Annotated in this window: 42 protein-coding genes and 3 pseudogenes; 32 read left to right on the top strand and 13 right to left on the bottom strand. The window is 49.0% G+C overall.

All coding sequences use genetic code 11. The features are described 5' to 3' along the window. Positions 1-276: hypothetical protein (locus AB3R30_RS19790; protein ID WP_458650944.1), on the bottom strand; the 276-nt coding region annotated here is incomplete at its 3' end. 214 nt (positions 277-490) lie between these two features. Here AB3R30_RS19790 and AB3R30_RS19795 point away from each other — a divergent pair. The 19 genes from AB3R30_RS19795 (at position 491) to AB3R30_RS19885 (ending at position 16,910) form a co-directional block, all read left to right on the top strand. Next, a complete protein-coding gene (locus AB3R30_RS19795) occupies positions 491-1,546 on the top strand; it encodes a hypothetical protein (protein ID WP_458650945.1) in 1,056 nt (351 codons plus the stop codon). A gap of 36 nt (positions 1,547-1,582) precedes the next feature. Continuing rightward, on the top strand, positions 1,583-1,969 hold the full coding sequence (locus tag AB3R30_RS19800) for a capsid cement protein (protein WP_458650946.1): 387 nt from the start codon (positions 1,583-1,585) through the stop codon (positions 1,967-1,969). Positions 1,970-2,038: 69 nt separating this feature from the next. After that, positions 2,039-2,983 (top strand): hypothetical protein, encoded by a 945-nt coding sequence (locus tag AB3R30_RS19805; protein WP_458650947.1) that lies wholly within the window; start codon positions 2,039-2,041, stop codon positions 2,981-2,983. 11 nt (positions 2,984-2,994) lie between these two features. Then, positions 2,995-3,198 carry a hypothetical protein gene (locus AB3R30_RS19810; protein ID WP_458650948.1) on the top strand — a complete coding sequence of 68 codons (204 nt, stop codon included), beginning with the start codon at positions 2,995-2,997 and terminating at the stop codon, positions 3,196-3,198. Continuing rightward, a complete protein-coding gene (locus AB3R30_RS19815; protein WP_458650949.1) occupies positions 3,199-3,402 on the top strand; it encodes a hypothetical protein in 204 nt (67 codons plus the stop codon). Continuing rightward, a complete protein-coding gene (locus AB3R30_RS19820) occupies positions 3,395-3,595 on the top strand; it encodes a hypothetical protein (RefSeq protein WP_458650950.1) in 201 nt (66 codons plus the stop codon). Before AB3R30_RS19815 ends, AB3R30_RS19820 begins: the two co-directional genes overlap by 8 nt. A 38-nt stretch (positions 3,596-3,633) precedes the next feature. Further along, positions 3,634-3,870 (top strand): hypothetical protein, encoded by a 237-nt coding sequence (locus AB3R30_RS19825; protein WP_458650951.1) that lies wholly within the window; start codon positions 3,634-3,636, stop codon positions 3,868-3,870. A 6-nt stretch (positions 3,871-3,876) separates the two neighbouring features. Beyond that, positions 3,877-4,314 (top strand): gp436 family protein, encoded by a 438-nt coding sequence (locus AB3R30_RS19830; protein WP_458650952.1) that lies wholly within the window; start codon positions 3,877-3,879, stop codon positions 4,312-4,314. Beyond that, positions 4,311-4,592, top strand: a complete 282-nt coding sequence (locus AB3R30_RS19835; RefSeq protein WP_458650953.1) for an HU family DNA-binding protein — start codon at positions 4,311-4,313, stop codon at positions 4,590-4,592. The genes AB3R30_RS19830 and AB3R30_RS19835 overlap by 4 nt, the downstream gene beginning before the upstream one ends. A 3-nt stretch (positions 4,593-4,595) precedes the next feature. Then, complete coding sequence (locus AB3R30_RS19840; RefSeq protein ID WP_458650954.1) at positions 4,596-5,021, top strand: Gp37 family protein; 426 nt, start codon at positions 4,596-4,598, stop codon at positions 5,019-5,021. Next, on the top strand, positions 5,018-5,206 hold the full coding sequence (locus AB3R30_RS19845) for a hypothetical protein (protein ID WP_458650955.1): 189 nt from the start codon (positions 5,018-5,020) through the stop codon (positions 5,204-5,206). The genes AB3R30_RS19840 and AB3R30_RS19845 overlap by 4 nt, the downstream gene beginning before the upstream one ends. Positions 5,207-5,251: 45 nt before the next feature. Further along, on the top strand, positions 5,252-6,040 hold the full coding sequence (locus AB3R30_RS19850; protein WP_458650956.1) for a hypothetical protein: 789 nt from the start codon (positions 5,252-5,254) through the stop codon (positions 6,038-6,040). A 1-nt stretch (position 6,041) separates the two neighbouring features. Next, positions 6,042-6,635 carry a hypothetical protein gene (locus AB3R30_RS19855; RefSeq protein WP_458650957.1) on the top strand — a complete coding sequence of 198 codons (594 nt, stop codon included), beginning with the start codon at positions 6,042-6,044 and terminating at the stop codon, positions 6,633-6,635. After that, a complete protein-coding gene (locus AB3R30_RS19860) occupies positions 6,636-10,262 on the top strand; it encodes a phage tail tape measure protein (RefSeq protein WP_458650958.1) in 3,627 nt (1,208 codons plus the stop codon). Beyond that, complete coding sequence (locus tag AB3R30_RS19865) at positions 10,263-10,766, top strand: hypothetical protein (RefSeq protein ID WP_458650959.1); 504 nt, start codon at positions 10,263-10,265, stop codon at positions 10,764-10,766. Further along, the gene (locus AB3R30_RS19870) at positions 10,763-13,639 is read left to right on the top strand and encodes a hypothetical protein (RefSeq protein ID WP_458650960.1); all 2,877 of its coding nucleotides are present in this window, start codon (positions 10,763-10,765) and stop codon (positions 13,637-13,639) included. The genes AB3R30_RS19865 and AB3R30_RS19870 overlap by 4 nt, the downstream gene beginning before the upstream one ends. Before the next feature lie 9 nt (positions 13,640-13,648). Then, complete coding sequence (locus AB3R30_RS19875) at positions 13,649-14,611, top strand: hypothetical protein (RefSeq protein ID WP_458650961.1); 963 nt, start codon at positions 13,649-13,651, stop codon at positions 14,609-14,611. Beyond that, complete coding sequence (locus AB3R30_RS19880; RefSeq protein ID WP_458650962.1) at positions 14,611-14,880, top strand: hypothetical protein; 270 nt, start codon at positions 14,611-14,613, stop codon at positions 14,878-14,880. The genes AB3R30_RS19875 and AB3R30_RS19880 overlap by 1 nt, the downstream gene beginning before the upstream one ends. Next, entirely contained in the window at positions 14,877-16,910 is a 2,034-nt protein-coding gene (locus AB3R30_RS19885) for a hypothetical protein (protein ID WP_458650963.1), read from the top strand. Before AB3R30_RS19880 ends, AB3R30_RS19885 begins: the two co-directional genes overlap by 4 nt. A 275-nt stretch (positions 16,911-17,185) precedes the next feature. On the opposite strand, the gene AB3R30_RS19890 is transcribed toward AB3R30_RS19885, so the two are convergent. The 8 genes from AB3R30_RS19890 to AB3R30_RS19925 all read right to left on the bottom strand — a co-directional run bounded on the left by AB3R30_RS19890 (position 17,186) and on the right by AB3R30_RS19925 (position 35,165). After that, positions 17,186-23,542 (bottom strand): DEAD/DEAH box helicase, encoded by a 6,357-nt coding sequence (locus AB3R30_RS19890; protein ID WP_458650964.1) that lies wholly within the window; start codon positions 23,540-23,542, stop codon positions 17,186-17,188. Between the two features lie 33 nt (positions 23,543-23,575). Then, complete coding sequence (locus AB3R30_RS19895) at positions 23,576-24,499, bottom strand: hypothetical protein (RefSeq protein WP_458650965.1); 924 nt, start codon at positions 24,497-24,499, stop codon at positions 23,576-23,578. Further along, positions 24,499-26,925: a hypothetical protein gene (locus tag AB3R30_RS19900; RefSeq protein WP_458650966.1), complete on the bottom strand. Its 2,427-nt coding sequence runs from the start codon at positions 26,923-26,925 to the stop codon at positions 24,499-24,501. The genes AB3R30_RS19895 and AB3R30_RS19900 overlap by 1 nt, the downstream gene beginning before the upstream one ends. Positions 26,926-27,188: 263 nt before the next feature. Continuing rightward, positions 27,189-29,393, bottom strand: coding sequence for a ComEC/Rec2 family competence protein (locus AB3R30_RS19905; RefSeq protein ID WP_458650967.1), 2,205 nt, complete (start codon positions 29,391-29,393; stop codon positions 27,189-27,191). A gap of 152 nt (positions 29,394-29,545) precedes the next feature. After that, entirely contained in the window at positions 29,546-30,883 is a 1,338-nt protein-coding gene (locus tag AB3R30_RS19910; protein ID WP_458650968.1) for a sensor histidine kinase, read from the bottom strand. Continuing rightward, complete coding sequence (locus AB3R30_RS19915; protein ID WP_458650969.1) at positions 30,876-33,686, bottom strand: hybrid sensor histidine kinase/response regulator; 2,811 nt, start codon at positions 33,684-33,686, stop codon at positions 30,876-30,878. Before AB3R30_RS19915 ends, AB3R30_RS19910 begins: the two co-directional genes overlap by 8 nt. Before the next feature lie 451 nt (positions 33,687-34,137). Beyond that, positions 34,138-34,815: an ISAs1 family transposase gene (locus AB3R30_RS19920; protein ID WP_458650970.1), complete on the bottom strand. Its 678-nt coding sequence runs from the start codon at positions 34,813-34,815 to the stop codon at positions 34,138-34,140. Then, complete coding sequence (locus AB3R30_RS19925) at positions 34,812-35,165, bottom strand: transposase family protein (protein ID WP_458650971.1); 354 nt, start codon at positions 35,163-35,165, stop codon at positions 34,812-34,814. The genes AB3R30_RS19920 and AB3R30_RS19925 overlap by 4 nt, the downstream gene beginning before the upstream one ends. Before the next feature lie 71 nt (positions 35,166-35,236). Between AB3R30_RS19925 and AB3R30_RS19930 the strand changes: the two are divergent. Continuing rightward, positions 35,237-35,371: pseudogene (locus AB3R30_RS19930) on the top strand (IS630 family transposase); the annotation flags it as partial. Between the two features lie 12 nt (positions 35,372-35,383). Here AB3R30_RS19930 and AB3R30_RS19935 read toward each other — a convergent pair. After that, positions 35,384-37,051, bottom strand: a complete 1,668-nt coding sequence (locus AB3R30_RS19935; protein ID WP_458650972.1) for an ABC transporter substrate-binding protein — start codon at positions 37,049-37,051, stop codon at positions 35,384-35,386. Between the two features lie 322 nt (positions 37,052-37,373). On the opposite strand from AB3R30_RS19935, the pseudogene AB3R30_RS19940 reads away from it, so the two are divergent. The 9 genes and pseudogenes from AB3R30_RS19940 to AB3R30_RS19980 all read left to right on the top strand — a co-directional run. Further along, positions 37,374-37,829, top strand: a pseudogene (locus tag AB3R30_RS19940) (IS1 family transposase); the annotation flags it as partial. A 167-nt stretch (positions 37,830-37,996) separates the two neighbouring features. Then, a pseudogene (locus AB3R30_RS19945) lies at positions 37,997-38,083 on the top strand (pentapeptide repeat-containing protein); the annotation flags it as partial. A gap of 27 nt (positions 38,084-38,110) precedes the next feature. Further along, on the top strand, positions 38,111-38,758 hold the full coding sequence (locus AB3R30_RS19950) for a pentapeptide repeat-containing protein (protein ID WP_458650973.1): 648 nt from the start codon (positions 38,111-38,113) through the stop codon (positions 38,756-38,758). A gap of 99 nt (positions 38,759-38,857) precedes the next feature. Continuing rightward, entirely contained in the window at positions 38,858-39,337 is a 480-nt protein-coding gene (locus AB3R30_RS19955; RefSeq protein ID WP_458650974.1) for a hypothetical protein, read from the top strand. 92 nt (positions 39,338-39,429) lie between these two features. Beyond that, the gene (locus AB3R30_RS19960) at positions 39,430-39,948 is read left to right on the top strand and encodes a hypothetical protein (protein ID WP_458650975.1); all 519 of its coding nucleotides are present in this window, start codon (positions 39,430-39,432) and stop codon (positions 39,946-39,948) included. Between the two features lie 110 nt (positions 39,949-40,058). Further along, positions 40,059-41,717 (top strand): mucoidy inhibitor MuiA family protein, encoded by a 1,659-nt coding sequence (locus AB3R30_RS19965; protein WP_458650976.1) that lies wholly within the window; start codon positions 40,059-40,061, stop codon positions 41,715-41,717. A gap of 5 nt (positions 41,718-41,722) precedes the next feature. Then, positions 41,723-41,977, top strand: coding sequence for a TIGR03643 family protein (locus AB3R30_RS19970; protein WP_458650977.1), 255 nt, complete (start codon positions 41,723-41,725; stop codon positions 41,975-41,977). Between the two features lie 234 nt (positions 41,978-42,211). Next, positions 42,212-42,391, top strand: coding sequence for a 30S ribosomal protein S21 (gene rpsU / locus AB3R30_RS19975; RefSeq protein ID WP_171573204.1), 180 nt, complete (start codon positions 42,212-42,214; stop codon positions 42,389-42,391). Between the two features lie 270 nt (positions 42,392-42,661). Further along, positions 42,662-43,504 (top strand): M48 family metallopeptidase, encoded by an 843-nt coding sequence (locus AB3R30_RS19980; protein WP_458650978.1) that lies wholly within the window; start codon positions 42,662-42,664, stop codon positions 43,502-43,504. Between the two features lie 145 nt (positions 43,505-43,649). On the opposite strand, the gene AB3R30_RS19985 is transcribed toward AB3R30_RS19980, so the two are convergent. Both AB3R30_RS19985 and AB3R30_RS19990 read right to left on the bottom strand, forming a co-directional pair. Further along, on the bottom strand, positions 43,650-47,696 hold the full coding sequence (locus tag AB3R30_RS19985) for an adenylate/guanylate cyclase domain-containing protein (protein ID WP_458650979.1): 4,047 nt from the start codon (positions 47,694-47,696) through the stop codon (positions 43,650-43,652). A gap of 273 nt (positions 47,697-47,969) precedes the next feature. Next, positions 47,970-50,177: a phosphoketolase family protein gene (locus tag AB3R30_RS19990; RefSeq protein ID WP_458650980.1), complete on the bottom strand. Its 2,208-nt coding sequence runs from the start codon at positions 50,175-50,177 to the stop codon at positions 47,970-47,972. Between AB3R30_RS19990 and AB3R30_RS19995 the strand changes: the two genes are divergently transcribed. The 3 genes from AB3R30_RS19995 to AB3R30_RS20005 are packed head-to-tail and all read left to right on the top strand — an operon-like array spanning position 50,176 to position 50,805. Continuing rightward, on the top strand, positions 50,176-50,331 hold the full coding sequence (locus AB3R30_RS19995; protein WP_458650981.1) for a hypothetical protein: 156 nt from the start codon (positions 50,176-50,178) through the stop codon (positions 50,329-50,331). The genes AB3R30_RS19990 and AB3R30_RS19995 overlap by 2 nt on opposite strands. Positions 50,332-50,364: 33 nt before the next feature. Then, entirely contained in the window at positions 50,365-50,607 is a 243-nt protein-coding gene (locus AB3R30_RS20000; RefSeq protein WP_458650982.1) for a DUF1902 domain-containing protein, read from the top strand. Then, a complete protein-coding gene (locus AB3R30_RS20005; RefSeq protein WP_458650983.1) occupies positions 50,608-50,805 on the top strand; it encodes a type II toxin-antitoxin system HicA family toxin in 198 nt (65 codons plus the stop codon). Between the two features lie 125 nt (positions 50,806-50,930). Here AB3R30_RS20005 and AB3R30_RS20010 read toward each other — a convergent pair whose 3' ends face one another. Further along, positions 50,931-53,183, bottom strand: coding sequence for a beta strand repeat-containing protein (locus AB3R30_RS20010; RefSeq protein WP_458650984.1), 2,253 nt, complete (start codon positions 53,181-53,183; stop codon positions 50,931-50,933). Between the last annotated feature and the right edge of the window lie 78 nt (positions 53,184-53,261).

Raw genomic sequence — 53,261 nt, forward strand, 5'->3', positions numbered from 1 at the left:
TTTCGCGACTTCGACTCGTTCACCTGCGCCCCTGTCGCAATAATCTCCCATCTCCACATAACCCGCAACTTGGGTTAGTAGCTCAATTTGCCCCAATAGCCCGGTTTGGGGATTGGTTTGCAGGGTAGTCGTGAAGGTGCCCTTCACCATGCCGTTGCCGTGTTCATCCCTTAACTGACACGTTACCGTGTAATTCGTGAGATTCCATGGGGTACGCAGTACTCGCCGCAGCGTGGCACCTTGGATCAGTTTGATTGTGGGCTTTGCGGTTCCCATTACGCACCAAATAAGGGGAGTGTGGCAAGCAAAAGGGCGAGAAGGAGATCAAGAAATCCTATTGCTTGCCACAGTGCGAGTGTAAATCGCTGTAAGTATTGCTTGAAGCTGAATTGATTCAGCTATGGCTATAGCTAAGGAGAAAGCAAAATCATTGCAGTTGATTTTCAGGAATTTCATAGCCCTTCGGGGCTTCCCTCTTTTTGGATTGAGAATGCTGCAAATTTTTCGCGCTGGCTCCCATATTGATGCTCACGGTAATGCTTTGGCGATTAGCCCAGAGGATCTCGCCAAAAGCGCGGCGGCGTACAATCCAGCGCTGCATGAAGCGCCGATCGTGATTGGGCACCCCAGCGATAATGCGCCTGCCTATGGCTGGATTAAGAGCCTTTCAGTCAGCGAAAAAAACCTTGATGCTGATACTCACCAGCTTGATCCGCAATTCACCGAGTTGGTGGAGGCAGGGCGCTATAAGAAAATTTCTTCCAGCTTTTACACTCCTGATTCACCCCACAACCCCGTGCCAGGGACTTACTACCTACGGCATGTGGGTTTTTTAGGTGCCCAGCCTCCGGCAATTAAGGGGCTAAAAGCGGTGCAATTTGCAGCCGGTGATGAGGGGGTAGTGGAATTTTCCGATTGGATGGATCGCGCTCAAATCAGCGTGTTCCGCAATCTTCGAGATTTTTTGATTGATCAATTTGGCATGGAGGCAGCCGATAAGGTGCTGCCCTCTTACCTGGTGGAAGAGATGCTGATTGAGGCGGCAATGCCACCGCCGAATGCAGAGCCTGTACTGGAGAATTCGATGAGTGATCAAGACAAAGCCCAAACGACCGATTTCGCCGAACGGGAAGCCGAACTCTCCCAGCGTGAGCAAGCCGCTCTCGCCAGAGAAATCGCCTTGCAGCGCGCCGAATACCTGAATTTTGCCGAAGGACTGGTGAAGGAAGGCAAGCTACTCCCTGCCCAAAAAAACGCCGCTGTGGAGCTTCTCGCCGCGCTTTCGCTGCAAGAGCCGCAAACGGTGGAATTTGGCGAGGGTGAAGCTGCCTTTAAGGGCGATCTCAAAACCCTGTTTGAGGGCTTTTTGAAGAATCAGCCGAAGGTGGTTGAGTATGCCGAAATTGCTGGCGCTGATAAGGCGGTGAATCCACTTTCTGACCCGTTTGAAATTGCGAAATTGGCAACTGATTACAAGGAAGCTGAGAAAGCAAAAGGCAACACGGTTTCCTATGCCGAGGCAATTTCAAAAGTCACCCAGGTTTAGTTCTTTCCCTATTCCCTATTCCCTATTCCCTGACTTATGGCACAACGCAATTACGGATTGACGCTGAATTACAAGGCGATTACTACGGGTGGGATTCCCAAGTATCGGATTGTGAAATTTGGCGCGAATGAAAATGAAGTGGATTTGGCAACGGCGGCGGCTGATTTATCGATCGGCGTATCCAGTGACATTGATTCTGCCCTAAATGAGCGCTGCGACGTGATTCGCTCTGGGTTGGTGCCCGTGCTTTATGGCGGCACGGTGACGCGGGGCGCATTCCTCACCAGTGACGCTACGGGTAGGGCGATCGCGGCTACAGCGGCAGCGGGTGCCAATATCCGGATCATCGGCATTGCGGAGGTTTCCGGCGTGGTCGGCGACATTGGCTCTATGGTGCTAGCCCCTGGCTCCTTCCAAGGTTAATTGCCCTCACCCTAGCCCTCTCCCACAGGAGAGGGGACAAGACTTTAATTCCCTAAACCACTAATTCCTATGGCTATTTCTCCTTATCCAATTGATCCGCAGCTTACGGGGCTGGCGATCGCCTATCGCAATGAGATGTACATTGCCGATATGATTGCGCCCTATCGCCCAGTCAGCAAGCGTTTGTTTGAGTGGGATGAATTTACGTTTGGCGAGATGTATTCTATTCCTGATACTCGCGTAGGGCGGCTATCGGCACCCAATCAAATCACCTTCTCTGCCAGCCGCGAAACGGATTCTACTGAGGATTTCGCGCTCGATAGCCCGGTGCCTCAAGAGGATATCGATAATGCGGATAGTAATTACAATCCCCAGGCGATCGCCACCGAAGGGGTGATGGAACTAATCAAACTCGATAGAGAAAAGCGAGTGGCAGACAAAACTTTTGCCAGTGCCACCTACCTGGCTGGCTTACGCACTACGCTTTCGGGGACATCCCAATGGAGCGATAAGGCAAACTCCAACCCCATTACCGCCATTCGCACGGCAATGGATTTATGCCTGATGCGCCCGAATAAAATGGTCATGGGTCAGGCGGTGTGGACGCAATTATCCACCCATCCCGTGATTCTCAACGCTATCAGCATTTCCGGCACGAGTCAGGGCATTGCCAGCCGGGAAGCGGTAGCGTCTCTGTTTGAAATTCCTGCGGCAAATCTGATCGTGGGTCAAGGCTATGCCAACACTGCCAAAGAAGGGCAGACGGTATCTCTAGCGCGGCTATGGGGTAAGCATTTCAGTATGTTTTACGACAATGGCGCGGCGCAGTTACGCGGTGTGACCAGTGCTCCCACTTTTATGCTCACGGCTCGGTTTGGTACTCCGGTTTCTGGAACGATCGACGACCCGGATATTGGTATGAAAGGCGGTAAGCGGGTTCGCGCTGGCGAAAGCGTCAAAGAGCTTGTGCAAAGCAACCTCAGCGCTTATTTGTTTACCAACGCAGTCGCTTAATTTTGTCTCCCATGGGAGACACTTTGTACCTTTATCTGGTGAAGCCAATGCCCCAATTTATCGTTTTGGATTCCCTGAATCACGACAATCAAGCCTACGAAGTAGGGCAGGAAATTGAGCTAACAACGGCGGATGCAAAGCCTTTGCTCAGTTTGCGGGTCGTGGCTCCCGCTCCCAAAAAGCCGCCCAATCCCACAAAACCAAAGGATGAATAAATGACTCCCACCAGCCTTCTACTCAGTGCCCTGTTGTGCTTCACGGCGGCGATGCCCGTAATTATGCTGCTGATCACCATGCTGATGCCCGAATTGGAATTCAACCTAGAGGCAAGAAAACGTAGCAAAGATGGGCTACCCGATCGCCGAAGAGGCGGTGCCACTCGCAATGTTCCTACACCAGAGGAATGTCTGAATGCCTAATTTGAATTTCGACTATCACCAGCCGGAAAAGCCCAACACAGGCGACAAAATCTCTGATGCGCTGGGTGAAGCCGCAAACCTGACCGAAGCGCTGAATCAATCCGGCGTGAAGACAGGCAAAACAGGCTTTTTCATCCGGCTTGGCTCTATCTTCGCTGGCTTTGGTGCCCGTCTGTTTGGGCGCAAAAAATAACCGATGAACGGCTCCGATCGCTACTACTACGAGGTTTTATGACTGATCCAAATGCCTTGCTAGATTCTGGAATCATCCTGAATCCGGCGATCCAACAGGTTCTTAAGTTTTTCGTCTATGACCATTTGCCAGAGAAACTTCAAGCGTATTCCAAAAAATTTCACGATTTGGCTGTAGAAGTTGCCTACTCTGCCCCAAATTCGCAAGAAACAACTGTGGCACTCAGAAAGCTCTTAGAAGCTAAAGATGCTGCTATTCGTTCGGTTTTACCTTAATTGCCCATGCCCTACGCAACTCAGCAACAATTTATCGACGCTTTCGGACGCGATGAAGCCATCCAGCTAACCAACCTGGAAGATTCCACCGCTGAAGAAATCGACGTAGTGCCGCTGAATCGGGCGCTAACGGATGCATCCAGCATGATTGATACCTACCTGGGTGGCAAATACACCGTACCGTTTACCACGGTGCCAGCGGTGTTGATTCCCCACTGCCTCAACATTGCCCGCTACTACCTGGATAGAAACTCTGCTAGGGAAGACGTGCGGCAACGCTATGAGGATGCCATCCGCTGGCTAGAGCAATTGGCGAAAGGGATTCTCACCCTGGGCTTAGATACTGCCCAGGCAACGATTAAACCCCGCGAAGGATTACCCGATTTCACGGCAGGCGAAAAAGTCTATACCAACTCATCTCTACAGGATTTTGGAAGCTTATGAACAAGGCTGAATTGGTGGCAGCGGCGGCAATTAGCGCTGATACCACCCAAACTCAAACCACTAAGGTGCTAGATGCGCTACTAGCCCATATCCAGGCGGCGATAGTCAGAGGCGATAAGGTGACGCTTGTGGGCTTTGGCACCTTTGAACCCCAGCACCGGAAAGAGCGGGAGGGGCGCAATCCCAGAACGGGTGAGGCGATTACCATTCCGGCTACCACGGTGCCTGTGTTTCATGCGGGTGAACCGTTTAAGAAAGCTGTTTCGGGCAAGGAATAACCCATGTTGGCAGAAGTGGAAAAGGCGATCGTGAGTCGGCTGAGTGAGCAGGTCAGGGGCGTGAAGATTCTCCCTTTTCCTGAATCACCTGCGGATTTTGGTAAGCCTATTTCCTCTGCAACGTTGTTTGTTGGTTTCAAACAGGAACGGCTAGAGGCTCCACCGGGCATCAATCCCCAGCGGATTTTGATTCAGCCTCGCACTCTGGAATACGACATTGTGTTTCGGCTCAAAGATTTACGCAGCCACACCAGCGTTTACCCGGTGATTGACCATGTGCGAGATGCCCTCTCAGGCTTTGATACCAAAGTGCATGGGGTGTTTCCGCTGTATGAATTGCAATCGGGCTTTGTGGCGGTGGTTGATTCCCTTTGGCTATACACAGCTACCTTTGCTTGCTCTGCACCCTATCTCAGGAAGGTTTTATGAAATATCGCGCGATCGCAGATTTGTATTTGTCTCAAAGCGGAATCGATCTGAAAGCTCCGGCTGAATTCGATTCCAAGGATCATCCAGAGCTAACCACTGAGTTGCTCGAAACGCTGATAACCGCTGGCGTGATTGAATCTTTGCCAGTCGAAAAAGTTAAACCAACCAAAGAAGCTTCCGCTTAATTTTGTCTCCCATGGGAGACACTTCACCCTCATTAAGGAGACAAAATGCTCTCAGGACTAGGCGACATTTACATCAAAACTACCGGGCTTGCTGGCGGTGCCACTGCCCAAAAAATGATCCCACTCTTTCTCTTTCAATTTGAGTTCTCGCAAGAGGCGGAATCGAAGGAAGCACAGGGCTTTGTGGGCGGTAGGCTCGTTACCAAATCCACGGCGGAAGCATCGGTTTCCAGTACGGTCAAGTTGACCACTCAATTTACCGACTGGCAACAGCTAGGGTTGGTTCTGGATCAGTTTCCACGGGTATTAACTAACGAGAAACTGGTGGTACTCAAAACCGCTACGGTGCCGAGCGTTGCACCCTATGAAATTGTGGATGCGGCAATCACAGTGGCTAACACTAACGATATTTTTGCCAACATTGCGGGCGCGGGTGTGTGGGGTCAACCCAAGCCCCTACCCCGTGCGGCTACGCCTGCCACCCCTGCTACCGGGCAAGTGGGAGTAGACACCACGGGCACTAAGCTAGTTTTCAACGTTGCCCAGGCGGGGGCACCTGTTACCTACACCGTGCCAGTCACGCTTACGAGCGTGGAAGCCTACGGCGGATCGGGTACGTTGAGCAAAATTGGGAACTTGGAATTTAACGGGATTATCTATTCGCCGGAAGCCAGTCAGGGTATCCCCATTAGCTTCCCGTTGCTGCAAAGAAAGACCCGTCCAACCATGACCATCTCTAACGATGTGCCGGAATTTGAGATTGAGTTTGGCGCGATTCCTCCGGTGGGTTGGGATGAGCCTTACAAGATTCTCAATCGCAATACGGCTCCTTAGTATGCGCTGGATTGAGTTTCCACCCCTGGCAGAGTTTGAAGATTGCCGGGGGGACGTGCGCCCAATCCGAGGCTGTTCCTTGGTTGGGCGCTTTGAGTTTGGCGATCGCCTTTCGGAAATCTGGCAGCGGCTTGCTACCGCAGAGCCGGGGGAACATTGGCAGCAGTTGTATGTGCGGGATAGACGGCTGCAATTTCTGATCAAGCGCTGTTTGGAACTAAATGGGATTCAGCCGGAATGGGTGAACTTATTTCAGGTAGAGGATTTGCTGATTGCGAGGGAAACTGAGCAAGGCATGGAGGCGGGATGGCTCGTGACGCTGAATGCTCCCAAAACCGTACCGACTGAGCCACCCAACGATAAGCCTGCACCCACGCTTGAGGAGATTTTGGCGGCGTTATCTCTGAGTGTGGAGAGTGTGCCAGATGCGCTGGAGTTGGCGGATAGGGTGCCGGGGAATACGCTGATGGAGATTGTTACGGCTAGAAGCAATCTGCAAAAGCCACCGGAGCAAAAGCGGAAAGAGAAGATGCGGGAATGGGGTAAGGGGCTACGGCAAAAGGCGATGGAAGAAGTGATGCGGGAAGGCGGGTAGATGCCAAGCAGTATGAAGCTACAGCTAGAGATTCAAGCGGGAGGGGCAAGCAAAACCATTGCTGATCTGCTAGCGATTCAAGCTGCCATTCAAAAAACTGCGGCTGAGGCACCCGGCTTTACCAAATTGGCGCAAACAATGGGCAGCACGTTTGCCGAAGCTCAAAAATTAGCGAATAGCTTGGGGCTGACGGCGGATGAAACGGAACAGGCTATTTCTGCCCTCAAACAACTGAATGCGGTTGGAGCGGATACGGGCACAAAGTTTGCTGCGCTTTCCCAAAGTTTGGGGTTGACGGCGGATCAGATTGAGAAATTGGATGGGGCGGCAAAGGGCGGTAGTGGGGGCTTATTGGGCTTTGCCACGAAGCTACAGCAAGAAATGGATAAGGCGGCATTATCCACGCTGGCATTGAAGCAAGCGGCGGATCAGGTGGGTCAAGCTGCCAATAATATTAATCAAATTTCTGGCGCGGCATTGGAAGCGGCAAAGGGGCTAGATAGCGCTCAGGTCAAGGTTTCGACGTTGACTGATGATGTGCCTGGTCTGACTGCCAGCATGGATGATCTGAGGCAGGAGCTAGGCAATCAGGCGACTACAACAGAGTTGGTGGCTGCATCCTACGATGTGCTGTCGGCTGGATTTAGCGAAACTGCGGATGTTTCGGCTGTGATGGCAGCGTCGGTGAAGGGGGCGATCGGCGGATTTTCCGATACTGCCACGGTGTCTGATGCCCTCACCAGTACGCTGAATGCCTACGGCTTAAGTGCTGAAAATGCCGGGAAGGTGACTGACCAGTTTATCCAGACTCAGAACGCTGGGAAAATTGTCGTTGACCAGTATGCTAAGCAAATTGGTAAGGTGGCACCCCTGGCAGCCCAGGCGGGAATTTCGCTTGAGGAACTGAACGGCTTTATCGCCACTGCCACAGTGAAGGGTGTGCAAGCGGAACCTGCTTTTGCAGGATTGCGCCAAGGGATTGCCTCAGTACTAAAACCCACGGATGAGGCGAAAAAGCTATCGGCAGAATTGGGCGTTCAGTTCGATGCCCAAGCCCTGAAAACCAAGGGCTTAGCGGGAATTTTGGCAGAGTTAAATGCCAAAGGCGCAGATACTCCAGAGGTTCTGACTCAGCTATTTGGTTCAATCGAGGCAGTGGCAGCGATCGCCCCTTCTACAGGCGCAGGTCTGAAGGATTTACAGAGAAACATTGACTCGATTAAAAACTCAGCAGGCGCTGCGGAGACGGCTTTTGATAAGGTGAGTGCGTCCTTTGAGGGGCAAACTCGCGCTGCCCTAACAGAACTCAATACCGCTCTGGTGAGTGTGGGTAATGGGGTAAAAGCGGCGGTTACTCCTGTGGCAGCGGCGATCGGGTTCCTGCTGAATAATTTCAACAAGTTGCCCGAACCCGTGAAAGCATCGGCAGGGGTGCTGATTGCCCTTACGGGGGGAGCGTTGACGGTAGGAGCGGCATTGCTGGCGATCGCGGCGGTGTTGCCTGCGATTACGGTTGGCTTACCCATCATGGCGGGTGGCTTCACCGCAGCGGCGGCGGGTAGTGGGGCGTTTGTGGCTTCGCTGGCTCCGGTGTTGCCGTTGATTGCAGCAATTGGGGCGGCGATCGCTGCTGTTTCCTTTGCCAAATTTACTGAAGAGATGAGACTGGCGAATGAAGAACTTGATGCCCTTGCTGCCAATTCCACGACCAGCGGCAATGAATTCGCCAAAATTGGCGGCAAACTGAAGGGGCTAAATACTGCATTCAAAGAATCTGGCAAGTTCACTGAAGAACAGAAAAAAACTGCTCAGGCTTATATCCAAATTTCCAAGGATAAAATCAAATCTTTGGATGATGAATTGGAAGCGGCGAAGGCGATCGTGCCTGTGAATGAAGAACAAAAAAATGCTCAGACTGCTCTGATTGCTGGAATTGAGCGCCAAAAATCAGCCCTGGAAAAACAAACCAGTGAGTTGGAGAAAAATCTTACTGCTGAAAAATCTAATGCAGCCGGAAAAGGCAGCAGTAAGCAAGCCTCCGAGGATCGGACGAAGGCACTGGAGAAGGAAGCCGAAGCCCTTAAAAAAACCCGTGAAGAGGAGAAGCTGAAGCAAGAGCAAGCAAACGCTGACAAAGAAACTAAAATTTCCCGTGCCAATGACGACACCAAAACCCAGAAACAGCAAGGCTTTGATGATGCCAAACTGAAGCGAGAACAAGCCTTTGAGTCAGGCAAAGAGCAACGCACCCTTGCCTTCAATCAACAGCAGCAGGCAGCAGAAGCCGCATTTAAGGCGAATCAAGACCGCGCTGCTAGTGCCTTCAAAGCCCAACAGCAGGGCAAAGAGCAAGCATTCTCAGATCGGCAGAAAGCGGCGGAATCTGCTTTTCAGCAAAAGCAACAGGCTGTAGCGGCTGAATTTGCTAAGAAACAGCAGGCAGAGGAACAGGCTTTCCAGGAAGGGTTGCAGGCTCGATTGAAAGCTCAGGATCAATCTTTCAAAGGAGCAAACAATCTACTCGAAAATCAGGGTGCCGCGAACGACCCTGAGAAGCAAAAGGGCTTACAAATTGCGGCACAAATTGAGCAGGGTGTGTCGAGCCTTGATAATCTAGCCAATAAAATTCTTCCCCCTGAAAAGATTGCTGCCCTGGCACAGCAAATTGCTGGAGTCACTGACCTGACCGATCCAGCCCAATTGGAAGCGGCTAAGCAAGCCGCAGCGGCGATCGAAGCCAAACAAAAAGCTGATCAACAAGCCGCAGATCAGGCAGCAGAAGCCGCTTTCAAAGCCCAACAACAGGCAGAGGCGGACGCGCTGAAAGCCCAACAGCAGGCAGCAGAAGCCGCTTTCAAAGCGCAACAACAGGCAGCGGAACAGAAATTTAAGGAAGGCTTGCAGGCTTCAGAAAATGCCTTCAATGAAAAGCAAAAAGCCTCCGAATCTGCCTTCAAAGCGCAACAACAATCAAAGGATCAGGCATTTAAGCAGGCTGAACAATCCAAAGAGCAATCATTTAAGCAGGCTGAACAATCCAAAGAGCGGCAGTTTAAGCAGGAAATGCTTACCCTGGAACGCACTTGGGAGGATCAAAAACAGGCGCGGGAACGGGCTTTCAAAGCCGAACAGCGGAAATTGGATGAAGAGTCCGCCAATAAGATTAAGCAAATCTTGGATTCTGCCAAACAGGAACCGCCCAAAGAACCCGCTAAACCCACTCCCATTCCCGCTCGGAAACTGGGTGGACCGGTGGCAGCAGGGCAAGTCTTTCGCGGCGGTGAAGTAGGGGCTGAAGCGGTTCGTTATGGGGATGGTAGTTACGGGCTGTTGCCGCAAGATGGGCTATACCAGGCTCCCAGAGATGGCTTTGTTCTCACCGCCCAACAAACCGCTGCCTTGTTCGGCGGTATCACGCCAATGGCGGGGCTGGCACTGCCCTCTCACACTCCCCGATCTGCACCCGGTTTTGATCTCGATAAGCGCTTTCGGAAATTGGAAGAAGCAATTCGGGAACTGGCTTATACACCCCGCTCCCTCACGATGGTCACTCCTACCCCTCAAACCGATGCCATCAAGTATTCACGGGAGTTGCAAATGCAACAGCTAAGAGCAAGGGGGCGATAGATGGGCGATTCCTACATTCAGCTATCCCTAGGCGGTTTCAGCGTTACATGCTTACTTTTCCTGAGTGAGTCCTTTCCTCGGATTTTTGGCGAATTCACTGCACCCAGTTTCACTGCTAACAACTCCCTCATCCAGCCCGGTAATCCCTATGGGGAGCCAGAACAGTGGCAGTTTCAAGCGGTGCTGACGAAAGCGGAATGCCTCACCCTCAGAAATCTCTACCGAGAGCATCGCCGCTTAAACAATGCCCGGTTAGATTCCAAAATCCTGCTAATCGATACCGTGAGCGAGTTTGAGGAGGTGGCACCCCGCACTCGTGCCACGGCTGCCAGCCCCTTTGATACGGTTACTACCACTGGCGGCTATGTGTCTTATTTTGCCCGGTTCTATGCCGTGTTTCAAGCGGCTCCTGAGTTTGAGTATTGGGCAAATGGCAGCGATGGATCAGCCCTGTGGAGTGTCAATCTGAGCCTGATTGAAGCCGGAGGCAAGGTTGCCCCATGAGCGCTTCTCTCGCGGCTGGCAAAATTCAAGTATTGATCGGCACCGATTATCAGGATTGGAGCGCTTGCTATGTCGAATTCACAGCGGGATTGAGTGAGCGATCGGATTCTGGAATTTTATTCACCACGGGCAAGCTTAGGCTAGCGGTTACGGCGGATGCTCCCACCTCCATGAATCCCCGCACGGGCAGCGGTAGAGCAAGGTTTTTCAAAGGGCAGCAGATCATCCTGAATGAGGATTTTGAGAATACTTGGACACGCCACCCCCACGGGTTTTTGTACATCCTCAAGCCACCCCTGCCGCCCTCCCTGGAGAATCCCTACCTGGAATTGGAGCTAGGCTGCACCTTGGAATATTCCAATAAGCCGCAGCCAGCAAAAACCCTTAGCCGAGAGCAGATTTTGAATGCTCCATTGAGCCTTGGTCAGGGTTTCAATCGTGGCAATGGAATCCTTGAGGCATTGAAGCAGGCAGGCATCCAGCGATTAGGCGCTCTAGCCTCGGTGGTAAGCGCTATCAATGCAGCGGGTGGCACCGATGAAATGAAGGATGATATTGCCAAAGAGGAAAATACAAATTGGATTGAAGTTGCTGGGGAGCTTGCTTACGGGGTGCAAGCTTATCTGTATCAAGATGGCTACGGCGTGATTCAGGCGTGTAGCGCGGCTATTTCAGCGGCTATTCCTCCCCTTGCCACGATCGAAATCGGCAAAGATGAAATCTCCTACGAGCCAGTGGATGGCGGCGAAGTGCCCGTAGATTCGGTGGTGTATGGCGGCACGTCCTCTGAAGCCGTGGAAAGCCCTCTCTCCACCTCCTTTGAATTCAAGGTGAGAGAGGGTGCTTTTGCCGTTGATCCAGATGCAGGCAGCGGCCAAATCGAGCTACGAAACACCGTTGTGGCTGAGAGCATTTCCGGCACCACGGTCACATTTTCAGAAATTTCCCAAGCTGCCAGAGGTGCCCTTGCCCCTGCCATTTTCCCCAAAGATTTCGGCATGGATTTAGACATCGAACGGGTGACCACGCGGGAATACGATTCTGATGGCAAGCTGTTCAGAGATTTACTTTCAGAGAAAAGGCTTTACCCAGTTGGGCTTTCCGAGTATTTCGCAGGGCTAAAGAAAGAGGAAAAAGAGAATCGCAAATTCCAGGAAGTGATTACCAAAGAATCAGAAATACTCATCGAGTATGATCCTTTTTCTCAGGTCGTCAAATCCATCAAAAAAATCGATAGGGAAGCGATCGCGGCGATCATCCCGGAGGAAAAGCACCTTTCACCCACCAGCATGAGGGTGAGCCGGGTAGAAACCATTTCTTGGGATTCCGTTCGCCCTGGGGAATGGCGCAAATCAGAGCTTCTGCAAGAGCCATTCTGCCGGGTGCAGAGCGGAGCATCCTACGCCGATACCCCCAACAAAGATTCCAGAATCATCGCCAAATTAGCCTTGGTGCCACGCTATTCCCGCATCGTACCGAGCAATAGTGGCAAGAATCAGCCTCCAGCCACCGAGCGGCTACCTGCCAAAGAAAAGCAGGAGAAAAAAGAATGGCGGATGGAATTCAAACTCAATAGCGATAAGGATTTTGCAGGCAGGCGCAAGGATAAAAGCTTAGGTAAAGGAGTGATTGATAATGATCAACTCTCTAAGCTTGCCCAAATCGAAGGCGTAGTATTGCTCGGAAGGAGCCAGGGCGCACAAATCCAATTACCCTTGCTGCCAGCCTTCCTCATCGATATCGTTCCCCTGAGAAATCTGGCAGTGATTGATACTGAAATCTCCTCTTTGGGAGTGCGCCAAAATCTACTGCTGTATCAAATCGATGGGCGCGAATTCAGCCACGAATCAGATAGAGCAGTACTGACAGCCTCCCTCATCTGGCTAGGCACCCAAGAAGGCGAGTGGCAGCCTTTCACGCCTATTCCCCCGGTCTACAATGCCGCTGCCGTTGTGCCTCCCTACTCGGAAATCGAGATTTTCGGCAATGATACCAATCCTCGCGATTTGGTCATCTTGCCGCCGCCAAACCTCACCGCCCTCCGATGCTATCTCGGCTTGGGATTGGGCGCTTCCACGATCGTGCCCTTCCCCTACCTAGAAGAGCCATTAATACTGGCTCCCGGCTTAGGTTTCAGCGCTCGGCTAGATTTAGGCAGTGCTTTCACCTCCCAAATGGGGTTAGGGCTATCAATTGATCTGCTAATTCTCAGCCCTGGGCTGATTCCATTGCCCACTATTTCTCTGCCCACCGGCTTAGGGCTGGGGCTTAAAGCAACGATCGCTCCCCGTGATATTTTTATGCCCACAGGCTTAGGATTGAGCATCACGGATTATCGATTGCGGAGCCTCGCCCAATTCATCTACAGCACCGCGCCCGATCAACAGGGGATTCTGTATTTCTGGGGAACTAATTTTGGCGATCAAGCCGAATGGTATACCCCCTACTACTACGGGGCTTTTCCTAGCTGGAGTTCCTATGGCGCTGGCGATCCCTATGCCCTCATGGATCGTGCTAGCAATGCCAGCAACGCCACAGGCGATTATGCCGATTCCTATGTCAAATTAGATTGTGGCGAAGGACGCACCATTCGACCCACGGGCTACACCTTGCAGCACGATGGCTCTACCAGTCGCTATCTGCGGAATTGGAAGCTGCAAGGCAGCAACGATGACGCAACTTGGACGGATCTCGATACCCGCACTGGCAACACCAGCCTCGACGCTGCCTATAAATTTGCCTATTTCGCCGTCACGGGCAACACCAATTTTTACCGCTATTTACAAATCCTCCAAACAGACGTGAATAGCAGTGGTGACAACATTCTCACGCTGTCTGAGTGGGAGTTCTATGGATTCTTTACCTACTACTAAGGAGCGCTTATGGCTTGGCGATATTCCCGCGATTACCTCAAATATGTCCATCAGGTGTTGGAGCTAGGATTGACCGCGCCGCCCCCAACAGAAATACGTTTCTGTCTGATTCGTTCTGGCTTTGGAGAGCCGTCCGCCGCTGCCAATCTCGGTCAGTTAGTGCTAAATGAGATTATTCCAGATAATCCGAATAACGGCTATAGCCGCCAGATTCGAGGGCAACGGATCACAGCAGTCGATACCACCGGAAATGTCCTTACCATTCCCGAACATCGCCGCACGGTCAATCAAGAAATCTATTTCGCGTCAACGGTCAACTTGCCATCTCCCTTGCAGATGGGCATACCGTATTTTGTCCGAAATCCCACAACCAACACGATGGAAGTGGCAGCCGTTTCGGGCGGTTTGGCAGTGGATTTGACCACTACAGGGAGTGGCACCAACATCCTAAAAATGGGCAGCACCTTCGATACGGGCACGGATAATCGCGAGGAATCCATTTTTGATGAAGTGCGATTTACCAGCGCCACAAATGATATTTCTTTCCAGGGTGTTTTTGCCATCGCCAATTCAGGCGTTGCCCTTTCTTCGGTGCCCGTTTCAGCGATCAATACCAGCACCGAAATCATTACCACTAGCGCCCCTCACGGCATGAGTACAGGAGAGCCAGTCATGCTCACAACTGATAGCGGTGGTAGCTCGCCGGGTGGCACCTCTATCTCAATCATTTATTTTGCGCGGGTGCTGAGCACGACGACTCTCACCATCCACACGACCGCAGCGGATGCGATCGCCAACACATCAATTATCAATATCACCAGTGCTGGCAGTGGCGTAAGGCTCCGCAATGCGCGAGGAATCTTGATTGGCTGGGATTACTATCCCACGCCCTACACCATCCCCGCAGGGCAAACTCAGCGGATTGAAATCCCCTCAAATATCCTCAATGCAGGTTCACTGGCAGGTGTGTGATGGCAGATCCAAGGCTGATTGGCAAAGAAAGAGCCGCTCAAAAAAATGCAGTGCGATTGGAGCGGGAAATGCGCCCAGAAAAGCCCCGTGAAGTGGGCAGGTACAGTGGGCTTTATGAGCCTAATGCTCCCTATGGGCGTAGGTATTCGGTTTGGTTGGGCACCGAGAGCCTAGTGGATGGCGAGTTCATCTCCCCAGATGCCATCTCAGAAGGCGATGTGGCAGTGTTTGAGGGCGAAAATGGTCAATATTTATTTGATGCCCTATGACGCCTGAAAAACAAAAGCTGCTAGAGGAACTGCTAGCCGGAGCCGAAGATACGGGGATCAAAGGCACACTCGCAGCCTTTAATCCCTCGAAGCCCTACGGCAAAAGGTTTGAAGTCAAAGGCTCCCAAAATATTTACGTGGATGGCGAAATTGCCTTTGATAATTTCGCCCTAGGGCAGCAAATTCAAATCTACAAAGGTCAGGGCGCTGCCCAGTGGATTTTTTCCAGCGATAAACTTCTAGAAAAATCGAAACTGAAGCAAGCTCAGAAGCAAGCCCGCAGACTTGCCAGCCAGAAAAAGCCCAAAAACCCCACGGTGGTTAAAGGCTATGATCCTGAAAAGGGCTATTTAGTCACTGAGGGCAGTTCCGAATATCCCAATTGCAAATCAATTACCAATGGGGCGATCGCCATTGGTGCCACAGTCATCCGCAAGGGCAAACTGATTGATCAGATGCGAGTCCGCCCAAGCACACCGGGCACCCCAGTCGCCACACCGGGTAACAAAATCAAATATCTTTATACCGGACCTACCATAGACGGCGTTCAATGCCTTTATGCAGCCGGTTGGAAGCCTAATCTATCCATCAAAATCCGCGAATTCAAAGATGGCTGGGTGCTGGTAAGTGCCCTGATTGATAATTTGGGCGGCGATCGCTTCCTCTGTAGCCTAATCACCATGAGGCAAAAAGCAGCAAATCAGCAAGAATTCCTTTGCGAATATTACGATTGCTCTACCCTGCAATGGAGCATCGCCATCCCTTTCGCCCTATCCCCATACGGCTACGGGTTTTTCACAGGCAAAGATCAAGAGCAAGTTTGCAAGGTATCGGATGGGGAATTGATTTCTATCCCCTACGAAACCACCAGCGCTGACGCGTATGAAGCGTCAACCAAGAATGATTTTGCCGTGCAGGGGATTCTTACAAGTACTGGAGGGAGCGGCGTTGGCGATGGAGGGGGCACAGTACAGTTTTTGTATCCAATCCTCACAAAGGAGAATATTTCATCCATCAATTTCAGCGCATCAAGCAGCTTTGCTCAATTTCCTAGCTTCCTATCACCATCAGAAAAAGCCGAGAATATTTTCTCGGCACAATCATCTACTCAATCAAATCTAAATGGCAATCAAGTCTCTTCTGCAATCGGCTTTGTAAGCTATTATCCAAGCTTTGGCTATCAGGTTGGTGGCTCACAATTCACAGAGTTTAGCGCCAATGGATTCTCTGAAAATAGCTTTAGCAAAATACAAGCCAGCGAATCAATTCGCTGGAATTCTCAGCTAGAAATTTATCTAGCTATCGCGTCCGAATCCGAGGGCAGTAGTTATCAAAATACTGAAAGCGCATCCACCAGTAGCAGCCTTTTTATTGCAAGCGTTGGTGGATCAGGAGGGGTGAATCAAATAATATATGGTGCAAGCGGACCTACCATCACCACAGCCAACAATGCTTCCGGCGAATCGGCATATCTGCGAAATCAAGCTAAATCTGATGTTGCCGATCCCAAATTTTCAGCCCAGTCCGTTCGCGCCAAAACTATCAAAGAATCCGCAGAAATCGAAATCATCAGCGGTTCCTCCACCCCAGAGCAGTATTTCTATAGCAGCCAATTCCCCGCTAATTCCTCTCTGATTTCCCTCAGCGGTAGCAAAGCAGAGTGCAGCACCAAAGCACTTACCAGCACCAAAGATACAGGCAGCATTGAGGAAGTTTCCACCCTCCTCAGTTGGTCATATCAGCCCGTTACAGCCAATACTGATATTCTCAAAGAAGGAATCGCCCAGATTCAAAGCGCTGCCTACACCAGCGCCACAATCACCCATGAATACGAGGATGCAGGGGCAAAAACTCAAACTATCCCCAAGCTGGCAAAGGAGCAAATCGAAATCATCGTTCCGTTCTATGGATCTGATTTCCTCTATCAAAGAATGGAAAAAGCCCAAGTTCTTCCCCCAGAGCTTTCCACAATCACCAACGAGAAAGGGGCGATCACCTTCACCTTCCTGAATGGCTCCTACAGCCCTTAGCCACGTATAAAAAGCTACATTACTATATGCCTTGGCATTAGGTTTAAGATCGCGAATCTAACGCCCGATAAGATCGCAAACCTAATGCCGCGCTACAATCTTTATAAACTCTAGGTGAACGAAATCTCTACTCATTTACCTAACGGCTGAGATGACCCACTGGCTAGCAACTTCTGTCTCACAAGTGACCTTTTGGCGGTTAGCTCAATCGCTTTTCTAGCTTTTTTCTTGCCGATTGCCTTCATACCTATTGAGTCATATTTGAATACTTAAGATCAAGGCAACTTAGCGACGACAATGTAGGTTTCTTCTTCGACGCAATACATAGCATTAGAATCTTTTTTAAGAAAATCTAGACCCTTATCAAAAAGAATGCGGTAAGTCAAATTACTCCGCAGCCAGATGGTTAGTTCTCGTCGATGAGGGAAAAGCGGTTGATAACGTTTTAGGTAAGGGCGCATTTCGACTGTGAGTTGTCCAGGTAGGTTGGATAGCGATCGCTCAATATCCTTGCGGCGCTGTGTATCTCCACTACCATACTCCTCTTTCGATTGCTGAATCTGGATGGTCAGGTGAGAATCATCGCTTAACCAATTGCCTTGAAGGAGAGATGCAAGAATTTCCGATCCAGTGTGTTTTTGTTGGTTGAGATAGCGATCGCAATAAATCAATTTCTTGACCTGATTTCCCTGCAACACCTGCGCTAGCCCAAGTTCTTTGCGGAGTTGCTCAATTGTTAGGCGTTCCCAGTTAGAAGTCGGAAATATCACTACTGTATCAGAATCCTCTAAGGTTGCTGCGGTAACAACGGTTGCTTCAGATTTGAACCGTTGCAAATCTTGGAAGACCTGGTTGACACCACTTTTGCTACGAGTTTGAAACCATTCTATTGGTTCGCCGTTGCTACTCGTCTGAAGTTGGAGCGCAATCCGGTGGGGGAGTTGACTGCTCAGGCAAAGGGTTGGGCATTGGATTGCCCTAGTTACGTACAGCTTAAGAAATCCCTGGTCAATCCACTGAGATAGTCGCTTGCGTAAGACCCGCACTTGGTCATCACTCGCTTGCTCAGGTAGATGAGTCACAATCAGTTCTAAGGGGTTACTGCTTCCCGATGCCTCAACAATTTGGGTTAATCGCTGGAGTGTAAAGGGTTCGGTGATACTCGGCAAATAGCCAATACTGTTTACATCTGCCATTGTGCAATAGCGGTCTAGTGACGCTGTCATACGAGGTAAACTGATTCGGTTTGCATCTGGGGCAAAAGATTGGAGCAATTCATCGGGTTGCAAACGCTCGACAATTGGACTGAGGAATTTTGAAACCTCATGGCGATCGAGTTCGTGATGAAAGATTTGGTTCGTGTAGGTTCTTAAACAGTCATAACAACTGCTACTACAACTACAAGATTCAACAATTTGGTAAGCTCGTTGCAGGATTTCTGAGAAATGATTAGCAATACGCTTGCTGTAGCCTGCTCCACCTGGAACATTGTCGTAAATAATGATTTCTGCGGTTTCTACGTTGCTTCCTTCCAAAGGACGAAATAGACCATCAAGTTCAGAGCGAGGAACATCAATAATTTGGGCAGCAGCAGCGAGTAAAGCATAGGTGAGCGATCGCCAAAATGCAGTCCCGCTGGACGAAGTATTTGTATGGTCAATACTCAAGTCCATGTCTGAATGAATTTCTCGCCCTCCATCGAGATGAATCACCAAACCCAACAAATTGGGTGGATTTGCGGCAGAGGTGAAGCGAATTTTCAGGAGATCACTGCGAAATTCGTGTCCCAAATGAGTGTGTTCATACCACCCTTCGCACGAACTACCTGTGATGGGATGAGTATGGCTGACTTGCCGAGAATTACTGGTAGAAGATTTCTTTTTTCCCTTCCCCCTTTTTTGCTGATCGCGGACTTCTTCACTCAGGTCACGCCCACACTTTTTACAGATGGCGAACCCTCGATTTTTAAAGCCTCTCCCTTCTTTCAAGGGTCCCTGATTTGATAAGAAGAACTGTCCGCCTTGGCTCCCAATCAACTCGAAAAACTCGGTCGATTGAAACTCTACGCGATCTCCCTCTTGTGCCAGAAATACCTGAGAGGTAGGCTGACGAGCAGGCTTACTGTAAGGAGTCACTTTTGGCGGGTCGCCCCAATCCGTCATAAAAGCTTTGGGAATTTTGTATGACCGAGGCTTCTGCTCATTGGTCGGTGGTTTTGCCTGACAGACGGGGCATTTCAGATCACCTTCAGCCTCACCTAAGCGGGTTAGCAGTTCTATATCTGTACTGGCTGCCATGAAAAAGTTACAGGATTGACAGACCCAGTAAAAGCGATTCGGCAAATCTTCTGGGCGCAACACGCCAACACTGGTATGAACTCGATCGTCTACCACCACCTCCTGCCCCGGTGCATACTCTCCTAGAGCAAGACGGCGATCGCGTTGCAGACGATGTTTGCCCTGCCCTTGAGAAAACTGCTTACTGTCTCTGGTAAGCAATTGCACTACATCGATTGGGAACCCATAAATCGGGAGAATACTGGCTTTTGCCAGTTCTTCATGAAGTTGACGTTTTTGAATTTTTTCCAGTTCTTCTCGAATGCGATCGCGCTTATACTCCAATGCTTTTTGCTTCTTGCTATCATTGGCATCTTCTGCGTCACGAACAGCTTGTCTCAGAGTTTGTAAAAGTTCTGATAAACCGTTCCAATCTTGCAACTGCTCAGCCTGAAATGCTTGCAAATCAGCTTCAAATTGCTGAAGGACGAATTGGACGAATTCGACAGGTTGTTCGCTTTTCAGTCGTTTTAACCATTGCTGTGTGCAGATTCCTGCCTGTTGCCCATGCAGCCACTCGACGAGCCTTAAGAGCATCGATTCAGCAGAAATTTCCGACACTTGAGCAAAGTTATCAGGTAACCCCAAAAACTGAGCCATCATGACCTTCTCTGCACCAACTCCATGCTCGGTGCGAAGAAATTCAGCTAAAAGTTCAGCGCGGATATGGCGTTTCTGAATCTCGAAGTTTGTGGGATCAAGTTTGGGAACCTGATTTTTACCATTAATTAGCTGGGTTGGTTGTTCAAAATAGTAGCGATCGTGGGGGCGGCGTTGCCCATACATCAGCGTAATTGCTACCCCGTCCGTGCGTCGTCCTGCCCGCCCTGCTCGTTGCTGGTAGTTACTTACATGGGGCGGGAAGTTACGCAGAGCCACTGCCTGCAACTCACCAATGTCTACGCCCATCTCCAGCGTAGTTGAGCAACTGAGCAAATTGATCTTTCCTTGACGAAACCGATTTTCTCGGTTGGCTAATTCTCCCGTGCCCAATTGGGCAGTATGTTCTTGTGATCGTAACGGTAAGATTTTTCGTTCTCGAATCAAATGGCGATAGTGATGGTCAGCAAAATAATCAGGATTAAACGATTGCAAAATCCCATCACACTGAGGCGCTAGGCAATGATCAACACTAAATCGTGATTGTCCTCTAACTGCTGAAAGTCCAGGAACATGAAAAATTTGTTGACAGGTATTGCACTGATGCCAATCTTGGGAGGTCTGCCTGAGATTAAGTAGTTCCCAGTGGAGTTGCCGACCATCGTTATATTTGACTAAGATTCCTTGTTTGAGCAACTGATCAAATAGCCACACCAGACTCTCCTCAGATGGAAATTCCTTCAGAAAATTCCAGTAGTAGGTCACAATTTGGTTCTGTCGTTGGGTTGGCTCATCCTTGCTATTTTTGCGCCAAAGGAAAGAAACTGCTTGTTTGTCTTTAGGATCTCGCCGCAACTTGAGATAGATTTGGGAGCGACCCTTGGCATCCAATCGAGCCGGTTGCCCCCCTTCCATCCCTCCAGTTTCTAGAAAATAACGGGATGATCCCTGAAGGTCAATCGCTCCCATCAGACGAATCATATCTGTTAAGCCTGTTAGAAAAATCCGAGCCTCAGTGTAATCCTCGGAGGCATTTAAGCCAAACTGTCCCGTCACCTGTGCCAAAAATGTTGGGGTAAAGTTTTCTACGTGGCAGGCAAGTAATCCCAGTGCTTCAATGGAAAATCGCCGCGCAGACGGTAAGCCAAACTCACGGATCAAAAGTTCCTTCGCCCGACTTTGGGCACGCTTTTTGCAATCGATCGCATTTAAACTACTTTTCTCATTCGCATCATGGGCAACATAGCTGCGGTGGTGTTTATCTGCATCTCGATCAGGATGAGGAATGGAAATGTCTAAAAATTGCTCAACCAATTTCTCTTCTACCTGGTTGACCGAAGTGAAGCCATGATCCTGAACATGGTCAAAGGCTTGCCAGACGAGTTGACGATATAGGGTTTCGGTATGGGTGCGTTGAAAATCGGAGGCAAAGAAAGCGGCATCTTGACGACCATCGGAGAATGTGAGGAGTTTACGTTTGGTGTACTGCGTTGACTCTGCTCCGGGTTCTGGCAAGAGTTCAAATAGGCTATCGAGCATCACTTCCAGCGGAGCATCGGTGTAGGATACAAACCGCCCAATTGGAGAAGAGTGGGATTTCCTTGCTCCACAACCGGGGCATTGGTTCAAATATCCACTCAGAAGATTCTGCGCTTTTGGCGGTCGATGCCAGTGCATTGTCCAATCTGATGAAGACTCAGATGAAGGCTCAATGGATAAGGTATGGGGTGGGTTTCCTGATTTTTTACCAAGCCAACCGTTAATTCCACTCGCTTTGTGGATCGTGAAGCTGCATAGATTGGCTGTAGTTGATTGCTCTGTATCATCCTCTTCTTCGTTGTCATCGCCTTCATCGTTAGTGACGCTATCAAGCGTTCCAGTCGTCAAGACATAAATTGAACTACTATTTTCGACTGCTTCCAGCGAACGGGGTAAGAGTTGCAGTTCATTGCCATTTCCCAGATAGGTCAACCCGTATGCCTGTCCACATTTGCGGCAACTTGATAGTTCGATGACTGGCGCACCGCAACAGTCGCAATCGGTCTTGCTATTGAGGTAGAGCTTGCCATAGTGTTTAGGACGATCTAAGAAATCGGGATTGTGGGGAGCCTCAGAACAATTTGAATTGACACAGGCATACAGCCCTTCAATACTGCGGAAGAGCAGATGTAGTCTGACTGGAAGGAGGGGTAACTCATGGAGGGGTAACTCATCAGGATCTCGCCGCCGTGCCAAGGTGCCTAGCTGCACCAGATGGGAAAGTGCGGTTTCCAGTTTTGCGTCTTCTTCCGGCAGGATCGTCCCGTCCAGTGCCCTTGGTATTTCCCATAGTTGAGGCGATCTCGCCAAATGATTCCAGGGTTGGGGGCTTTTGCTCAGGCTTTCAATCAAACGATGAATGGTAGGGTGCTGTTGTAAGGCAAGCCACAGAAAATGATGCGTATCACCTGTTGCCTGACTGGCTGCATTGGCTAAAATTTGATAGGGCACAAGATAGCTTAGTTGCTCTTGCCATTTCTCAATTGGGTCATTCAGGGATGGCAATTCCAGATCGTAAAAGTATTCATAGATATCTGATTCCGCCATCCCATCGAGTAGCTTATAAGGACTGCCCAATCGTTCATCTACACTGACGCGATCGCCCCAAATCACTTGGTTAAAAGGTTCGCTGAATAGATCACTGGCGAAACCTGTCACTTGACTGACGACATTAGGATCATTGCGATCGCCCAAAGTCGCACTAGTGGCAATCCCCTGCATCTGCCCTTCCTCTTCAATACCGACCGCAGATTTAAACCGCTTGATCAGCATGGATACTTCTGTTCCAGTTGAGCCACTGTAGGAGTGAGCTTCATCTACAACCAACAGCTTAAAGTGATGGGCAGTGGCAAAAATAGATTCCCGTTCTCGCGGACGGATCAACATATGCTCTAGCATGGAGTAGTTCGTCACCAGAATGTGAGGCGGATTTCCCCAGATTTCTTGCCGTGAAGTTGCCTGCACCCGTAGCACCTGTTCCATTGCCGCATTGACTAGATATTCAGGACGGCTGAGATCAAGCGATCGCCGTTGTTCGTCTGTAAATAGTTGCAAAAGTTCTTGGCGATCGCTTGCTTCTAGTTCTGTTTTAAGCGCCTCCTTAGCTTTTTGGGGTTCTGTCTCAGTCCGGCTGGTGTAAAACCCAAATCGAATCAGCGCTTGATCGTTTCCCTGCTGACAAAGCAATTGTCGCAACCGTTTAATCTGATCATTCACCAGAGCATTCATCGGGTACAAAATCAGAGCTTGCATTCCGGCTTCTGGACGCTTTAACAGGTGATCCATCATCGGAATCAAAAAGCATTCGGTCTTCCCAGACCCGGTTCCTGTGGCGACAACAATATTTTCCTGTTGCCCTACGACCGCTTGAATCGCCTCTTCTTGATGTTTGTAAAGTGGGCGAGTCGGTTTAAACATCCGAACCATGGCTGGATGTAATACAGATTGATTGACCAGTTGCTGAATATTACTGCCCGTTTGGTAAGGCTGTGCCCCTTCCAGATAAGGATATTGGGCAATCGCGCCCGGTTCCTCTAGCAGTCGTTTGAACCCATACCGTAGATGTAGATCACGCAAGGGATAGGCAGTCAACAAATAGCGGATCAGGTTTTCACGAGGTTGGTTAGCTGCATTAATCGGATCAAGGTACTGAGACATGGTTGTGAACCGAGAAGAGAAGGAGGAACAGTATTAGACTAGGGTGCAGCCTAGGCGAGTCAATGCTTGGCAAGCGATTGGGCGTTGAGATGGCTCGAATAGTCGTGTTCGCGCTTGATCAGGATCAGGTTCGGAAAGTCGCCAAAGCCATTGGGCATAGGAACTGGGCAGGGAAATTCCTTGCAAGTTCAACCGACCCGGAGCCTTATCCCAGGGAACTAGAATTGGGAAATCTGCCTGTTGGTCTAACCAAAACAGAGTCAAACTTGCGACATCAGGAGTCAATTCATAAAACTGATCTGCCTCAAGCCAAAGATATTCGCCCGTGGATAATTTGAGGAGAGAACTGTCAGTGAGATCAGCTTGGGTAATACACTGCCAGCGATCGCGCTGTATCTGCCACTCGGATTTTGGAATATAGACTTGGATAAAGCCTGATCCCTGCAAGCACTGAAATTGGTCTTCATTCCGCTCTGACCCAGTGAGTAAGTAAAGTTTGGGTTTTTCGGGCACGGGCAGATGCTCTACGCTGTCTGTCACAGTCAGAAGTCGAATTCCATAACTCTTCAAGCGTTCTTTAATTTGATCAAAGCCATGAACTTTAGGATGAAGATCAGTTTTGGTAATAGGTTGCCCAGTCCCCATAGCTTGATGTGCCAATTTTAAGTAGGCGCGATCGCCCCTGAACAACACACCAGTTAGATTCGTTTTGTCTTGTGCCAGCACCATCGGAGGAGCCATGCAAAAGCGATTCCCCACGCCTGCTAATACTTCTTCTTCAGCTTGTAGTTCTTGTAAGCATTCTTGAATTTGCTCAGAAGTAACGGCATGATTTGGGGGCAGGCTATGCTCTACAAGGCTGATAATTGAGCGTAATATCAAAGATTGAGGACGCTTGAAGTCCTGAAGTTGTCGATGATTGCTCAGAATTTTGACAATTTTGTCTGTTTCTACCATTACCCCCACCTCTCTACGGTAACCAATGTACAAAGACGCTGCTCAAGCTGGTTGATGGCAGCCTTTAAACTAGACATATCATCTAGGCTACGTAACTTAACCCGAATCAAGTCTCTAAGAAGCTTGTCTTCGATCAAAACCACTTTTTCTTCTAGCTTTGCCCTTTTAAGTGCTGGTACAAATAATTTGTGAAAAGCTTTACGTTTACTACTGTCTGTAACCTTGACGAGATAAATAAAGGATTCAGGTGCTGGTGGATTATCTCGCTGAGGTTCTTCTTTATTTAAGTTATTCTCTGAAAGAGAAGCCTGAAGTTGGTGAATTGTCGGCTGCATCCAGATATGGCTTACCGATTCCTCAGCAGACATTTCCAGTAAGCTGTGGCGTTCTTGCCCCTGGCACTGATAACTCAAACTGTACCGATCTGATTCGGGTAATACATCGCGTAGTGCTGCTAAGTTGAAGGGCAAAACGCCTGAAGAATTGGCTTGTCTGACAAAACGATATGCTTCTTGTCCATTCGTCAGCAAGAATCTCACTTCTTCCAGTGCCCATAAATCTCGTAAAGCTAACTCTTCTAGCCAAAATTCACTGGTTGAAGCAACTTGGATCGGAGTTGCAATTGGTTTATTCTCACGATCGCAGACTTGAATGGGCAAAATCGGTGATGGTTGGCTGACTGCAAAACTGGAGCGTAACTCAAATTTTTCATACCAGCGATAGGCTTCGCTCTGCCGTAGGTGACTGCTCCCGCTCCATAATTGCACTGCGTAATTTCCGCCTCGATTAATCCATTTTGCCAAGACGATCTGTTGCCACTTTGAATGAGCCGGCAAGCTCACCTGCTCATTCGGTGTAGTAAGAACTTCACGCTTATGAAGATCCTCAACCTGAATACTGATTGTCTTTGGCAAATGCACGGGAGGATACCAGATCGATGGCACTTCCAGATAGACAGGATCTTTACGCTTAAGTTTGAGTCCTCTGAGTTGAGGATAGTCTGCTTGAGAGTTATCCCAGTGAACGATTTTGGTAGAGTGAGTTAAGCGAATCGTTAGTTGGGCTTGCTCACTCCTCAGGTGCAACTGCTGCCCTCGCCATCCTGAAATACTGCAAGGCACAAAACTATCAATGAGTTCAACGCCATCCGATAACTCTAGCTGAGCCGCCCTGTTGTAAAAGCAGATGATCTCGTTTTTGCCTTTCAACCCATTTGGTGGAATTAAGCGATCGCCCGTCCAGGCATCAAAAAATAAAACCGGGAAATCTGGTGAAGTTCCCTCACATCGCCATTCGATTAACGAAGCATTGGTGTGTGATCTCAAATGCCAAATCCACTCATGCGATATCTGACTAATCGGCAGGTTCAGTTCCGGTATTACCAATGCCCCATCCATTGGTAACGTGGTTTCCCAACCTTGCTCTTGAATTTGACCATAAGATCCCCGCAAGTTTCGCCAGTCGGACTTCCAGAGCGTTTGAGCAGGTAAAACAAGCTGAATATCCATTGAATCAGCAATATCCAGCATTAGTAAGAGTGGTTTCTTGCGTAGACTGATAATGTTGCGTCGATGAGTCGAGTTTTGTCCCCGTGGTGTAAGAACTCGAACCAAATTATCCCAATTGCGAAGAAAGAAGGTGTTAGGTAAGCAAAAATTTTGCAGTAATTGTTCTCGTTGATGAGCATCTTGCAACACTGTTGACTGCAATCCTTGTCTTTCTAGTGCTTGAGCAACGATTGCAAGTCCCTGAAGGAGTTCTCCTGCAATTGGTGCCGCTTCCTCATCATCGTCCTTACAACTACTTCTAAGAAACGTGATCAATTTTCCCCATTGAGGGTGATACTCCTGGCACAACTCATACAGCAATTGAGATAAATCTTCTGGGTCAGCATGAGCAATATCCCACCAGTCATACTGCCCAGAAAGTTCTTCTAATAATTGTGCAAAATGCCTTAGATTTTGCTGGGGAATTCCACTTTGTAGCCACAGCGTCGAAACATAGTGATTACGCTGTTGGGTTGTTACCAATCCCCAAAGCTGAAATCCTTGATCAAGAACAGATCTAAACGCACTTTGAACGCCCTGAGTCCTTGGTAAATTAAGGCGATCGCATACTCCTTGCCAAAATCCAGCATCACCTTCGTTATAGTACGCATATTCTGACAATGCCAGCGTGATAATTCTAATCCAATATCTTTGTGAGTCATGGGTATCAAACAGATCGGACAAGCGATCAAATGTCAGGGGCTCGACACAACTTAAGTTTCGAGCAGTAATATCTAACAATTGATCTGAGTCTTGCTTCGATATCTGAATACTGCCCAAGAATCGCTGACCTGAAGGGCGATCGTGATGCTCCCAGTATTGTTCAATCTGAAGCTGCTGCCAAATTTGCTTTGCTTGCCCCGGTCGAGAGAAATCCATTGGTTCAGTTTCCTGCCATGCCTGCTTAGGTTTCTATTCAGTAAGAATGCCCAAGCACCAGGAAAGAAACCACAAAGGAAATAAAGTTATGATACGCCCTTTGGCAAATGCCCCTAGGCACTTCCAATTACTTTTTGGATGATTTTGCACTCATTGACAAACTTGAAGGACGAGTGCCAAAGAACTGCGCGGAGCCATCTAACCACCTCATCGCCTACATTTTTTCGTTCACTTTTACAGGTCATATCAAACTTAACCGATGGTTATAAAGACGGTGCATTAGAGTCTAAAGTTGTATCAAAGCCGCTAGTGGGTGTCCATTGGATGCCGCCGTCTTGCTGGGTTTGATAGAGAGAAATGTTTTGCTGTTTGAGGTAGGCAATGGTTTCGGGGTTTACGCCTTTGCCAGTGGCGATCGCGGTTTTGGGGCGCACTTTTTCGATCAACTTTGGGCTGAGCGACGCGCTTGACCAGAGCATCACTTGGGCAGGAGGAATCGTGGTTTGAAGCAGAGCTTCCTGTTGGTTAAAATTCAAATTTCCCAGCCAGAGCCAAGTTTGCTTACCGAGTGTCATTTGAGCAACTAAACCCGGCTTTGCTTGAAGTAACCGTACCTGCATGGTGCCAAGTTGTACTCCTTGATTGAACGGCAGTATTTTGGATGGCGTGTTATGACTGGGCGGCAGGTTAGAGGATGCTACCAGCGTTTTGATGGGAATTTTTTCGACCAGTGCTTGCCAGCCGTCCATCGGAGCCGTGGCATTCATCGCGATCGCCAGGTGAATTTGGTTCACGCCCATTTTTTGCAGAAACGGCAGTAGCGTAAACTGCACGGTTTTTTCATCATTGCTGTTGACAATCACCACTCGACCGCGATCTCGAATCACCATCACCGGGTCGCGATCGGTTGCCAACACATTCACCTGTGTCAGATTGGCTCCCGCTATCAGAGGAATTAACGTTACGACAATTCCCAACATCAGTGCGATCCACCAGCGCCGTTGCCAAAAAGGATGCACCGTTACCAAGCCCAATAGCACATATAGCCCAATCACTGTCAGCACCGAAATTGTGCCGACTGCGAACCCATTTCCGGGAAGCTGAGCAAACCCATGAACGATCGCAATCAGTCCCTGAGTAGGATATTTCAACAGCCATGCCAGCGCACTTCCGGCGGGTGACCAGAGCAGCGATGCCAGAGCACTCGCCATGCCGCCCAAGCTGATTAGCGAAATAAACGGCGATGTGAGAATATTTGCTGGAATGCTGTAGGGAGACAGTACGCCAAATGCCCCAAGTTGGAGTGGCAAAGTCCACCCATAGGCAGCAATGGGAACGGCGATGAGAGGGGCGATCGCGCTGGGCAGCCAATCCAATTTTTTCGTCAATGGTGGCACTGTAATCAACAGTCCCATTGTGGCAAGAAAGCTGAGTTGAAAACCCAAATTAAAAATCCATTGCGGATTGATCACCAGTAACAGAGTCGCCGTCACCAGCATGGAACCCAGCGGCTTCACTTTACGCCCCAGTAGCAGGGCAACTAAACCACCAAACCCCATGATTGCTGCCCGTAACACCGCAGGCTGCAATCCCGCTAGACCGACGAAACTGACAAGGGAAATCGTGCCTGCCAAAAACTGTACTCGTTCAGACCAGCGGCGGGTTAACGCCAAGACTACGCCCAAAATCAACGAAGTTTGAAACCCAGAAGCCGCTAGCGCATGGGCAAGACCGACGCGCACAAATGTATCCTTAATGTCGAAGGGCAAATCAACGGCTTTACTGCCCAAGACCATTGAGCTAATCAGTGCGCCTTCAGGAGTGCCAGCCCCTAACAGTTGCGATCGCACAATTCGTTGCTGCACTTGCCACCAACCCCAGCCCGTTGAAGGTTTCAACACACTCACCTGGGTTCCGCGCAATCCTGCAAAACTGCCCTCTTGCTGCAAATAATTCTTAAAGTCAAAGCCACCAGGATTCGTAGCGGGTTTGGGTAGGTAGAGCGCCCCATCTACGCCGACGATTTGCCCCGGATGCAGGTCTTTTGCCTGATCAGGCGGCACTGTGACATAAAGCTTGCCGCTAAGGGGTTTGCCTTCGCCAATCGGGGCGATCCGTTTTGCTTCTAACCAAAACTGCGCTTTTTGGCTGCGGGTAAGACGGGGCAAGCTGTTGACTCGTCCTTCCACCAATACGTTTAAGGATGAGCTTTCGGACGTAACCAATCGACTAATATCATTTGCCGCTGGATAAGGAATCCGGGCTTGAAAGTAAAACGTTGCAGCAAAAGCGATCGCCCCTGCCACCAGCCACACCGGAAATTTGGGTGCGCCTCTCCAGACTCGCCGAATCGTCAACCCGATGCCCATTGCCCCGATCAACAGCATCCATCCGCCCCAAGGATGCGCTGTAGCAAGTAATCCTAAAATGTATGCCAAACACCAAATAATTGTAGTGACAGAACCCATGAACGCACCCTGATCTCAACAAAAAACCTCAAGCCAACCCTTGAGGTTCTCGTTAGAGTGCCCATCTAAAAAGTTAAATTGAAAAAATCAAATCGAAAGTCCTAGCTTCAAGTCAAATGCGGCATGAACAATCAGCAGCACCATAATCAGTGTTATGCTGCGCCAACGCAGATCGCTCCCTGACTGTTTTTTACAGCGATCGCCCGCACCGGAATTGAAATTATAAATTCTGTACCTTGACCTAAAATTGAGTTTACTTCTACCGTTCCAAAGTGCTTCTCAACGATGATTTGACGAGCGATCGCCAGTCCTAGCCCTGTCCCCTGACCTACGCCTTTGGTAGTAAACAGATGCTCAAAGATTTTGTGCCTCACCGCATCCGTCATGCCAATCCCGTTATCTTGAATTCGGACCATACACTGCTGCCGATCCTCAGATAATTCTGTCTTGATGATGATTTGATTGGAATTGGCTTGAATGTCTGCAAAGCGGCATCCTTCATTGGAATCTTCCAGCGCATCAATCGCATTTGCCAGCAAATTCATAAAGACCTGATTCAACTGTCCGGCGAAGCATTCTATCGGTGGCAGATCCCCATAGTTTGTGATAACTGCAATTTCTGGGCGAGATTCGTTGGCTTTGAGGCGGTGCTTGAGAATCAAGATTGTGCTGTCAATGCCATCGTGGATGTTGCAAAGAATGGGGCGATCGCAATCAGAACGCGAGAAGGTTCTTAAACTGGTGCTGATGGTGCGGATGCGATCGACTCCTTGTTGCATCGAATCGATCAACTTGGGTAAATCCGCTCGTAAGTATTCTAAGTCCATTTCCTCCACGCATGACTGGATTGTGAGACTCGGATGAGAGAGTTCTTTTTGGTAGAGATCAATCAGTCGAAACAGGTCTTTAATGTAGTCCTGAGCGGGTTTCAAATTGCCAGCAATAAAGCCAAGCGGGTTATTAATCTCGTGCGCGACACCCGCCACTAAATTGCCCAAAGCAGACATCTTTTCGCGGTGGACTAACTGAAGCTGAGAGTGTTGCAGTTGTGTGAATGCTGATTCTAAATCAGCCGTTTGCTCAGCGACACGTTGTTCTAGATTTTTAGTTAATTGCCGTAACTGCAAATGAGTTTTCACCCGTCTTAGCATCTCCTTCTCTTGAAAGGGCTTGGTGATGTAGTCCACAGCACCCAAGACAAATCCTTTCTCCTTACTATCGGCATCAGAGAGAGCGGTCATAAAAATGACAGGAATACTGGCTGTTGTAGGATCTGCCTTGAGACATTGGCAGGTTTCAAAGCCATCAATTCCTGGCATTTGGACATCAAGCAAGATTAGATCGGGAGGGTGGGCTTGGACTCGCTTCAGGGCGCGATCGCCGTTGATCGCAGTTGCGACCTCGTACCCTGCATCTCCTAAGATTTCACACACCACTTCTAAGTTCGCAGGAGTATCATCCACCACCAGAATTAATTCCGAATTAGACATCGGCTTTCTCCTGTGTCAGATACTGTTTCAACAACGCTTCAATCTCTTCGACTTTAAATTGCCTAGCAAGCTGAAGAATTTGGGCGGCAAAATCAGCGTAGCGAGAGTTAGCGTCAGCAATCTGCTCTGTGTATTCTCGGAGCCGTTTTAAGTTGCCTTGCTGTGCCAGTTCCAATAACGTCTTTAACGCTAGAGGGTCAGGAAGAATAATCGCCTCTGGGTTCTGCAATCCAGTTGTGGTCGTGGATGGCTGAGAATCGTTTGAGGCTGTCTCGTAGTTCCACTTCAATGCCAAATGAGCAGCTAAGAGGTTAAATAATTCACTGATTTCCACTGGCTTTGCTAGGAAATCATTGCCCCCTGCATCTAAGCTCATCTGTCGATCAATTTGTGCCACTGACGCTGAGGAGACAATGATCTTCTGGTGTTGCAAATCATTGCTACTGCGGATTTGTTTGAGGAGTTCAAAGCCATCCATGACAGGCATCGCCAAGTCTGTAATCACTAAGTCAGGTTGAGACTGGCGGATTTTTTCCAACCCTGCTTGTCCATTTTCGGCTTCAACCAGTTGAAATCCCAGTGGCTCTAGCAAGTTGACAAGAACGGCTCGGTTTTCCCAGCGATCGTCTACTACCAGAATGCTGCGTCGTTGTCCTGCATAGCCAATAATTTGTTTTCCAGTCGTGATGGAGTTTTGCTGTGCCCAATCAGTGGCGATCGGGAGTTCTACCTCAAACCAGAAGTCACTGCCGACTCCAGGTTGGCTCTTCACCTGGATTTGTCCGTTCATCAGTTGGACAATTCGTTGGCTGATTGCCAGTCCTAAACCTGTACCCTCAGCTTGGCGCTTGCGATCGCCCACTTGTTCAAACGCCTGAAAGATTTTATCCAATTGGTCAGGCGCAATGCCAACGCCCGTATCTTCGACTTGAAATTTGATCCGACTGGACAAATTGGCAGGCTTTGTCACGGCAACCTTGAGCGTCACAGCACCGTTGTCGGTGAATTTGATCGCATTTCCTAACAAATTGAGTAAGACCTGACGCAGCCGTTTTTCATCGGCAAAAATTCCTTGCGGCAACTGCGGATCAGGATCGTAAACGAAGTCAATGCCTTGTTGGTCAGCACGAATGCGGCAGATTTCCGCGACCCCCTGGAGGAAGGAGGGAAAGTGAATTGCTTTCGGTGCGAGTTCTAGTTTGCGGGCTTCAATTTTAGACAAGTCCAGCACATCGTTGATCAGCGTTAGCAAATGAGAACCACACTGATAAATGATTTCTACCCCATGCCGTTCTTTGATTGGCAACGCTTTGGAGCGGTTAAGGATTTGAGCATAGCCCAGAATGCCGTTGAGGGGAGTGCGGAGTTCATGACTCATGTTAGCGAGAAACTCGCTTTTTGCTTGGTTCGCGCGATCGGCTACCAGTTTTGCTGCTTGCAGTTCGGCGGTGCGTTCCTCAACCCGGGTTTCCAGTTCGACAAAAGAGGTTTTGAGTTGACCCGCCATCTGGTTAAAGGAATCTGCCAGCGATTCTAATTCATAGATCCCTTGCACCTGAACTGTTTGATCGAGGTGTCCGGAGCTAATCGCCTGACTCGCTTTTTGGAGTTGCAAAATCGGTTTGGTAATCCAGCGCGAAGTCAAAAAACCTAGTGCTGTTGTCGCTGCCAGAGCACCTAAGCACAGCAAAATTGTGCTGCGAGTATTGGCATTGATTTGTGCCATAAAATCTGATTCGGGCACAACAACGACGCTCAACCAGTTAATACCTTGTTCGTCTTGAATGGCTGAAACTTGAACGAACTGCCGCTGATTGTCCAGCATAAAATCAAGCTGTTGACTTTGCTGAATGGCATTAAAGTTACCAAACCGATCAAGGATGGCTTGCGCCGTAGTACGAATTACAGAACTTTCAGCCTTGACGGCAGGAATTTGTTGCAACTCTTCGTTTTTAAAATCCAGAATGTAAGGCTGTTTGATGGTTGAACTGGCAATCAGGTTGCCCGATCGATCAATAATAAACGTTTGCCCTGTTTGACCCACCTTCAACTCGCTCAGAAACCGATGAATCTTGACAATCCGAAAGGTGCTTTTTTGCACACCCAGTAATGTTCCATCGTTCTTGTAGATCGGCTGGGACAAGGACATTGAAGCCGTCTTAGACGAACTGCCGAAGTAGGGCTGAGATGTCCAGGCTGGTTTTCTGGCTTTTTGTACAACCTGATACCAGGGTCGGGGTCGGGGGTCAAACTTTGCCTGAGTTTTGAGCAGCGCGATCCGTTTCCCTTGATCATCAAGTTGGTAGAATAGGCGCTGAGGTAGACGCGCTTTGTTACTGATCCGGGAAACGATGCCGTCGTCGAGTGTATCCTCTACGGCGATACTTGTACCGTCAGACAAACCAATTTGCATGTCTTCGACCGTATTTTGGCTGACTAACCGCCACAATGTTCGCTCCAGTTTGGTGAAATCTGTTACATCAAGCTGACCCTCTTGAGCCGCAGCTACGATCACTTGTCCGGCAATATAAGGTTCTTTTAAATAGTTCAGAACTTGCAGGTTGAGTCGATCGCTCATCTCGTGACGTAACTGACTGGCAACATCATTGACTGCTTTCTGCCCGTTCCGCAGGGAAATATATCCGGTCAGTCCAACGGCGGCGAAGATTTGGAGGACAAATGGGACAATCAGGAGCGATCGCAGGGAAAGTTTGCGCTTAGGTTTGGCTGGAAGAGGCATGGCGGTGGCTTCTGGTGTGAAAAGGATTCTGTCTAGCAGAATGTTCCTTGTTAGGATGCCCATCTATTTGAGAGCGCTAACAGGCGATCGTTCTGGCTCAAATTCAAGGGCGATCGCACTCCACCAACCATCCTCCCAACCCCATTGAGATCAAAGACTACCGCTTACTTAGCCATTGTTTCACGCAGATACTCTTAATAACTGCGCTCTCACAAAGAACTCAGCAGTATAACAAGGTCATCAGCGGAGCCAATTTGCGATGACGTGCGATTTTTGAGGGCAATGTCTTTAATCCTCTCAAGAGCGCCTAAACGCCCAAACCAATCGGCGATGGCTGTAGCAGTTTACTTAAATGATTTCCTCAATCTGTCATAAATCTGTCATAGTGTTGCAGAGTCTAACTTGCAGAAGGATCAGAATTTGAATATACGCTTAAAAGTGGTGGCGATCGCGTGCGCTGACTTATCAGTTTGCAGATGCAAGAGATTAGTTCAATATCACTTGGATACCAGGGCTATTTCATTCTAAATAGGGTTAGAAGTGTGCTGAGACCGAATGCTGCAAGTCTTTGGGCTTGAACCATGTTATCAAAGCCATTGTGCCGAAAAAGGTTGAGTGCGAGATGACGAGCCAAAGCCCAGTTTTGTACTAAGGGCGGAGTCCGAATGCGAGAAGCATCTTCTCCTTGAGTGACATCTCGAACATAATGCACCTTGTGTTCAACGCCCCAATATGCTCGAATCCGGTCAGCAAACGCTTGCGCTGGTTCGATGAAAGAAGCAATGTAGTAGCGGGTTTCGATAGACACTTCAATGATCCTGGCTCGGTGCACCTGCCGTTCAAACTGAACTTGAATCAGGGTTTGTAAGCCCGAAGATTCTGGAATCTGGTCGAGGTTATGACTGGCTAATGGTGCGTTTCTCAATCCGACCGTGCCCTTTGTTGATTTGCTGTACCGTTTGTTGGGCTTGAAAGTGGACTTGCACCACATCGAGTAAACCTGATTGATTTCCTTTAAGTGCGCCCAAGTAATCATTTTGGCTCTCGACAATTGAATAAACACAGGTAATGCTGTGATTTCGTTGGTTTTTGACTCCACCTCATAGGGTTCAAGAATCAATCCTCGTTCAACAATGTAGGCACTGACGAGCATAATTGCCGGATGGGAATTTACTGCTGGGTCATGACTCATTGCTTCATAAGACCCGCACAGACCTTGCCATCGGTGGCAATCGTTTCTCCAGGCAACGGCGCAATGTCAAAAAAATGAGCAAGGCAGGAATAGTTATGGTAGTCCAAGTTCAACAAGACCCGTCGAATCGTGCTGTAGGACGGTAACCAACCTTTGGATGGGCAAAATAGGGCAATCAACTCATGCTGGTATGCTTTCAACCAATCGCCGATTGCCAAAAACCCGCGATTTCCGGCAGCGACTGCCAAGGTAAATAAGGCAAGGCACAGAGCCTGCTCGTGGCGTTGTGCTGCTGTGCGACGCGGGTCAGGTAAGCCTGCAAATGCTTCAACAATTGCAAGAGTTGACATTGTGGTAGAACTGTTTCAAGGGTTGGCTTACATTACTCTACCAAGCCCTTATCTAGAATGAAATAGCCCTGCATATTGCTCATCGACTATTTAAGTTAGTAGATGAATTGAAAGAATTGCTAGAAAGACTACTAAATCAAGGCGAGTTAATCATTAGATGGAATCGTAAGATAAAGAATAAGGGAAATATGCATATTGCAACTTAAATGCACATTAGCTTAAGACTTCCGCAGGGTGGAGAAGGGGACTTTTTGGGTGGCTTCCAGGGTGGCTCCTCGGATCGTTTTTTGGGCAAACAGGTAGTCTTTGTTTTGCCATAGGGGAATGAACGGCACGTCTTGAGCTAACTGGTTTTGCAAGTCTGCAAATTGCTGTTTGCGGTTCGCAGGATTTTGTTCTCGGCGGCTTTGGTTGATCAGTTGGTTGACGCGATCGCTGTAATAAAACGAGCCTTGCAAAAAGCTCGATCCATCTTCGCAGCCTGTGTTAGCCGACCCTTTAGTGCATTCCATAAACGGCTGAATGTAGTTGTCAGGATCGAGAAAGTCGGGCGACCAATCTAGCAAAAAGATTGGGTATGCGCCTTTATCCAAGTTTTTGTAGGCGGTGGTAGATTCCACGCTTTTCAGGTCAATTTGCATTAGATCACCCAGCTTTTTGTGAGCGATCGCCCTCAGCGTCGTCACCGCCAGTTGGTCATTCACCAGGTTCGAGCGATACCAAAACTCCAGCTTCAGCGGGTTCGTCTTGGAGTATCCAGCTTGGGTTAATAGTTCCGTGGCTTTAGCAACATTGCGATCGCCAAATGCCTCAAACACTGGCTTTTGCACTTCCAATGTCGTCGGAATCAAACTATAGAGCGGCTCAATTTGTCCTTGAAACACCCGATCTTCCACCAGGGGACGATCCATGATGGCGGCGATCGCCTGCCGCACTTCCAGCTTATCCAACGGCGGCGATCGCAGGTTCAACGTCAGGTAATTAATCCCGCTACCCGACTTTTCCACTACCTGCCAGCCGTGGGTCGCGGCTCCAGTTTGCAAGGTGCGAATTTGACCGACCGCCAGATTTTGGTAGGCTACATCCACCGACCCCGTCCGAAAGGCATTAAACAAGTTAGCAGGACTGGAGAAAAACTGAATGTCGATACCTGTGTTTTGCGGTTTTTTGCCCCAATATTGCTCAAAGGCATCTAGCCGCATTTGATCCGTGCCATACCTGACCAGTTTGTAAGCACCCGTGCCGACAAACGTTTCCGATTGAAAAGAGCCTTTCTTAATTTCATAGGCTTTGGGCGAAACGGCACACACGCCGGAAAACGCCAGCAGTGCCGGAAACGCCGCAAAAGGTTTAGTGAGTTGAATCGTTAGCTCATTCGTTGCCGTGGCTTTGACAGATTTGACCAAATCCGACAGCAGAAATGCAGGAGATCCGCTGTTTTGAATAAAGCGATTGAGCGAAAATGCCATCGCCTCCGCGTTAAACGGGCTGCCGTCGTGAAACACAACTCCGGTTCTTAGCGGAATGGTGTAAGTTAATCCATCGCTGCTAATCGTGGGCAATGCGATCGCCAGTTGAGGTTCTAGTTCAGTGGTGCCAAGTTTGTAGCCATAGAGGCGATCGCCCAAGTTATATAGCAAGTTTCCCGCAAAAATTCCGTAAGCATCCGCTGGATCAATCGTGCTGACTGAGGCAGTGGTGCCTAGCACAATTCGCCCCGTTTGATTCGCAGCACTAGGTGCAGAAGTCGAGCGATTACAGCCAAGCGCCAACCCGCAGCAGAGGCAGAATAAAAGCAGAAATTTAAGGAATTTAAGGGGCGATCGCCCAAATTGACGCAGCATCAAACCGTTGACCCACCAAAGAAAAACCTTGCAGTTAAGCATCGCACAATTACACTAACCGTTTGAGAACACTCACAACTTGATAGCGATCGCTATTAGCTCTCTTTACCGACCCAATTTCTCCTGGGTAATCCAGCGCATTTTCTATCTTCGACTATGCTACATCTGTAAGAATTAGTACTCTGCTCCCTGTGAAAGCTAGTATGCAAACTGTTACTGACATTAGCACTCTGATTGTAAAAACGGCGTTGCATAATGGAGCCATGAATTGAGGCTAAACCTAATGCAATGTCCTGAAGTGTGATTCTAGTCATATCCGTAAGAACAGTAAGATGCGAGGTAAGCAAAATCACATCGGTGTCGATGGGTGAAGCAAGTGGGAGAACGGTTACCAGATGCTTACGACCCAGAAACGACTCCAGAGATAGGAGAACTCGACGAGCTAGAAACCTTTGTCCGCTCAAAAAAACAAGTTCTGGCTGTGGACAGCGGTTGACCTCTTCAAGCAGGGGATCTTAGGCTGGGTATTAGGAGACGCGCCAAGACTTTTACTCCATTATGGGCGACCGTCAGAACATGGCAGTGCTATTTCTACGTCACTGACGGCTGGTCAGTCTATCCCTGCTTTATTCCCGATGGCGATCAGATTGTCAGCAAGACCTACATGACCAGAGTGGAAGGGGAGAACACCCGGTTACGCAATTATTTAGCGCGACTGCATCGGAAAACTCTCTGTTATTCTAAATCCGTGACACTGCTGAAGCATTCAATTCGCTTGCTACTTCACTACCTCAAATTCGGCGATGTTCCAGTTCCCTAACGATTCATATCTAGATTCAGCAACGCCGAAATTCGTAGGGCGTTGCTGAATCTAGATATGAAATTCGTAGGGGCAAGCCCTTGTGGTTGCCCTTATCCCAGCAAGGGTAGGCACAAGGCGCTACCCCTACCAATGAAAATCATGTCTGCATTCAGCAGTGCCCTGGAATAAACTTTGCTGCTAGTGCTGGCACAAAATTCTGTGGTTCTAATCTCATAAATGCTAACTTCACTGGAGCGACTCTTAAAAGCACAAATTTTAATTACAGCGAACAACAAACTTTGCTAGAGCATGTGTGCTGGAAAGATGCCCAAAAACTAGATCGCGCCCGACTCGGTAATTCCATACTGACAAACCCTTCCGTGCGTGAGTTACTAGTCACCCGCAACGGTTACAAGAAATCTTATATTGATGCTAACCTCCGCACTGCAAACCTAAATGGTGTCAACTTAGAGCAAGCAAATATGATCTGGGCAGACCTGACTTGCGCTGACTTGCGCCATGCCAACTTAAAGAATGCCAATCTACTCGAATCGCTAGTACTCGACACTGATTTCACCGGAGCAACTCTCACTGGAGCTTGCCTCGAAGCCTGGAATGTTGACCACAATACTAAACTTGATAATGTCGATTGCCAGTATGTTTATCTGTTGCGAAATCAGCAAGAACGCCGTCCCAGCAGTGGCTATTTTGCTCCGGGAGAATTCACCAAGCTGTTTCAGGAAGTCCTCAGCACGGTGGATTTGATTTTTCGCAATGGTATTGATTGGAAAGCGTTTGTGTCAGCATTTAAGCAAGTGCAGGTGGAAAACGAAGATATACCGTTAGAAATTCAAAGCATCCAAAACAAAGGGGATGGGGTGGTAGTGATTCGTGTCAGCGTACCTCCTGATACAAATAAGGAAAAAATCTACAGCAAGATTATTTAGAGTTATGAGCTAAAACTTAAAAGACTAGAAGCTTACTATCGGTCAACATTACAAGCAAAAGAGAGTGAAATTGCCATCTATCGTGAGCAAAATGGCAATATGTGGGAAGTGATTAAGTTAAAGGCAAAGCAACCGATTAATGTACAGGCGATCGCGGAGGCAAAAACCATGAACAACAGCAATGACAGCAGCCAAATTGTGAATATTGGCGGCGATGTGAGTGGCTCAACTATCAATTTAGGCAGCATCAGCGGCTCTGTGACTAATGCCATTAGTCAATTACCCGATCGACGACTAGCTTTCCCGGATCAGCCAAACTTGAAAGAACTGTTGACCCAACTTCAGCAGGCGATCGAAACCGATACTGACTTGCCCACCAAAGGCAAAGAGTCGGCATTAGAGCAGGTGAAGTTGTTGGCGGAAGTTGCCCAGAATCCTGACCAGCCAGAGAAAAAGGGTTTGGGTACTCAGGCAATCACTTTTTTGAAAGGAGCCATTTCGTTTTTGCCCGACACTGCCAAACTTGCCGATGCTTGCAGCAAGCTACTACCGCTGATTACCAAACTGTTGGGCATTTAACGCCTGAAGTAGCTTCTTTGTCACAAAATTGTCATGGTAACCGATCACAATTAAGAAGTTGAACCTCTATTCATTGAGTTTGGCAATCAATCATGTTTCGTCTTGATGTATTTTCTAAGCCAGTCGCAAAAGTGTCTCTCTCCGTAAGCGCGATTCGTGCAACGATCCCTATGGGAATCGCGGGTAGCATTCTTGCGGCTTCGGTTGCAGTACCAACCTCGTTTGAATCACGAACGATGCAGCTGGATGCCCCTTCGGCCAATACAGGAATAAATGCAGAACCATCTGATGTGAATCCGGGTGCGATGTTTGCGATCGCGATGGGTGGCGGTGTGGCGCTTTGCTTGGGAGTGAAGGCGACCGCAGATCGCCAACGTTCGCCATCTGCCCACCGTTCCGCTGCCAATCCATCGCTTCAGCCTTTCCAGGGTGTCAGTCTCAACCGGGCGAGTCGTTCGCTGCAACGCCAACTGCTGCTGTTGCTGCACGAGGATCAAGCGGCTGCCCAGCGGCTCTTCACCCAAGCCAGCCTGAGACATCCAGGAGAAAGTCCGAATTGGTACGCTGAAAAAGTGATTTATGACTTGGAGCGCGATCGCGGAGCGCGGTAATGCAGTAAGACGCTCAGGAATAAGAATTAAATAAGTTTACGCGATGTGCGACTATCCTAATAGCCCTCACCCTAGTATTAGCTAGCGTTGACTATTGGGAAGGCACCGAAATGGATAGTGGACAGTCATCACCCGCAAACCAAACTGTAGATACCGCGATCGCAATCGTCACAGTGTACACCGATCAAGCATGGGTCACTAGACGCGGTATTGTTTCGCTTACTGGGCAAGAGCGATCGCTAACGCTCACCAACCTGCCGATCACCTTGAAACCTGAATCGGTGAGGGTGAAAGGAACGGGAACGGTTGCAGTGCGACTATTGGGTGTAAAAACTGAACGTACTTATGCCACTGAGCCGATTGGCGATCGCGTGGCTCAACTAACTGCCCAAATCCAACAGTTAGAAGACCAGCGCCGCACTCTGCAAGATGGGTTGGCAGCGCTAGAATTACGCCGTAATTTTATTCAAAGCTTAAGTGAAAAATCTGTCGATCGCTTTTCTCGTGGCTTGGCAGAGCAGCGAGTCAACTTAGCCCAAACTGCTGAACTGCTGGAGTTTGTGGGGCAGCAGCATCGCGATTTGGCAGGGGCGATCGCTCAGCAAAATCAAGCCCTACGAGAACTCGATAAGCAGTTGAAAGCCCTACAACAGCAGCTTCAGCAGATCAAAACGCCTCGCCCGAAAGAAAGCTACAGCGTTGTTGTCAACATTTTACCCACGGTTGCAGGTGAGTTTGATTTAGAAGTTTCCTACACCGTCGATCGCGCCAGTTGGCAACCGCTTTATGACTTGCGCGTGAATACCCAAACTAAACTGCTGCAACTGGATTACCTGGCAGAAGTGACTCAAAACACAGGCGAAGATTGGTCAGAAGTCGCCCTAATTCTATCCACCGCCAAACCTGGTTTGGGCACTCTGCCACCCAAACTCGATCCGTGGTATGTGGATATTTCCCTGCCGCCGATGCCTGCTGCTGCACCCATGATGCAACGAGCAAGAGCGAAGAGTGCTGGTGCAGAATTGGATGACCTTGAAGAATTGTATGGCGATTTTGGCGGCTCCGACTACCTTGAGGATGCTGCTACTACGGTTGCCGCTCCTTCAAGCTATGCAGCAACCGTAGTAGCAGCCACAACGAGCAGCGATGGCGGTATTGTCACTTTTCAGATTGATGGAAATAACAACATTCCGGGCGATCGCTCTCCCCACAAAATCACCATTTTTAGCGATCAGTATCCCTGCCAAATGGAGTACATCGCCATTCCCAAGCTGGTCAGTTTTGCCTACCTGCAAGCCGTAGTCACCAATCCTGAACAGGGGGTAACCTTGCTTCCCGGTCAGGCGAACATCTTTCGTGATGATATGTTTGTTGGCACCACGCCGCTCAACAATGTATCGCCCGGTCAGGAATTCAAGCTGAACCTCGGTATTGATGAAGGACTGAAGCTAGAACGGGAGTTAATTGAACGCAAAGTAGACAAACGCTTTATGCAAGACAAACGCCTGATCACTTACGCCTATCGCGTGGGGGTGACTAACTTGCGCGACCAAGATTCAATTTTACAACTCACCGAACAACTGCCTGTTAGCCGCAATGAACGCATCAAAGTTCGCTTAACCCGCAGCAGTCCCCCAATCGAACTGGGTGAATTGGGAAAGTTAGAATGGGTGCTACTGCTGAAACCCAAAGCTACTCAAGAAGTCACTTACCAGTTCACCGTAGAACATCCTCGTGAAGTTGCTACTGTAGTCGGATTGGATAGATAACGCCCATGGAATTGCCCGAGTTGGGTTCTGAAACCATCGATCGCGTACTGGAAATGGCATGGGAAGACCGCACTACCTTTGAGGCGATCGCGCTTCAGTTTGGTTTACAGGAAAAGCAAGTGATTGCTTTGATGCGGCGTGAGATGAAACCTTCCAGCTTTAAAATGTGGCGTAAACGAGTCACAGGTCGCAAAACCAAGCACTTGAAAGAGCGAGGATTTTTGGCAGGTCGATTTAAATCAGCCAATCAAAATAGTTAACAGAGTAAAGGGCAAGGGACAAAAGACGTTTGTGTAGCGTCTCCGCTGGAGATCTGGCGAACTTACAGCTTTCTCTGACCCTTTACATTTTCTGAGAGAGTGCTGAACTGGGGCGATCGAAATAAACGCCTAATTGACAGAGCTTGGAGCATGTTGCAAAATTGCTGAATAGCTATTTTATTGAGATGGTAAATTAGCATAGTGACGTTCATATAATTGGAGAGTTTGTCGCGAATGACCCAAGTAGTTCTTGGCGAAAATGAAGGAATTGATTCTGCCCTGCGGAGATTTAAACGCCAGGTTTCTAAGGCAGGAATTTTGGCAGATTTGAGATCCCATCGGCATTTTGAAACCCCCATTGAAAAACAGAAACGCAAGGCAATCATGGCTCGACGTAAAAGACGTTATAACTAGCTATTGATTTTCCTTGTAGCACCCCTACAAAATATTTGTTTGAGACAGTTGCCATTCGATTGACAAAAAGTTTGTCGCATTTTGCAACTGTCTTTGATTATGTTAATTTTTATTTGATTTGTAGATTGCTTCACGGTTGAGGGGAACTTCTCAATGAGTCGGTACGTCACCAAAAAAATAGTGGCAGTATCTATTTTTGGCAGATCAATTTCCAGTCATTTTGGGAAATATTGATGCAATTGCTAACTTATCCCTTATCGAGTTCAACCTATGCTCAGGTATTATGCTCAGCTTTCTCGGCAGTTACGACGCTGGGGATACCTTGGTATTTCGATCGCGATCTCGCTGATGCTAACGGTGGGACAACCGATGGTAGCGCAAGCTATTTCTTGGGGCGATTTAATTTTGCGCGGTATTCAGGTGATTCAACTGTCTAGCTTATCTGATCGTCAAGAGGTTGAAATTGGGCAGCAAATTAATCAGCAGTTAACGCGAGGACAAGTTCGCATTCTGCAAAACTCCCAAGTCAACCAGTATGTCGATCAAATTGGACAACGGCTGGCGGCATCTAGTACCCGTCCTAATATTCCTTACCGCTTTCAGGTTGTAGACGATCGCGGGGTTAACGCCTTTGCCACAATGGGCGGGTTCGTCTATATCAATCGGGGGCTACTGACCCTAGCAAGCAATGAGGCAGAACTCGCGAGTGTGCTGGCACATGAGATTGGTCACATTGCGGGACGGCATTCCGTGGCTCAAATGAGGAAGATGGCGGTTGCCAGTGGGCTAGTTGGAGCAGCAGGCTTAGACCGGAATACAGCGGTCAATATTGGAGTTGAGCTAGCATTTCGCCGACCCAATAGCCGTCAAGATGAGTATTCAGCGGATACGATGGGCTTGCAGACCTTAGCTAAAACTGGGTATGCCCAATCTGCCATGGTTAACTTTATGTCCAAACTTCTTCAGTCACGCTCAGTACCCACGTTTCTCAGTACCCACCCTGCAACATCTGAACGCATTGATCGATTGCAGCAAGCGATTAACCCAGCAAGCAGTGATGGAGATGGGCTAGATAGCGTCACTTATCGTAATCGTTTGCGATCGCTGAGCTAAGAATTGCGGCGTTGCTGAATCTAGATATAAAATTTGTAGGGGCAATCCCTTGTGGTTGCCCTGATCCCAGCAAGGGTAGGCACAAGGCGCTACCCCTACCCATGAAAATCATGATAGAAGCTTTTATTCCCCGCGCTACCCACCACTAACTGTTTTTTCGGAGCAACCAATAGGTCGCCATTTCACCTTTGCCTTTTACATCAATCGTGCCCCGTCGCTCAAATTGATACTGGTCTTTCAAGCGGTGATAGGTGGCTTCGGTGACTTGAATTCTGCCGGGAATACCATGAGATTCCATGCGGTTTGCAATATTAACAGTGTCGCCCCAGAGGTCATAGGTGAATTTCTTTTTGCCAATGACTCCCGCAATGACGGAGCCTGTATTAATGCCGATACGAACCGCGATCGCCTGTCCTTCGTAGGTGCGAAACTGGGTAATTTCGTGCTGAATGTCTAATGCCATATTGGCGATCGCTTCAGCATGATCGGTACGCGGATTGGGTAAACCTCCCACTGCCAAATAAGCATCCCCAATTGTTTTGATTTTTTCAATGCCATGTTTTTCGCACAGATCATCAAACACTAAAAAAATCCGATTCAACAATCCCACTAAATCGGCAGCGGAAATGTTAGCAGACAAATTGGTAAAGCTGACAATATCTGCGAACAGAACCGTTACTTCTTCGTAGCTTTCGGCAATCAAAGCTTTACTATTTTGTTCTTGTAGGAGATCTAAACTTTGCTTGAGTTGATCGGCGATCGCTTGAGGCAACACATTCAGCAACAGTTTTTCAGAGCGTTCTTGTTCGCTTGCTAAGGCTTCTTCGGCTTGCTTACGGAGCGTAATATCTTCGATTACGCCCAAAATGCCGATCACGTTTTGGTAGGGATCGTGAATCGGAATTTTGCTAATGTCAAGCCAGGATTTTTTGCCGTCCACGGCTCTAACTTTGGGGGCAATAAAGTGAAGTTTGGGCGTATCGGTTTCAATAATATGGCGATCTTGGGTGCGAAACTGCTCGGCGATCGCCGGATCGGGCAATAGGTCAAAATCGGTTTTGCCCACGATTTCATTCGGGTCGCCTAGTTGGGCGGCTTCTGCCCAGTTTTGATTACAGCCTAAAAAGACAAGATTGGTATCTTTCCAAAAAACCTGCTGGGGAATGTTATCTAAAATCAAGCGGAGGTATTGTTCTTTTTCTTGGAGGGCGGCTTCGGCACGCTTGCGATCGCTAATATCAAACCCAATCGACAAAATTTCATTAATTTCGCCGTGATCATCCAAAATGGCTTTGATTGACCACTTGACCCAAACTTTTTCTCCCGTGCTGCGAGAGTTTTCAGATTCCGCATCTTGGTAATGTTCGGGGGTTTGGCACAGTTCGTCAATCCAAAGTTTGAGGTTTTCCCAAGAGTCTGCTTGAGCCGGAACGAGGGAGCCAATAATGTTTTGTCCTAAAATTTCCGGTTCGGTATAGCCAAAGAATTCTTGCCCATAGCGATTTAAGAAGGTGATATATCCATCTGTATTCCAGCGTAAAATGATGGTGTTGGCGGATTCTACCAGGTCGCGATATTTTTTCTGGCTTTCAGCGATCGCGGCTTCTGCTCGTTTGCGATCCGTAATATCTTTGGTCACGGCAAGGAGACAAGGTTCGCCTTCTAGCTCAATAATTTCAGCAGACAGTAGAGCCGTCATCACGTCGCCATTTTTTTTGCGAAGTTGAATTTCTAAATCTTTGATCTCGGCTTGCTCGGCAATGAGGCGGTGAAGCTGGGTGCGATCGTCGGGGTTTGCCCAAGCCCCTAGATCAAACACAGTTTGACCCAATACTTCTTCATGAGTGTAGCCAGACATTTCTAAAAAACTTTCGTTCACATCGATAAAGTGTCCAGTTTTGAGGGAACTGATGGTGATGAAATCGGGAGAAGCACGAAAGGCTTTGGCAAACTTTTCTTGGGAAATATTAAGCGCTTCTTCGGTGCGGCGACGGGATTGGGCAGCAACTCCTAGTGCAATCAAATCGGCGATCGAACGGGCAAAACTTTGTTCTTCTACTGTCCAGTGATGGGCTTTGCCAACCTGTTCTAAGCAAATGACTCCAATGGTTTGACCGCCAGAGCGGATGGGCGTATCTAACAGAGACGTGACTCCGGTTGTGATGAAATAAGTGCTAATAAACTCTTGAGTCCGAGGATCAGTGTGAACGTCATCGGCTGTGAGCGTGACTTCTTCTTCTAAAGCGCTGAAGTAGATGGGAAAATCAGCCGCTGTAAGTTGGGGGCCGAAAGTGTGTTGGTTGGGCGATCTCTGATATAAGTCCAGGCATTTTAGCGTGGTATAGGTATCATTAAACCGCCAAACGCTGGCACGTTCTATGCCTAAAGTGTGGGTAGCCGCTTCGGTAATTTGTTGTAGGGCAGCATCCAGATTGCCCTCGTTTAGCACCGTGCTTTTTGCCAGTTCGAGTAAGACGCGGTTTTGTTTACGCAGTTGGCGATCGCTCTGGCGGAGTGTTTCTTCTGCTTGCAGCCGTTCTGCTTCTCTGTATTTCTGTTCGCTGATATCTCTCGCCACCCAAATGACCGTCTCTTGAGACAATGGCGACACATTCGCAGAGAACCACACTGCTTGATTATCCACAATCACACTGTATTCCACATTCACTACTTGTCCGCTCTGTAAGGCTTGCCGAATTCCTTGGATCACTTTATCGGCTTGGGCATCTGGCATCAAATCGTGGGCAGTCTTGCCGATTTGCTCCGATACGGGGCTAATGAGTTGCGTCGGATGGGTGGATACAATTTTCAGAAACTGCCCATCTTGGTCATAGACAACGACTAAATCAGTCATGGCGGCAAACAAGGCTCTGAGTTCGGCTTCTGCGTTTGTCAAGGAAGCAGTACGCTCTTGCACTCGTTGCTCTAAACTTGTGTTGGTCTGTTCCAGGATGGCAAATGATTCCTGCAACTGTTGCGCCATGCGATTAAACGAGGTTGCCAAGGTTTCGAGTTCAGTAATTCCTTTTGCCTGCACATTTTGGTGAAGTTGCCCATTGGCGAGGGCTTCTGAGGCGCGGCTGAGTTGCAAAATTTGGTGGGCAATCCAGCGAGAGGTGGGAATGCCAAATAGGGTTGCGAGGGCGAGGGCGATCGCGCACCCTAACAAGGTATTGCGCGTATTCGCATTAATCTGTCCCATAAAGTCGGCTTCGGGCACCACGACCACAATCAACAAATCCAAGCCATAGTCGTCTTTCCAGGGCATGACGAGTAAAAATTGGCGCTGATCTTGCCGATAAAATTCCAGTTTTTTAGTTTGGTTGATTTGTTTTAGGCTGCCAAAGGTGTTGATTAAAAAATAGGTGCTGTCGCGAATCAGCGGATCGGCGCTATCTGTGGCACTGAGGCGAACTGCCTTACCGTTGACGATACGAAATGGTTTTTCAGTGTTTGATGAAGCAGCAACCAGTTTTCCAGAGCGTTCTAGAATAAAAGTCTCTCCAGTTTTGCTGACTTGAATGCTTGCCAAAAAGTCACTAATTTGGGTCAAAATTTGGTCTACGCCTATGACCCCAAGCAACTTATCGTTTTTGTCGTATAGGGGATAGTTGGCGCTAATAGACATCACCTCTGGTTTATCGTCCCAGTTATAGATGGAACTCCATGCGGGTTTGCCGATTTTCACGCCGTCTACATACCAGCCTTCGGTCAAAGGATTATAGTTGGGAGTGATTTTAATCATTTTGGCGCGATCGCCCTGGGGTGTCGTGGTAAAGGTATATTGCTGATTCTTCGTTTGCGCTGATTTCTCGTTAATCAGCAGTTCGCCGCTATCCAGCCGCTCCACGCCAATAAAATCGCCCTTGGGATTGGCATAGCTGATATAGCCCACATTAAATATGTTCATCTGCCGCCAAAAATACTTTCCGGCGGTTTCAAAATTTCCCAGTTTCAACACCCCTAACTCGATCGCATCGGCATTGGTGCGGTTCAGTTGGAACGGAGTTGCTAAATAATCATCTAGATGCTGATGGATTCGGTTACCAGATTCATTCCGAACTTGGGTCGCCACTTCTTTCACTGCTTTCTGTCCATTTTGGTAAGACAGCAAGCCGACTGCAACGACGGCTCCCACCACTTGAATTAACAAGGGCACAACCATGACTAAACCGAGCGGAACCTTTTTCACAGCATTCGATGGAGGATTCGCCGAAAAAGGGGACCACGCAGGCAGCTTATTTAAGACCATTGCGAAGGTTCCCTATAGTTGAGGTGTTAGGAAAGAGGCAAGAGGGACGAGGGAAGAGTCAAAAGGGTTGACTCAAGTTTCTCAGGTCAACGCTGTGCTAACAGAACTTCTAACCCCGCACTCCTAACTCCGTACCTCTAACACCTAACACCCGACACCTGATTCACCCGAATCCTAACATCTGACACCCGCTACCTGACACCCGTCATCTACTTAAATTAATTCAATTGCCCGTTTGGTTAGCGCGTCTGGAGTGATGCCGTTGAGTGCCATCAATTCGCCTGCGCTGGCGGTGGTTTCGCCGCGTTTCCAGGCAAAGGTATCGCGGGGGGCGGTGCTACGGAGCAGGACGGGTTCTAGCATGGCGCTTGCCCCGCCGATCACGCCAATGAGGACATCCCCACCAAATAGGCGATCGAATCCGGCATCATCCAAAAAGCTATCATCTGGCTCAGAACACAGTTCCCATGCCACATCGGAAGGACGATAGAGGCGACGCGGACTGACGATCGCCACAATCCGCACACCCAAGCCCTGTGCCTCTAGCTGTTTAGCCGCTTCAAACACGGGATTCAGAATCATGTCGCCAATCACGGCAAACACGATGGTTTTGCTACCTTGGCTGTCGTGTAGGGCGATCGCGCCGTCTTTCAGCGCTTGTCGCGTTTGCTCAAACGTGGTGCGAATGGGCAAGGGGGATTTACTCGCGGTGATCACAATCCCTTTATTCTGCGTGGTTAAACTCCAGTCATAGCAAACCTGAACGCTGTTGGCATCGGGCGGAAACACGGGAAACACGTTACCATTTCGCATCATGGCAGCAAAGTAAGCTTCGATTTCGGGACGTTGATGGGTCCAGCCGTTGCGCCCTTGCTCCAGTGCTCCTGCGGTAAAGAGGGTAATCGTGGATGGCGTAGGGCGGCGCAGTTCTGCCATTGCCTGGATCACCGTTTGCCAAATAGGTAAGCCGTTGATTGCAAAGGATTCGTAGGAACACCAGAGCGTGCGGGCACCCATTAGAGCTAAGCCTGCTGCTAAACCCGCACAAGCGTCTTCGCTCAGTGGTTCATACACTTGTCCAATGGGGTTTTGGTTATAGAGCGGATCTGCCGTGGGGTGAATGATTTTGAGCGCCTGATTGATATTGGCAATGCCAGAAGCCTCGTTGCCGTCGGCGTTGGTCACTAGGTAGCTCGGATCGGTTTGCCCCACGTAGCCTACCAGTTTGCCCATAGCAGTTGTGGAAACTTTGGGGTCGCCGCCCACTGCAAATTCTTCTAGGGGAAGGGTTCCGAGATCAGGCAGCGATCGCACAAATTCGGTTACGACGGTTTTACTAGCCGATCCGCCTCCGGCTCTAGCGCAGTTGGTTCGCACCAAATCCCATGCTTCGGCGGTCAGGGCACGAGTTTTTAACGCACTCACAATGTCAGGATTCTCTAACGTGTGGTGAGCATAAAGGTTATGAGATTTGGCACCCCGCGCATGAACTCCGGCTCCTTTCAATTGTTTAATAATGAAAACTGTCAGGGTGCCGTTTAGCGCGGACTCTGCCGCTTTTGCCATGCCTTCCAATACCGCTTGAGTAAACGCCAATCGCTGTTTAAAGGAAAAGATGGTGCTGTCTACAAAGTCGCCCGATTGGTTTTGATCGTCAAACTCTTTGGCATCCACTAGCACCACTTGCTCAAATCCATTACCGCCCCAATAGTCCATCATGCGATCGCTCGATAGCGTGGACACCATGCTGTGATGCTCTTGGGAAAAACCATTCCACACCAGCACGGGCAAAAAATTGGTGGCATGGGGAAAAGCAGTATGGAAGTGTGCCATGGAACTGACAATGTAGGGTTCACCCAAACCGCCATCGCCCACCGTAAACGGAAACAGCTTATCGGGATGGAGTAATGCACCTGCCATTGCAAAGTGCTGCCCCTGACCGAGCGGTCCTGCTGGAGCCAATAAACCCGGAATTTGCCCGGATAGGTGACCGAGTAATCCGTGGCGCTCCCGGTAGCGATCGCGCAATTGCTGCACGGTTTCAATCCCCATATCTTCCAGTGAGCGATCTAAAAACATGGCGCTGTAGAAACCAGGCGCGTGATGTCCGACTTCTGTGACGAAGTTCTTATGTCCCAACATGACCAAGGCAGCGTAAGCTTCTGCTTGGCTGGCAAACCCGCCGGGGTGCCCCGATGCTTTGCTGGCAGTCACTTGTAGCGTCAGGTAGCGCAACGCATCCGCATAAAGCAATGTTTGATAGACGGCACAGGGATCATTTGGAGCAGTAATGGCAGTTTTGCCGTCTAAAATCGCTGGCATAATCCCGTAGCGATCGAATTCAGGATAGGACTCAGCAAAATATTGAATTCCCTCACAAAAGGCTGGAGCGGATTTGGGGTTCGGAGTAACTGCCGTCATGCTTGAGATACCTGGTGCAATGATGAAAGGGCGCGATCGCTCAATACTTTATCCTACACAGCGATCTGCACAAAAAATTGACGGGCTTGATACCGACCTTTGCAGGCTACCCATCGACGACTCTCTTACTCTCACCCCGTCTAGCTTAGACTAGGACTGTCAGCATTCATTAACCAGGAACTTGGCGATGGCACAAATTACCTACAAGGTAGAAGCATTCTGGGATGCAAAAGCTGCCGTTTGGGTGGCAACGAGTGAAGATGTCCCAGGACTGGCAACCGAAGCTGAGACGATTGAGGCTTTAATGCAGAAACTTCGGGGGATAATTCCGGAACTCATTCGGCTCAATCGGGTTGTAACTCCTAGCATGGGGGCAATTTCGTTCCAGTTGACGAGTCACCGCCAAGAGTTGATCGAGGTCGCTTTCTAGATGAGTGGGTCGTTTACTCCGCAGCTAAAAAACCTGTTGCTGGAGGCAGATTGCTACTTTGAACGACAGGGTAAAGGAGACCATGAGATTTGGTACAGCCCCATCACAGAGCAACGATTTGTTGTGGATGGTTCCATTAAATCGCGGCATACTGCTAATGCTGTTTTGAAGCAAGCAGGGCTGCCTAAAGCTTTTTGAGAAAGTAGGTTCCCTCTCACTGCATAAGATCGCACCTCTTTCCACCCTACCCTTTCACCTGCCTCAAAACTGCCACGAAATTGTGCCCTGCACTGTGAGCGCACTAGAAGTGAGATCGCCACACCTCACTGATCAGGCAAACAGGTCGGCAACCTCTGCCAAGAGCCTTGTCCCGTCATTGAACCTTTTGCTACCAGAAAAACACTCCCATCTTTGTCAACAACCCAACCAGTTGCCTCGACAATTGGATTTTTCCCTTCCCTCGCTTCTCCACCTGCCCTGTATCCTTCTGCTCTTTGCCCGTTGCCCTCTGCTTTCACTTCGACCCAAGAAGCAACGCCTTCACCACTCTGTAATGGCTCCAGCGGATTCTCTGGCAACCCACCCCGCCCCGTCACCGTAAATGAACTCCGCCGAAACCCACTCCCCGCTGCACATTTCTGATCAATCCGATTGGATGGATCGGCTAAGCCCCCTGGCAATTGCTGCAATCCCCGACTGGGATCAATGCCCAAGGTATTAATCGCCACGACTCCGCTCACGCCAAAGGTAGAACTGGCAGTAATATCGCTAAACTCTGTCAGCTTTTGACGAAACTGCAATCCATAAATTCCCTGGGCGGTAATGTTGACCCGACCGCCACTGCCCGTAAACGCATTGGCAGTAATGTCGCTGTTCTCAGACTTGACTCCAACAATGAAGCCTTTGGGAGCATTGATGGTGATATTGCCGCCATTGCCACCAAACTGCTCACTTCCTGCCGTGGTTGAAATTTGGCTGTCGCGTCGCAGGAGCAAAAGATCGCCCACATTTAGATTGATGTTAGCTCCATTGCCGGAAACTGATGTAGCGGTAATAAAGCCGCGATCTAACTGAATATTTCGGGCAGTGATATCGAGATTGCCAGCACTGCCGTTACCAAAAGCGCTAGAACTGACTGCTGCTCCATTGGTCACATTGAGGGAGTCAGTCTCCACAGAGATATCCCCACCTCGTCCGCTGCCGACAGGTGTAACTTGACTAACAATTCCGCCGTCATCAATGGCAATAGTGGTGGCGGTTACCCGCAGATTTCCCCCATTGCCATTGCCAAAGGTACTGGCAGAGACCACTGCCCTATCTGTTACGGTGAGGGAGCCAGTATCAATGGTGATATCGCCACCACTTCCAGTGCCTGTGATTTCCACTCTATTAAGAATCCCACTACGAAGTTGACCATTGAATGTACTGCCATAGCCATCCAGACCAATGGAATTGGCTAGGACTCTTACACTTCCCGCATTACCCTTGCCAAACGTGCTGGAATCAACCGCTGCACCATTGGTTATAGCCAGTGAATCAGTCTTAATGGTGATATCTCCACCTTGTCCATTGCCTGTAGATACAACTTGACTAAAAAGCCCGCTGCGAACTTGACCATTGGGGGTAATGCCATCCAGGGTAATGGAGTTGGCAGTCACCCACATATTCCCTCCATCGCCGTTGCCTAATGTGCTGGTAGAGATCTCTGCACCATTGGTCAGGGTGAGAGACTCCGTTTGAATGGTTGTATCCCCACCTTGTCCGCTGCCTGTGCTTTCAACTTGACTAAAAATTCCACTAGGAGTTTGACGATTGAATGTATTACCATAACCATCCAGGGCAATAGAATTGGCTGTGACTCTTGCATTTCCCGCATTACCCTTGCCAAACGTACTGGAATTGACCACTGCACCATTGGTTATAGTGAGTGAACCACTCTCAATGGTGATATCTCCTCCTCGTCCAATACCTGTAGGTGCAACTTGGCTAGCAATCCCAGTGGGAGCTTGACCATCAGGTGTAATGCCATCCAGAGTAATGGAGTCGGCAGTCACCTGCACATTTCCTCCGTTGCCATTGCCAAAGGTGCTGGCTAGGATCTTTGCACCATTCGTCATGGTGAGGGACTCCGTCTGGATGGTTATATCCCCACCGCGTCCGCTGCTTGTCAAACCAAGGACACTACCAATACCACTACCATTGAGGGCAATGGTGTCGGCAGTCACCCGCACATTCCCCCCATTGCCATTACCAAACACATTGGCAGATATCTGTGCACCATTGGTCATTGTGAGAGAGTCAGTTTCTATGGTGACATCTCCAGCACGTCCGCTACCCCTAGATCCAACTTGAGTACCAATCCTTGCAACTTGATCATTGAGTGTATCGCCATCTAGGACAATGGATTTAGCAGTCACCCACACATTTCCCCCGTTGCCATTGCCATTCGTAATAGCTCCGATCCCTGAACCGTTGCCCACTCGAATATCGGCAGCAGCGATATGAATGTTGCCGCCTTGTCCAATCGCATCCGAGTTAACTGTATTGGCGATGCGGCTACTTTTGGTTAATTTCAAACTAGTAGTCTGTCAAGAAAGAATTGATGGATAGAGACGCTTGAGTTTGATGCGGGCATCTTGAGTCGTAAATTGCCA

It is taken from the genome of Sivoneniella epilithica UHCC 1019, from assembly GCF_040830845.1.
Classification (GTDB): Bacteria; Cyanobacteriota; Cyanobacteriia; order Leptolyngbyales; family Leptolyngbyaceae; genus ULC077BIN1.

Coding starts and splice junctions, on each gene's coding strand:
- AB3R30_RS19795 (WP_458650945.1), top strand. CDS start 491: ATGCTGCAAATTTTTCGCGCTGGCTCCCATATTGATGCTCACGGTAAT.
- AB3R30_RS19800 (WP_458650946.1), top strand. CDS start 1,583: ATGGCACAACGCAATTACGGATTGACGCTGAATTACAAGGCGATTACT.
- AB3R30_RS19805 (WP_458650947.1), top strand. CDS start 2,039: ATGGCTATTTCTCCTTATCCAATTGATCCGCAGCTTACGGGGCTGGCG.
- AB3R30_RS19810 (WP_458650948.1), top strand. CDS start 2,995: ATGGGAGACACTTTGTACCTTTATCTGGTGAAGCCAATGCCCCAATTT.
- AB3R30_RS19815 (WP_458650949.1), top strand. CDS start 3,199: ATGACTCCCACCAGCCTTCTACTCAGTGCCCTGTTGTGCTTCACGGCG.
- AB3R30_RS19820 (WP_458650950.1), top strand. CDS start 3,395: ATGCCTAATTTGAATTTCGACTATCACCAGCCGGAAAAGCCCAACACA.
- AB3R30_RS19825 (WP_458650951.1), top strand. CDS start 3,634: ATGACTGATCCAAATGCCTTGCTAGATTCTGGAATCATCCTGAATCCG.
- AB3R30_RS19830 (WP_458650952.1), top strand. CDS start 3,877: ATGCCCTACGCAACTCAGCAACAATTTATCGACGCTTTCGGACGCGAT.
- AB3R30_RS19835 (WP_458650953.1), top strand. CDS start 4,311: ATGAACAAGGCTGAATTGGTGGCAGCGGCGGCAATTAGCGCTGATACC.
- AB3R30_RS19840 (WP_458650954.1), top strand. CDS start 4,596: ATGTTGGCAGAAGTGGAAAAGGCGATCGTGAGTCGGCTGAGTGAGCAG.
- AB3R30_RS19845 (WP_458650955.1), top strand. CDS start 5,018: ATGAAATATCGCGCGATCGCAGATTTGTATTTGTCTCAAAGCGGAATC.
- AB3R30_RS19850 (WP_458650956.1), top strand. CDS start 5,252: ATGCTCTCAGGACTAGGCGACATTTACATCAAAACTACCGGGCTTGCT.
- AB3R30_RS19855 (WP_458650957.1), top strand. CDS start 6,042: ATGCGCTGGATTGAGTTTCCACCCCTGGCAGAGTTTGAAGATTGCCGG.
- AB3R30_RS19860 (WP_458650958.1), top strand. CDS start 6,636: ATGCCAAGCAGTATGAAGCTACAGCTAGAGATTCAAGCGGGAGGGGCA.
- AB3R30_RS19865 (WP_458650959.1), top strand. CDS start 10,263: ATGGGCGATTCCTACATTCAGCTATCCCTAGGCGGTTTCAGCGTTACA.
- AB3R30_RS19870 (WP_458650960.1), top strand. CDS start 10,763: ATGAGCGCTTCTCTCGCGGCTGGCAAAATTCAAGTATTGATCGGCACC.
- AB3R30_RS19875 (WP_458650961.1), top strand. CDS start 13,649: ATGGCTTGGCGATATTCCCGCGATTACCTCAAATATGTCCATCAGGTG.
- AB3R30_RS19880 (WP_458650962.1), top strand. CDS start 14,611: ATGGCAGATCCAAGGCTGATTGGCAAAGAAAGAGCCGCTCAAAAAAAT.
- AB3R30_RS19885 (WP_458650963.1), top strand. CDS start 14,877: ATGACGCCTGAAAAACAAAAGCTGCTAGAGGAACTGCTAGCCGGAGCC.
- AB3R30_RS19890 (WP_458650964.1), bottom strand. CDS start 23,542: ATGTCTCAGTACCTTGATCCGATTAATGCAGCTAACCAACCTCGTGAA.
- AB3R30_RS19895 (WP_458650965.1), bottom strand. CDS start 24,499: ATGGTAGAAACAGACAAAATTGTCAAAATTCTGAGCAATCATCGACAA.
- AB3R30_RS19900 (WP_458650966.1), bottom strand. CDS start 26,925: ATGGATTTCTCTCGACCGGGGCAAGCAAAGCAAATTTGGCAGCAGCTT.
- AB3R30_RS19905 (WP_458650967.1), bottom strand. CDS start 29,393: ATGGGTTCTGTCACTACAATTATTTGGTGTTTGGCATACATTTTAGGA.
- AB3R30_RS19910 (WP_458650968.1), bottom strand. CDS start 30,883: ATGTCTAATTCGGAATTAATTCTGGTGGTGGATGATACTCCTGCGAAC.
- AB3R30_RS19915 (WP_458650969.1), bottom strand. CDS start 33,686: ATGGGCATCCTAACAAGGAACATTCTGCTAGACAGAATCCTTTTCACA.
- AB3R30_RS19920 (WP_458650970.1), bottom strand. CDS start 34,815: ATGAGTCATGACCCAGCAGTAAATTCCCATCCGGCAATTATGCTCGTC.
- AB3R30_RS19925 (WP_458650971.1), bottom strand. CDS start 35,165: ATGTCAACTCTTGCAATTGTTGAAGCATTTGCAGGCTTACCTGACCCG.
- AB3R30_RS19935 (WP_458650972.1), bottom strand. CDS start 37,051: ATGCTTAACTGCAAGGTTTTTCTTTGGTGGGTCAACGGTTTGATGCTG.
- AB3R30_RS19955 (WP_458650974.1), top strand. CDS start 38,858: ATGTGGGAAGTGATTAAGTTAAAGGCAAAGCAACCGATTAATGTACAG.
- AB3R30_RS19960 (WP_458650975.1), top strand. CDS start 39,430: ATGTTTCGTCTTGATGTATTTTCTAAGCCAGTCGCAAAAGTGTCTCTC.
- AB3R30_RS19965 (WP_458650976.1), top strand. CDS start 40,059: ATGGATAGTGGACAGTCATCACCCGCAAACCAAACTGTAGATACCGCG.
- AB3R30_RS19970 (WP_458650977.1), top strand. CDS start 41,723: ATGGAATTGCCCGAGTTGGGTTCTGAAACCATCGATCGCGTACTGGAA.
- rpsU (WP_171573204.1), top strand. CDS start 42,212: ATGACCCAAGTAGTTCTTGGCGAAAATGAAGGAATTGATTCTGCCCTG.
- AB3R30_RS19980 (WP_458650978.1), top strand. CDS start 42,662: ATGCTCAGGTATTATGCTCAGCTTTCTCGGCAGTTACGACGCTGGGGA.
- AB3R30_RS19995 (WP_458650981.1), top strand. CDS start 50,176: ATGCTTGAGATACCTGGTGCAATGATGAAAGGGCGCGATCGCTCAATA.
- AB3R30_RS19990 (WP_458650980.1), bottom strand. CDS start 50,177: ATGACGGCAGTTACTCCGAACCCCAAATCCGCTCCAGCCTTTTGTGAG.
- AB3R30_RS20000 (WP_458650982.1), top strand. CDS start 50,365: ATGGCACAAATTACCTACAAGGTAGAAGCATTCTGGGATGCAAAAGCT.
- AB3R30_RS20005 (WP_458650983.1), top strand. CDS start 50,608: ATGAGTGGGTCGTTTACTCCGCAGCTAAAAAACCTGTTGCTGGAGGCA.